The following is a 57,671-nucleotide window of genomic DNA, read 5'->3' on the forward strand; positions in this document are numbered from 1 at the left end:
ATCTACTTGGTGGATTGATTGCATATTGTTTAAAAGACGAGAAGCCATCATTAAATCTAACAGCTCAAGAACTTGAGCTGTTAGATAGCACTAATATCGTGTTTGCTTAACCAGATCTGAGGTTAATGAGTTATCTCGCAGTTATCTCTAAGTCACCTACAGCATATTATACGCCAACTGCACCGCCATCATCTTTACGGATCATCACTGTCGCTGCGCGTGGACGCACAGTCACACCTGCAGGTGTGGCTTCGTCTGCTTTATCAGAATATGGCCAGTTACTTGGATGCTGGATATTCGCGAAGATTGTGGTGTAATCAGGGGTAATCGCAAAACCTGTGACTTCACAACCATTTGGCCCAACAAAGAAACGCTTCAGTTGGGTTTGGTTGTCGGCACTGACCACTTGTTGGTTACCGTCGGCATCAACCATGGTTGATGGCACAATCGCTAACATTTGGTCGTTAGTTTCTTCAGTCACTTCAGAGGCACCATTATCGGTTTGCACCCATAAAATCCCACGAGCATCGAATGCTAAACCATCAGGGCTAGCAAACTGATTTAAATCAGTTAAGCCAGATAAGTTAGTGTCAGCATCGCCATCATCAGGTGAACCAAAGACAAAGATATCCCAGCTAAACTCAGTGGCGGCGTCGCCTTCATCCCAACGGATAATATGCCCAAAGTTGTTATTTAAACGAGGGTTAGCAGGGTTAGTGCTGTCGGTACGTTGACTGTTATTGGTCAGTGTCAGGTAAACCGTGCCAGTAAATGGATCAACCGCTGCCCATTCTGGACGGTCCATTGGGGTCGCGCCGACAAGATCCGCAGCACCTGCGGTATTTAAGATAATCGCGGCTTGTGAGTCAAAGCTGCTCGCAAGTGTGCTGCCATCAGTAGTCACACCGTCTAGGGTTAACGGTAGCCATTCACCCACGCCATCTTCACTAAACTTAGCGACATATAAGGTTCCTGCATTCATATATTTATCGCCTACAGTTAAGCGATTAGTGCTGTTAGCATCAGCTGCGTCCCACACTGCGTCAGACACAAATTTATACAGGTATTCAAAGCGAGAATCGTGACCAGAATAGAAAGTAATGGGTTTGCCTTCTTCAAGCTTACCGAACACGCAACCTTCATGACGAAAACGGCCTAATGCTGTGCGCTTAACGGCACGAGAGTTAGGGCTGTATGGATCAATCTCAACAATATAACCATGTCCATTGGCTTCGTTACGATAATCGTTCGCTGCACTTGATCCGCTTGGCGTGACATCAAAACGAGCAAATTCATCTAAACGCTCATCGTCATCACCCGCTAAATGATCCCAGCCGTAACGTGTATCAGAGGTTGAAATACCAATACGGGTTTGCTCGTCTGTTAGTGTGCCTTTATTAACAAAGTAGCCAGGCCAGTTTTCTTCGCAGGTTAAATACGTACCCCAAGGCGTGTAGCCATTCCCACAGTTGTTTAACGTACCGCGCGCCTGGCTGCCGTCTGGCGAGTAGCGTGTTTCAAGGTATGAGCTATAGGCTAGTGGGCCGCCCATATCCATCACTGTAGCGCCAGTAAAACGACGGTTATAACTGTCATTTTCGACCACTTCCCACATGCCTGATTCTAATTTAATTCGCACAACCGAGACACCGTGTGCGTTGATTTCTTTACGTATTTCGTCGATTACACTGCGTTTGCCATCTGTGTCGTAAGTGGGGCCTGTTGGGTGTAACGCACTTTGGTCAATGTACTCGTGGTTAATGCACAATAAACCGTCATCACCAGCATCATTGAGCGGAAAGAAATGCATGCCATCATGATGCATACCCACAGAGTTTGCCTGGTCTTCAGCGGTGTTGCTTCCGTCATCTTTCCATGCTGCGGCTTTTGAGTTAAGCGGCGTGCCCCAAGGCGCTAATACATAGGCTGAATAGCCAGCAGGAATTGCGACAGAGTCGGTTAGCGAGCCAGGGATAGACTCAAAACCTAACACGGCTGAACTTTGTGTTGGCGCTTCCGGTGTGGTTGGCGTTTCTGGAGTACTGTTATCATCATTATCAGAACCACAGGCACTTAATCCGAAACCACCAAAGGCAGTCATAGCACTGAGGCCCAAACCACGCTTAACAAAATTACGACGTGATAAGTGCGCGTCCATAACCTCATTAAATGGAGTATTTTTGCTTTTATTAAAACGAGTTGGGTTAAACGTCGCCTTGCTCATATGTATTCCTTGTGTATGCTCAACATTAACTGTAGGTATGATTATTCGACAGCTAAGATAAGCATCTAATGTGACAACAAGGTTCAAAAATCATGACAATAATATGGCATTTAAAAGACGGCTGATGCGCAACTAGCATCAGACAATTGTGCAATGACTATTATCTTTTATGACGAGAAGGACGTTGACCTAAGGCTTTTTTACGCGCTTGTTGCTTAAGAGCACCTTTGGTGGTTTTTCTAGTAGTAACAGCCAGTTGAGTTAAATCTGGCTCAAACCCTGTTAACCATTGTTGCGGGAGGCGGCGGTCTAAAAAGGTTTCTAATTTTATCAGTAACGGCTCGTCATCAACACTGAGTAACGTGATTGCTTGGCCTTGATTACCCGCACGACCTGTACGGCCAATTCGATGAACATAGTCTTCAACCTGAAACGGTAATTCCATATTAACGACATAATTAAGCTCGTTAATGTCTAAGCCTCTGGCTGCAACATCGGTGGCCACCAACGCGGTAAGCTTGCCGGTTTTAAATTGGCTTAGCACTTGTTCACGCAGGGCTTGTGATAAATCAGCATGAAAGGCTTCAGCGCTCACACCCGCGTGCTTCATTTGTTTCACTAAGGCATCGGCACCTTGTTTGGTGCGGCTAAAAATCAAGGTTTGTTGCCATTTTTCAAGTTTAATTAAATGACACAATGCCGCACACTTTCGGTTGCTGTCGAGGTTATAAACGCGTTCAACAATACTCGCGGCAGTGGTGTTACGCTTGGCCACTTCAATCACTTTAGGTGACTGTAATAAGCGTTTACTAAAGCTAAACATGCGGTCATCTAACGTGGCTGAAAACAACAGTGTTTGCCGGGTTTTAGGCACTTGCTTTAGTACATCAATTATCTCGTCTTTGAAACCCATGTCGAGCATACGATCGGCTTCATCAAACACAAGGTGTGTTAACTGCGATAAGGTCAATGCACGCTTACGGAGTAAATCAAGTAATCTCCCTGGGGTTGCCACCAAAATATCTACACCACCAGCAAGTTGGCGAATTTGTGCGCCAATACTCACGCCGCCATATACCATCACACTGCTAATGTCGCTACCATGAGCATATTGCTCAATACTGTGATGAACCTGTTGTGCTAGCTCGCGGGTAGGCACTAACACTAGGGCACGAATAACCTTAATGGCTTCTTTAGGACTGAGCGCTTGCTGACTCAAAATTGACTGTAATATAGGCAATGCAAATGCCGCCGTTTTACCTGTGCCAGTTTGCGCCCCAGCCATGACATCTTTACCGCTTAAAATCACCGGAATAGCCTGCAATTGGATTAGGGTCGCTTGCTGATAATCAAGCTCAGCTAAACGGGTCATTAACGAAGGGTGTAGCGATAATTCAGCAAAAGACATAACAGCTCCAAAAAGGTGGATGCGCAGTTTATCATGCCCATTCGCATCAAAACAAAAACTCGTAATGACATTGTATTATGACTCAATGTGACGTTTAAGGCATACCTAACAAAGTGTCACAAATAGTACTTGACTATAAAAGTGGGAATTATACAATTTAAACATGCAAAATATTTATATGTTTGATCTGTTTGCTATAAATCACTAACCACTTTATTACGAGGCATCACCATGAGTTTTTCAATTAGCGGTATTTTTAAACCAGCCAAACAAACTGAGCCGGTTAGTCATGTTGCGCCAAAATCTGAACCGGAAAACACAGTACCCAAAACAGAAACATCACAAAAAAATAAAGGCAATGGCGGCAGCTGTTGTGGTGGATGCGGCGGTGCAGGCCATTAATTTGTAACGTTATCGCGCTTAAATATTAATAAATTATCTTTAGTAAATAACGATGAATATTGCGCGGTAACATCCACAAACCCATTGACCTGAGCAACCTTTAACGAACCCTGGTTTTGTACATCAATATAGGCGTAAACCGGGCTAGAGATATATTGTTGTAAGAACACATTAAGCGCTTGCGTCGCAATCCCCTTCCCCCAATATTTACGCCCAATCCAATAGCCAATTAAACGCACTTCTGGTTCATTTTCGGTGGCTAACTCATCATTAATCCACGACACCAAATGGCCAACTAATATGTTGTCATGCCAAATACCGATTGCGATAGCTTGGTCGTTGGCAAAAATATTTTGCTGCCAATGCCGATAAAACGCCGCACGTTCACGTGCCGGAACATCGGCCATATTGTTGGCGATGGGGTCATTTTGAAACTCAAATAGTAAACTTAAATCTTGTTCGCTAACGTCTTTAAGATAAATATTCATTGCGCTTCGTTCACCTATAGGTTGTACAACCAAGATCATTTATATTGGCGTTAAGGGCGTTATAGCAAAGGAGATAGCATGAAACACATTAGTACTTGGCAATGGCTCGGATTTGCAGGTTTAATTCCGTTTATCACACTGAGTTTGTTGGCGTTTAATCATAGTGTGTTATCACCTGAGCATACCTTACTTGGCTTTATTAGTTACAGCGCAATTATTTTAAGTTTTATGGCGGGCACATTATGGGGCAAAGCCGTTGTACTTAGCCCCGATGATAATATCGCTAAGTTATTAATTGTCAGTAACGTTATTGCGCTAGGTTGCTGGATTGCACTATTAACGCCATTTGAATTGTCGGCATTAATCTTACTGTTCAGTGGTTATTTATACCTACTGTTTGTTGAGTTTAAGGCCAAGCAATTATCAAATTCTGCCAGCTATATGACTCTGCGCACCATACTCACCAGTGTGGTTGCTTTATGTCATGCGGTGGTAATGCTTAGCTTGTATCAATAGTCTTGTATCAATCGTTTTCAATGTAAACAGCCCAAAGGTTGATGGGCTGTTTACACAATCGTTTTAATTAAATCACAACCCTGCCTGGCATTGCTCGGTTTGATTAATCATTGGCGACAAGATTGGCATCATACCTTTAAGCACTTGCAATGGCAGTGCTGAAGTAAAGCTAAAGTCATCGGCTTTTTCACCCGGCACAAATGCCGTTAAGGTACCAAAGTGGCGATCGCCCAAGTAAAACACAAAGGTCGCAGTGCGATTAATGGCAGTTGATGCAAACTTACGACCGTCACGAATTTCGGTTGCGATACGGTTGTCGCCAGTACCGGTTTTACCGCCCATCACAATTGCCTGGCCTTGATTATCCGTCAAGCTACCATTAAGGCGTCTGGCAGTGCCATTTTGCACCACATTAGCTAAAGCACGCTTAAGGGCTCTGGCCACTTCTTGATGCATTACCCGAGTGACCATTTGCTTGTTATTGGCTAATGTCACTTCATATGGGGTGTCTTTAGCAAATTGCAGTTCATCTATACGTACGGTTGGAAAGCGATAACCGTCATTTTGAATAATGCCCATGAGCTCAGCTAATGCTGCGGGTCTGTCGCCGGAACTGCCTAACGCAGAGCCTAGCGACGGCACCATATATTCAAACGGGTAACCCATACGTACCCAACGTTGGTGAATACTTAAAAACGCTTCAACCTCTAACATCACCTGAATACGCACATCGCGGGCATTTTGATAGCGGGTTCTAAATAACCAACGATACACCTCTTGTAACTGGGGTTGTGCATCGTCTAATACCTGGGTTAAGCCCGTTTCAGGATACTCATTTAAGTAGCGTAGCACCCATAGTTCAAGTGGATGCACTCGAGCAATATAGCCCTGGTCGGCCAGGTTAAACTTGTCTTCGCCGTACTTGTTATACAGTGCGTTAATCTCTTTATCGCTAAAGTGTTTGGCTGGCAAACGCGCATTTAAAAACGCTTTAAGTTCACGGGCGCCATCGTAAGGTTTTAAATAGCGATACACTGCCGATAATTTTTGTTCTTGCTGTGCGATACCGTCAAATAGCACTTCTAAGCGTTGCTCGGGTGCGAGTTGTCGGTACTTACGATAAAAGCGTTTTACAAATGAGCTTCCTTCACGTTTAGCAAAGGCTTTTAGGTATTCTTCGCGGCGCGGATCTTTGTCATTACGCAATAATTGCGACACACTGCCTTCACTATTGTAACTACTGCTGTAACTGACAATGTCTTGCATTAAGCGCACGAACGGTAAGTTTATCGACTCTTGCAGGGCTTGATATAAAGTGGGAACACGACTGTTTTCTTTCTTGTTAAAGTTATTAAACACATGCAAGCCGCCCCCCGTGAAAAAGCGTTCATCTGGCGAGGCTGAATATTCACGCTGCAAGGCTGCATCGAGCATACGGGTTAAGTTACGGTCACGCGTGGTTATCAAATAGTCGACTACCCAACGGGTAATATGATCTTTTCGCTCCACATCAACCTGGCGTAAATCGGCTACCGTCATGGCCGAGAAGCGCTGCTGCAGTTCGGCAATAATGTCTAAATACGTTGCCAATACTCGCAGTTTAGCGGTAGAGCCAAGCTCGAGTTTACTGCCTTCGTTAATATCAAAAGGTTGGTCGATACTGTCGGTTTGAATACGCACTCTGTTGGCGCTGTCGGTGCTTTCGTACAAGGTAAAGCTATACAGCACTTTGTCGAGTTGTTGCGCCGACAATAAACGCTGGCCTAATAAGCCAATGCGCTCTGCTGAATTGACGTGCGCTAAGCTACGTAAGTAATCACTCACTTTGTGCTGTAAATCACCATGAAATGTACTGTTAATGGCTAAATCGTAACGGTCTAAATCATATAAATTAAGGTCTAACATGCCTGCAGTGCGAATGCGCACCGCATTAATACCTTTATTATGGATTTGGTTAGTTGCTGCTAACTTAGTGGTATTAAAGGTTAACGAGCTCTCTAGCGCAGCCACCATTAACTTGGTTTCAATTAAGCTGTCACGGCCTAATAAGCGTAAGTAACTGTCGACCAATGACTCTAAATCATCGTGGCCTTGTAGTAAGTAATATGACGGACGACGCTGAGCAATCATAAGCGCGACGATTTCTCTAAACACTTTACCGCGCTGCGCACCATTTTGTGGCGTGTGTCGGCTAAGTAATAACTGGTTTGCTTGGGCAAAGTCGGTTTTAAACCACGCCCATAAACCATCACCTATACCGTGCACTTCACCAAAACCTGGGGCCGATGATAACGGCACCGTGTTAAGGTAATCTTGCACAATACGCTGACGCGCATTAATGGTATTTTCGCCTTGCTGATATACCCGCACAATGGCCGAACCAATTTGCAGCAATTTATCTTTAATGCTTAGGGTTAAGCCATGATTTGAATGTCTAAACTTTTCAATTTGGGTGGCTAATGTGCTGCCACCAGCCTTTGACATATCTACACCCACCAGTTCGGCAACTTGGCTCGCTGCAGCCAATACAAAACGAGGCCAATCGACCACTGGGTTATAGTTGGTTTCAGGGCTAAGCATTTCGCGGTTTTCGATAAACAGCAAGGTACTCATGACTTGTTGCGGTATGGTGTCCTGGTCTTGATAGACACGTTTAGGGTACGAGAAGTCGAACACTGTCATGGCGCGGCAATCTCTAATCAACAGACCTGATTGGGCTTTTTCGTGATACGGTGGAAAAAAGCCCTTTTCGGTGTAATCCATCAACATTGGCGAAAATACCACTTGTTGAGTAATCTGGTAATTACGCTCGATTAGGCGTTCAATTTTTTTCGGTAATTGGCTATAGCCATGCCTATCATCGAAGGGGCCATATTCAGGATAAATCACCGCATCACTACGATAATCACGTTTTTTATAGGTGAGCTTGCTGGCATACTGGTGCAGAAAGTGAGATTGGTAATAAGATGTCCTAACTTCGAACTCAAGCAAATAAGCAGTCGCCAATATTAGGATTACCCATAAAATACCGGCTTTACTTTTACGAGCTTTAACCGGCTTAGCCGTAGACTCTTTTGGACGATAATTATCAAACTGACGCTCAGTAGGCTGACTCGACACAAACACTCCAACTAACCCATAAAACCAAGATAATGCACAATGTGTTTTTTGACTGATATGATAGTCAATCTCACTGATTTTATCAGATGGATAAAGCGATTAGATATAGACAAAATAACTAAATAACCTGAGCTCGGGATAAATATTGCTTTTTAGCTCGTTTAAGTGGTTTTGGTTATTACTACGATATTTTCATATAAAAACGACATTTCAGCTTGAGGACAGTTTTGAATACACAAGCATCATCGCAAGTCGATTTTCCCGCCATAAGATTGGGGCTCGCAATGTGGTCGCAAAACCATTGGCAACATACTGTTTATGGTCATAACGACCCCAGCCAGCGACTTGCCCGTTACGCTGAAATATTTAATACCGTTGAAGGCAACACCACCTTTTATGCTACGCCATCGTTACAGCAAGCCCAAATCTGGCGTAATGCCGTTAATGACAACTTTCGTTTTACCTTTAAACTGCCCAAACACATTACTCACGAACTAATGCTGCAAGACGCCAATATTGCAGTGCAGCAATTTTTTTCGGCAATGACACCATTAATCGACGTAACAGGCATGTGGAAAATTCAATTACCCGCCAGTTTTGGTCCGCAACATTTACCCGTGTTGGCCCAGTTTTTAACTCAAGTACCTCAAGGGTTAACCTATGGTGTCGAGGTTCGTCATCCAGCCTTTTTTGCCAAAGGTGATGCCGAGCGAGACCTTAACCGCTTGCTTATCAATTACCAGTGTAATCGTATTATTATGGACACTCGCCCAGTATTTGCTGCCCCGCCAACATCCGAAGCCGTTATTGACGCCCACCAAAAAAAGCCCAAAGTGCCAGTGCATGCCATCGCAACGGCGCAACGTCCGGTGGTACGATTTATTGGTCATCCACAGGCGGAGGCGAATGTGAGCTTTTTTCAAAACTGGCTTAAGCAATTGCCATTATGGGTGGCCGAGGGCAAACAACCGTATGTGTTTATTCATACCCCAGACAATCACGATGCACCGCAGTTAGCTGTCGATTTATATCGCTTATTGCAGCAACAGCTCATGCATACCCCTACGCCACTAAGCGACATTAACTTACTGGCACAACATCAAGATGCGACAGCGCAAATGGGCTTAGATTTGTAGCCATTAATGCAATGATTTTCAGCAGACGGCATAAAGAACAATATCCCCAATCAATGCCTTGCCTAAACACCTGTAAAGTCTTGCTGAAATAGAGCATCTTCAGGTTGTTTGGGTATAAAACAGTTTATGATATTATCTGCGCCGATCCAGCCTGCCAGTGCAGCGCGTTTATGTTGATAAAGGAACCGCTATGAGTGAATCTGCAACCCGTTTAAATAAATACATCAGCGAGAGTGGGATCTGCTCACGCCGAGAAGCCGATCGCTTCATTGAACAGGGCAATGTATTTATTAACGGCAAACGCGCCAAAATTGGCGACACGGTTGAGTTTGGTGACAAAGTGAAAGTCAACGGCCAAGATATTGAACCGCGTGATGAAGCCGATTTAGTGTTTATTGCGCTAAACAAGCCTGTTGGTATTGTGAGTACCACCGAAGGTACTGAGCGCGACAATATTGTCGATTTTGTTAACCACAGCGAACGCATTTTTCCGATTGGTCGTCTAGATAAAGACTCGCAAGGGTTGATATTTTTAACCAACAATGGCGATTTAGTGAATAAAATTTTACGTGCGGGTAATAACCACGACAAAGAATACGTCGTCACCGTCAACAAACCCATCACCGATGATTTTATTAAGGGCATGGCCGCTGGCGTGCCCATATTGGGCGTAGTAACCAAAAAGTGTAAGGTTGAACAAGTGTCACCTTATGCATTTAAAATTGTGTTAGTCCAAGGCCTTAACCGTCAAATTCGCCGCATGTGCGAATACTTCAACTTTGAAGTCACCAAGCTTGAGCGCCAATCAATAATGAATGTGTCGCTTAAAGGGTTACCCATTGGTGAATGGCGCGACCTAGACGAGCAAGAGCTCAGCACTTTAATGAAGTTGATTGAACACTCGTCGTCTGAAGTGAAAAAAGCGCCTAAAAAGCCCAAGAAAAAGCCATTAAAAAGCCTGCGTGACACCATTGAAGGCCCAGAGCACTTTATGCAAGGCAGAGGCAGCAAGCCTAAAAAGCCCACCGCGAATAAAGGTAAATCAAACCATTCGCGCAAACCTAAGCGTTAACATACCTGCAACATAACAGCTGAATGGTAAAGAATAGGTGTTGCGCAAAAAAAGAACAACAGATTTTATCCCTAATACTGCACGGGCTCACAAACGAAGAAGTTGCTAAAGAGCTCAACATTTCCGTTAATACAGTCAAAATGCACGTGCAAAATATTTATAAAAAAACCAAGATTAAAAATCGTGGCCAGCTCTTTGCGTTCGCTGCGGGTTAACCTTGCACACTACTTAAGCAGCAATTGTGTGAGTAATTTCGCTTGCGTGAGTAACTCAACATCATCATGATGTTCACCATTAATGGTTAACTTAACTTGTGGGTTGTCTAAAAACTCACGCGCCTCTTCAGCGCTATAAATTGTTGGGGTGATAATTTCATAACGTTGGTTGTTAGCCACATTTAACGTGAGGTAAAGTGGCTTTGAGCGCACCCAATAACCTGAGTCATCGGCATTGTCTTGAAACAAATCCCGGTAATTGATTTCTACCAGCTGTTGGCCACGTTTAAGGCCGACAGTGCTATCAAGGCTAACACTCTCGCCATTGACTGTTTCGACAACGAGCGAATCAGGCACGGTTAAACTGGAAGCCTGCACTTGAGCTCCAAATAATAAACTGAAGCTGATAATCGCTGTGCGAAAAACAGATTTAGGTGTGATTGCATTGCTAGTTAATAATTTCATGGGGTTGTCCTTTTAAAATATTGCCTGGCTACCAAGCAAGTTGTATTGATTTAAAAGACCCCGCGAGTGCAATTAATCTTTCAACAATGTTTGAATATCGATTTCAAGCCCCCTAACAGCGCCCCAAAAACAACCTACTACGCTGTATTATAATAATTTTTTTATCTCTATAAATAAGCATGCGCCCACTCACATTTACTCAAGATTATTTAGCAATCTATTAAGCTGCATGATAGCGTGAACCTCATTTCTCAACTTTGATCTTAGTTTGCCGCTATGGCGATGATTTAGGTAAAAAATAAATATACGACTAAACTCATTAAAAGGAATTCAGTGCGTCATTTATAACTTGATCAATAGCATTTTTAAGCCGAGTCAATGCGCACAACTTATAGTAATGGATGACAGGCCCTTTTATCTGCGGGGAACCAATGGATAGTTTTTTTAGCTTGATGAACAACGCAATACTCTTGCTCGCGCTAGTCGTGGTATACGATGCAATTGGCTTGCAAAAAATGTCCCCGTCTAAATACAAGTCTTTATTAAGTGGGGTTTTTATTGGCATTATTGCCATTAGCGTCATGAGCAACCCTTGGGAGCTGCGCCCTGGGGTATTTTTTGATGCACGTTGGATATTACTGAGCATTAGCGGGTTATTTTTTGGATTAATCCCCACGCTTATTGCAACCCTATTTGCTGCGAGTTTTAGGGTCTACCTGGGTGGCGACGGAGTCTATGTAGGGACGTTCATTATTGTTATCAGCGCCATTAGCGGATTGTGTTGGCGTTACGGGTTAACAAAATCGAATACAAAACTGACTTGGAAAAACATTTTAACGTTAAGCGTGGCCGTAGAAGTGATTGTTATCAGCTGCCTGCTGCTCATGCCGGTATCAGACAGATATACCATTATTTCAACCATCAGCCCCACCTTGTTAACCGTATTCACTGCATTGTCATTCTTACTCGGCCTCCTACTGAAACATCGGATTGATGGCCAAAAATTGGCTCAAGAGTTGCTACATCATAAGCAGTTACTCGAAACGGAAAAAAATCTTTTACAAAATATCATCGACGGCATACCCGATTTGATTTTTTACAAATCCACTGACGGTAAATATCTCGGTTGCAATAAAGCGTTTGCTAACGCATTAAATCGAACATTAGATGAAATCAAGGGGCACACAGACCATGACTTCTTTAGCACCCTAAAATCCAGAAAATTCACCAATGAAGACACTCAAGTATTAGCGCATAAGGCAACCCTAGTTTATGAAGATAGGGTGACCTCAGCCAATGGAATAGAGCATATTTATCGCACTCAAAAAACGCCATTCACCAATGTTGATGGCGATATTTTAGGGATTGTCGGAGTGAGCAACGATGTCGCAGAAAAACTTCATATCGAAAAGCAACTGCAGCGTAGTGAGTCCACTTACCACAATATTATTAGCACTGCACAGGACGGTTTTTTAATTGCCTCACTCGAAGGAAAGATATTAGAGGTAAACCAGAGTTTTGCCAATATGACAGGCTATACCACAGATGAATTAACTAGCCTGTCTGTTAATCAAATTGAAACCGATGATAAACGCCAGTTTTCAACGCGAAAACTTGACCAAGCAAGGCGCGAAAAACGCTTTAACTACACCTCATTACATCGACATAAACAAGGGCATCTGTTTCATGTTGAGGTCAGTGTCAGTTATTGGGACGGCGATAATGGTATGTTTTTCTGCTTTGTTAAGGATATTTCGGAGCGGATTGAAGCAGAGAAAAAACTCCTGCTTAGTGAGTCTAAGTTCAGACATATTTTTGAGCGTATTCCGGCGATTTCGGTACAAGGATACGACAAAAATCGTTCGGTAATTTTTTGGAACAAAGCCAGCGAAAATCTTTATGGTTACACTCAGGAGCAAGCTCTGGGGAAAAAACTGGAGGATTTAATTATTCCTGCGCCGTATAGGCAGGATGTTATTGATAACGTGACATCATGGATTAATGAGGGTATTCCAATTCCGGCTGAAGAGTTAATGCTTCAACGCGCAGATGGCACCAGTGTTCCTGTTTATTCCTCACATACGTTAATCAACAATACCGACAACGAAACCGAAATGTATTGTATCGATATTGATTTAAGTGCTCAGAAAAAAGCTGAAGAACAAGCACTAACCTTGTCACAAGCTATTGAGCAAAGCCCTATCTCGATGATTTTGACTGATACAGACAGTAAAATTGAATACGTTAACAGCGCCTTTGAAAAGATCTCTGGCTACAGCGCAGCTGAAGTTATAGGCCAGCCTACGAGTATGCTTAAATCGGGATTAACGCCCAAATCTTTGTATAGCGAACTATGGGAAAACATTACTTCCGGAAAGACTTGGCAAGGCGAACTGCAAAATAGAAAGAAAAATGGCGACATCTTTTGGGAGCACGCCCACATTGTCCCTATTTTTGATAACGCTGGAGTCACTAAACATTATTTAGCGTTAAAACAGGATGTTACTCAATACAAACAACAAGAAGAAAAAATTCTTCATCAAGCCCATTACGACAGCTTAACCGGCTTACCTAACCGTTTACTGTCACTAGAGCGGCTCGCTCAAATGCTGACACAAGCAAAACACGACAACAGTCACGTTGCCGTATTATTTTTAGATTTAGACGACTTTAAAAAGGTTAACGACACCTTAGGCCACTCGGTGGGTGATGAGTTGTTAATACAAGCCGCTACCCGTTTACAAAACACCATTCGCACCGATGATGTTGTCGGGCGTCTTGGTGGTGATGAATTTATTATTTTACTGAGCGACATTCACCAACAAGCAGATATTGAGATAGCGGCGAATAAATTGTTACAGCAATTCTACTTACCTTTCCAGCTGGAAAAACGAGAGTTGGTATCCACCATTAGTATCGGTATTGCGCTTTACCCTAACGACAGCCTTGATGCAAAAGAGCTGCTTAGACAGGCAGACTCGGCGATGTACCACTCTAAAGAACAAGGCCGGAATACTTATACCTTTTTCACTCATAAAATGAATAATGACATGCACCGCCGCCTTCAATTAGAAGAGCAGTTACGTAATGCATTAAAAAATAATGAGTTAGAGGTGTATTTTCAACCGCTGGTTGATATTCGTAATCGTAGCATTATTGGTGCAGAAGCCTTATTACGCTGGCATAACCCTGAACTCGGTAATGTCACACCTGACGAGTTTATTCCAATCGCAGAGCAAACAGGATTAATCATTTCTATCGGACAATTTGTATTAGAAAGCGCTTTTAGTGCCGCATACCATTGGCAGATTTACTATAACCGCCAATTTAAAATCGCGATTAACGTGTCACCAAAACAATTTAGAGAAAACAAATTTGTCGATATGCTTACAACGCTATTATCTCAATACGATATTCAGCCTTGTAGTGTCGAGTTAGAGATCACTGAGGGGGTATTACTCAGCGGCGACCAAATTATCAATAGTAACTTAACGGCCATTAATGATATTGGTGTCAACATTTCCATGGACGACTTTGGTACTGGTTACTCATCCTTAAGTTATCTGCGCAGCTATCCCTTTGACACCTTAAAAGTGGATAAAAGCTTTATTAATGACATTACCGTCGACCCCGGCGATTTAGAATTGGTGGGGGCGGCTATTGCAATGGGCCATGGTTTAAACTTAAAGGTGGTTGCTGAAGGGATTGAAACAGAAGAGCAATATCAATTACTCAATGCATTAAAATGCGATTACGGCCAGGGTTATTTGTTTAGCAAACCTCTGCCAAAAGCAGAATTTGAAGCGCTGTTAGACGCACAACACCAACCTAAATAATACTGCCTACCCATGTGGCATAACACAACGGCTAACCACAGAGTTAGCCGTTGCGATCATGCCAGCAAAAGCTGACAGCCATTAAGCGCCTTGCACTTTCCAGCTAACGGTTTCGCCAGCAAAAAACGGTACAATAGGGTTACCATTTGGCAAAATAATTTGCTCTGGCACTGTCCATTCTTGTTTCACTAACGTCACAGTACCGCTATTGCGCGGTAAGCCATAAAAGTCAGCCCCATGGAAACTCGCAAAACCTTCAAGCTTATCTAGCGCGCCTAAGTTATCAAACACTTGGGCATATAACTCTAACGCACTCCAGGCGCTGTAACAGCCGGCACAACCACATGCTGACTCTTTACGGTGTTTTTCATGTGGAGCTGAATCGGTACCTAAAAAGAACTTGCTTGAGCCCGTTGCTACCGCAGCTTGCAATGCCTGTTGATGAATATTGCGTTTTAATACTGGCAAACAAAAGTTATGTGGACGCACACCGCCGACTAACAAATCATTGCGGTTTAACAGTAAGTGTTGCGGAGTAATAGTGGCGGCCACATTGGCTGATGCGCCAGCGACAAATTCAGCAGCTTCTTTAGTCGTAATATGCTCAAACACCACTTTAAGTTGAGGAATAGCTTCAACAATGCGCGATAAATAGCGATCAATAAACAGCTTTTCGCGATCAAAAATATCAATATGCGACTCAGTCACTTCACCGTGCACTAACAACAACATGCCCTGCTGAGCCATGACTTCAAATATGGGAAATAATGCATCCAATGCTTTTACTGCTGCATCGGAGTTGGTTGTCGCGCCTGCAGGGTACAACTTAGCCGCTACCACACCCGCCGCTTTAGCGTCGATAATGTCTTGGGCGCTGGTGTTGTTGGTTAAAAACAGGGTCATTAATGGTTCAAAGTCACTGCCTTGAGGGCGCGCAGCTAAAATACGTTCACGATAGGCCACAATCATGTCGGCATTGGTCACAGGTGGCACTAAGTTTGGCATCACAATCGCACGTTTAAACAATCTTGCTGTTGCAGGTACGGTTTCACGCAACATGTCACCATCACGAAAATGAAGGTGCCAATCGTCTGGCGTTGTTAGGGTTATTTGCGTCATGTGGGTTCCTAGTGCTACTACCAAAATTGCCGCTATTGTGCCTGAATTCGCTTTTTCTTAATAGATGCATAATTTGAACGCAGACTTTTCTATATCAAAAAATCATGCAATTGATTAAAAAGTCGCGCTATTCAAGTAACTACAACCCATTAAAACCAGCGGTAACGCTCTATGTTATTATGTTGAAAGCATCATTTTTATAGGGGAATTAAATTGTTAGCTAATGCCGGTTCTAGATTACTATTCAATGTGCACTTTATTACCGTAATCACGATAATGATGACTGTCTCTGGCTGCAATCAAGCTGAGGTGATGAAAACCTCCGATAATATTCAACCACTTGTTCAAGAAACGCTAATTGATGGCGTACTGTCTAACGATGCCAGTATGGCTATTACATTAGGCAGAAGCCGTACATTATCAATTTGGGATGTGGCGACAAGTCAACTATTACATCAATGGTCTGACGATGACTTTGATGAAACCAATTATCTGCTGGCATTATCAGGTAACAAACAATTCCTTGCGACTGCTGGCAAACAAAAAATATCCGTTTTTAACCTTGAGACAGGCAAATTAGATATACGCTGGCCCGCCCAGGGATTTAATCCCGACGCCAGTATTTCGAGCCTTTTTCTGAGCCAAACCGGCAGCACTATTTTGGTGGGGATGAATGATGGTTCAATTACAGTGATACAACGAAGTAGCATGACAATGTCATTGTTTAAACAACACAGCGCCGCAGTTAATCATGTTGAGCTATCGGGCTTTGAACAGCAGGTATTATCGACGGGGCTTGATGGTGATGTACATATTTGGGCTGCTTATAGCGGTGAGTTGATCAGCAGTTTCTCACGTCCTCAACAAATCACCAGCGTGAGTTTTGATGACGCTAATCGGCGCTTATTTATTGCCGATGCACTCGATAACAATGTCATTATCGATACCCAAACAACGCAGTCAGTAAGTCATCTAGATTACCTTGAACGCTATCGCTATTTCCGGCAGGCGTTATTCATCAATCACGGTAAAAACTTAATTACCGCAACGTCAAAACAAAGTGTTATCTATTGGGATGCCTCATCTGGAAAAGAGCTTTCTCATTGGGATATCACCGCCTATAACGCTGGCACCACGGTATTTTCAATGGTAATGAAACCTAATGGTAAGCTATTGACCTTAAGCTCAGATGGCGCACTTGAGACGTGGAGCTTATAAGTTTATCACCATCAGATATCATTACCGCTTTATTTGATTTGTATTGTTAGGGCCTGTTTGGCGTATCACGGATTATAAAATAATCTCTCGGATAGCATCCATATGTATCAATAGCATCACTAAACAGTCACTCACGCCCCCCAAAGCCAGCTTGATTTAGCGCAGTGATAAAATCAGTATCGTAGAGTTGTCAGCTTTATGGGCTAGATCAAAGATCTGTTTGTATCTCAAACTCAATAAACAATAGAGCTTGCATGTACGAACTACATTCAGTATAAATGGCATATGCTAAAAATGAGGTGTCAAATGGCAAGACCCAAAATACCCCGAAACATATGCGGACAACCCGCCAACATTTGCTTTAAACCTAATGGTATTCCAATGACGCAATTGGAACAGGTGCCTCTAGCTGAGGACGAAATGGAAGCATTACGCTTAGTTGACTTGCTCGGTATGCAACAACAAGAGGCGGCTAAGTCGATGGGCGTATCTCGTCAAACACTGGCCAATTTAGTGAAAGCCGCAAGGCTCAAGGTGGTTGATAGCTTAATTAATGGCAAAGCATTGATGACAAAAAGCATCAACTAAATCAGCAGTACAGTAAACACGTAATGGCGTGAATAGGTAAGGCTAATGCAAGCAGTATTAAAAGACTCTGGCCTCAAAGTTACTCATCAAAGATGTAAACTGCTCGAATTTATCAACCAGGTTGGTGAGCAGCATTCATACCATTCCGCATTAATAAGTGACCGCTCAGAATGCATCCAGCGGTTTTTGATTAAGGCGTCGCTATGTAGTAATGGTTGTTCCCTTTCAAATAGCGAGAACGCAGAGCAAAAGCCGCTGGGGCATTCCTTTCAGGCGAGTTTTAAAAGGGCTTACACTGCGTTGCATGACTTCGAAAGAGAACAACTATTCATTCAGTCATTCGCCTTGTTTAAGTCCTTTTAAATTCTCGCTGAGAGATCATTTACTAACGCGGTATGGTATTAACCGTAGAGAACATCTATCAAGGTATTAATGCACAAGGTGAGAGCATTGGGCTAACCAGTGTTTACCGGATGATGTCTGATTTTGAGCAAGCAGGCCTTGTGACCCGTCGTTTGCTTGAATCTGAGAAAACGATTTACGAGCTCAACAATAAACCACGCCATGATCATTTAATTTGCCTCACTTGCGGCAAGGTCATTGATTTTGTCGACCCGTTAATTGAACTGCGCTTAAGCTTAGCGGCTGAGCATCATGGTATGAGCATTCATCACCACAGTCTCAATATGTATGGCCAGTGTTTTGAATGTCAAAAAGCACATTTAAACGAATCGATTACCTAAAACCTATTCCGTAAACCTATTGCACATCTACAAATAGGTTTAATGACTTAACTTTATTGGAGATAAGCATGACTAAGATTGTCATCATTGGTGGTGTTGCCGGCGGCGCATCGGCAGCCGCAAGAGCAAGACGAGTATCTGAAACTGCTGAAATCATTATGTTAGAAAGAGGCGAGTTTGTGTCGTTTGCCAATTGCGGCCTGCCTTACCATATTAGCGGCGAGATAGAATCAAGAGATGCGCTATTACTGCAAACACCCGAAAGCTTTAAATCGCGTTTTAATGTTGATGTGCGGGTATTAAACGAAGTGATCACTATTGATCGCCAGGCTAAACAACTGACAATACGCAATCTTGCAACCAATGAAACCTACCTAGAATCCTATGATAAATTGCTGCTAAGCCCTGGCGCCTCACCCATTAAACCGCCATTGCCAGGCATTGATAGCCACTTTGTTCATAGCCTGCGTAATATTCCCGATATGGATAAAATCCTATCCACCTTAATGCTGCATAAGCCCAAACATGCCACGGTTGTGGGTGGCGGTTTTATTGGTTTAGAAATGGTCGAGGCACTACGCCATGTCGGTTTAGAAGTCAGTTTATTGGAGCTTGCCGACCAGGTTATGGGCCCAGTTGACCTTGAAATGGCCAATATGCTGCACCAAAAGCTGGTCGATAACGATGTTGATTTACGTTTAAAAACCGGACTTGCCGCCATAACAGAATGCCCTATTCAATTGACTGAATCTGACAACACGGATGATTACGATAAACCTGCATCGCCGCATTTTCATTTGCAATTAGCCTTAAGTGATAACACAACACTCGCGACCGACTTAGTGATTTTGGCCATTGGTGTGAAACCAGAAACCAGCCTAGCATCTGAATGCGGCCTTGAGTTAGGTAAGCTCGGTGGTATTGAAGTTGATGATGAAATGCGCACCTCAGATGCTGATATTTATGCCGTTGGCGATGCCATAGAAACCGCAGATTTTGTCACGGGCAACCCAACGTTAATCCCGCTTGCGGGGCCTGCTAACCGACAAGGGCGTTTAGCAGCCGATAACATGTTAGGTGCAAATATAAAGTATCGCGCCACTCAGGGTACTGCCATTTGTAAGCTATTTGATATGGCTATAGCGTCTACCGGGCTCAATGAAAAGACCTTACTCAAAAAAGCCATTCCATTTGAAAAAATTTATGTGCATACCGCCAGCCACGCCAGTTATTACCCAGGCGCGCATCCTATTACGCTAAAACTGTTGTTTAATCCAGATAATGGCACAATTTTAGGCGCTCAAGCGGCAGGATTAGATGGAGTAGACAAGCGAATTGACGTGCTAGCCGTGGCGCAACGTGCTGGTATGACAGTATATGATTTAGCCGACCTTGAGCTCACCTATGCACCGCCATTTGGCTCGGCGCGCGATGTCGTTAACCAGGCGGGTATGGTGGCAGCAAACGTATTGTTAGGTGATGAACAGATTTGTCACACTCAAGATTTCGTTAACTTAAGTGCAAATCAAATCATCGTCGATATTCGCAATCCTGGTGAATTAACTACTGCAGGGGCTATTGATGGTGCGATTAATATGCCACTGCCGCAACTGCGTGACCGACTTAACGAGCTTCCAAAAGACAAAGAGTTACTGGTATTCTGCCAGGTTGGTTTACGTGGACATGTTGCTTATCGCATGCTGACTCAACACGGCTTTAAGGTGCGTAACCTCACTGGCGGTTACAAAACCTTCCAAATGGTCAACGCCCGTTTTTAATTTAGGCGTTAGACCGGCTCACTAAAACAAAAAACAGCAACAAAAAACCAGCCGGCAGGCTGGTTTTTTATTATGCTTCAATATTGGCCCAAGCCAACATGGACGATTAAGCTTGTGGACGCATCGCTGGGAATAAAATCACGTCACGAATAGTATGAGTGTTAGTGAATAACATCACTAAACGGTCGATACCAATACCTTGACCTGCTGTTGGCGGTAGGCCGTGCTCAAGTGCAGTAATGTAGTCTGCATCGTAGAACATCGCTTCATCATCGCCCGCATCTTTGGCATCAACCTGCGCTTTAAAGCGGTTGTCTTGATCTTCTGCATCGTTAAGCTCGCTAAAGCCGTTCGCCACTTCACGGCCACCGATAAAGAACTCAAAACGGTCGGTAATGAAATCGTTGTTGTCGTTACGACGTGCAAGAGGCGAAATGTCTGCTGGATAACCGGTAATGAACGTAGGTTGCATTAACTTAGGTTCTGCGGTTTCACCAAAGATTTCTTCTAGTAGCTGACCACAAGTCCAGAATTTTTCAAGCTTAATACCTAGGCTCGATGCTAAATCACGCATAAACTCAACGTCTTTCACTTGCTCGTAAGTCATTGCTTGAATGGTAGCGTTATCTGGGTTGTACTTTTGAATCGCTTCTAACATGCTTAAACGCGCATAAGGGCCGCCAAAGTCAACGGTGTGCTCACCGTATGGCATTTGCGCGCTGCCTAATAATTCAATGGCAATTGAACTAAGCATTTCTTCAGTAAGGTCCATTAAATCTTTGTAATCAGCGTACGCCATATAGAATTCCATCATGGTGAATTCTGGGTTATGGCGTGGTGATAGGCCTTCGTTGCGGAAGTTACGGTTAATTTCAAATACACGCTCAAAACCGCCAACCACTAAACGCTTAAGGTATAGCTCAGGCGCGATACGTAAGTACATCGCCATGTCTAACGCGTTGTGATGGGTAACAAACGGACGTGCAGATGCGCCACCAGGAATAACGTGCATCATTGGGGTTTCTACTTCCATGAACTCTTTTTTGATCATGAAGTTACGAATAGCTGAAACCACTTTAGAACGCATAACAAATGCATTGCGCGAGTCTTCGTTTACGATCAAATCAACGTAACGCTGACGGTAGCGAGTTTCTTGGTCGGTTAAACCGTGGAATTTTTCTGGTAATGGACGCAATGCTTTAGTCAGCAATTGGTATTCTTCCATGTTGACGTACAAGTCGCCTTTACCCGATAAATGCAGCTGACCTTTTACACCGATGATGTCACCGATGTCTAAACCTTGATAACGTTCTTTTAAGTCGCCTTGTACTGGCTTGCCAGCATACGCTTGAATACGACCAGACACGTCTTGAAGCACTAAGAATGGACCACGTTTAGCCATAATACGACCGGCAATACTGGTTTGAAAACCTAACGCTTCTAGGGCTTCTTTAGTTTGTTCACCATATTGCGCCTGCAGTTCAGCGGCTTTATGGCTACGTTGCCAAGTATTAGGATGAGCATTTGCAGGACAGCTAGTACGGATATGTTCTAGTTTAGCGCGGCGCTCTGCAATCAGTTTGTTTTCATCTTGTACGTGTTCGGTCATGTTATATTCTCGCGTTTACTCGCCACACTTACGATGCATGACGAAAAAAGTTAATATTTTAAAGTCCTGATTTTAGGCTGGCTTCAATAAACTTATCTAAATCACCATCCAACACAGATTGAGTATTGCGATTCTCAACCCCTGTACGTAAATCTTTAATTCGCGCATCGTCTAAAACGTATGAACGGATTTGACTGCCCCAACCGATGTCAGACTTAGCGTCTTCTGCCGCTTGTTTGTCAGCATTTTGCTTATGCATTTCTAACTCGTATAGCTTAGCTTTTAATTGCTTAAAGGCTGAGTCACGGTTTTTATGTTGCGAACGATCGTTTTGACATTGCACAACCGTATTGGTTGGCAAGTGAGTAATACGTATCGCTGAATCCGTTTTGTTAACGTGCTGACCACCCGCACCAGAGGCACGGTAAGTATCAATACGTAAATCAGATGGATTAATCTCGATTTCAATGTCATCTTCGATTTCTGGGTAAACAAATACCGAGCAAAAAGACGTATGACGCTTGCCTGATGAGTCAAACGGTGACTTACGCACTAAACGATGCACGCCGGTTTCTGTGCGCATCCAACCAAAAGCATATTCGCCGGTAAACTTAATGGTTGCGCCTTTAATACCCGCAACGTCACCGTCGGTGACTTCCATTAATTCAGGGCTATAGCCGTGGGCTTCGCCCCAACGCAAATACATGCGCAATATCATGTTGGCCCAATCTTGCGCTTCCGTGCCGCCCGAACCAGATTGAATATCTAAATAACAATTTGAGGCGTCATTTTTACCCGAAAACATCCGGCGAAATTCTAAGTCAGCCAATCGTGAGTCTAAGGTTTTTAGTTCCTCTGAAGCGTCGTTAAAGGTTTCTTCGTCATCTTCTTCGATGGCTAATTCAAGCAACCCTTCGATGTCTTCAAGACCTGCGTCCATATCATCAATGGTTTTAACAACCGCTTCTAGTGCTGCACGTTCTTTACCTAGTGCTTGAGCACGTTCAGGTACGTTCCACACTTCAGAACTTTCAAGTTCTCGACTGACTTCTTCTAAACGCTCACTTTTAGCAGCGTAGTCAAAGATACCCCCGAAGTAGCTCAGTACGTTCAGCAAGCTCTTTGATTTTGAATTTTACCGGATTAACTTCAAACATGAATATTCAACTTAAATTAGCAGTTAACAAAAGGTGCAACGGCGCATTTTACCCCATGACACGCGCTAAACCTAGACCGAAAGGCCGATTATTAACAAACTAATGGCGAATAAATTTCAGCAGTGCGAACACTCGGTCAATATGCTTTTTGGCATAAAAAAATGAACCCACCAGGAGTTCATTTCTATAAAGCGTAAACCGCGTTAATTAGTACACTAAATTTTGAACTGGCCCACCAACTTAGCGAGGGTTTGCCCTTCGCTAGCGACATCTTTACAAGCACCCGACGCATCTTGGCTGGCGGCTAATAACGAGTTAACGATTTCTTGCACTGAGTTAACGTTGCGGTTAATTTCTTCAGTTACTGAGCTTTGCTCTGTTGCTGCAGTCGCAATCTGGGTACTCATATCATTAATGCTAGTGACTGAAGTGGTGACAGCACCTAGGCTTTCAGAGATAGCGCGTGACGACTCAACCGAGCTCAAACAGCTTGTTTGGCTTTCTTGCATGGTTTGCACGGCTTTAGTCACTAATTTATGCAGTTGCGATAGCATATCGTTAATTTCTACCGTGCTGCTTTGGGTACGGCTGGCGAGATTTCTCACTTCATCAGCTACGACCGCAAATCCACGTCCTTGCTCACCTGCACGAGCCGCTTCAATGGCTGCGTTTAACGCCAATAAGTTAGTTTGTTCAGCGATGCCGCCAATCACACTTAACACAGAATTGATTTTTTGTGATTGCTCACTTAACGATTTAACATCCTCAGCGGCATTATCAATTTGTTTCATTAAGTTAGACACTTCCGTTAGTGAAGTATCAACACACTCTTGCGCTTTAGTAACATCACCTGAGGCGGTATGCGTTGCATCGGCAACCATACTAGTATTGTGTGCCACATCATTTGCGGTGGCTGACATCTCAGTAATGGCGGTAACAATTTGGTCAATTTCATTATTGTGGCTATAAAGCTGTTCGGTCATTGACGCGGTTTGGCCACTGATACTCTGAGCACCGTGTTTGACTTTTTCAGTCGCACCGGCCACATCGCCGATAATGGTTTGCAGCTTATCAACAAATAAATTAAACGCACTGCCTAGCTGGCCAATTTCATCTTCGCTAGCCACATCTAAACGTTTGGTTAAGTCACCTTCACCTTTGGCAATATCATTAAGTGAATTAGCCATATTTTGGATAGGCACAACTAACTTGTGCGCCATAATGATCACTACAAATGCGGTAATGCCGGTTAAGCCAAGCGCCATCATTAAAAACATCAACGCTTTAGTGTTCATACGCTCCGCTTTTTCATCGTGAAACTTGGCAATAGATTGCTCGATATCATCAATATAGGCCCCAGTACCTAACATCCAGTTGGTATTAGGCACCATAATGGCATAGCCTAGTTTTTCGATTAACTTATCTGAGCCGGGCTTTTGATAATAATATGAAAAAATACCGTCGCCAGATTTAGCAGCATTTAATAACCCGACAATAATTTTAGTGCCGCTAGGGTCAGCCATATCAATTTTGTTTTGCCCTTCTAAATCAGGGATGGTCGCATGGAAAATGTTGACTCCAGCAGTGTCATAAATATAGAAATAACCAGCACTACCAAAGCGTAAATCGCGTAAGGCCTGGTTAACATTACCGTCGCTTCCGAGCGAAAGTTGATGTTCAACTACGCCTTGGGCAATTTCGGTTGCTTCAGCAAGTTGATTCTTTCTTTCCGCTATTAATTCGCCGCGAAATTGAGCAATATCATTTTTTAACGAGGTACCTTCATTAACATAAAACAGACTCAGTAATACCGCTAAAATTAGCGATAAAGGGATGAGCGACAACCCCAACAGTTTATTGCGTAAGGATGATTTCAGCATAGTTGAATCAACTCGTAATGTAATTGTAAATTAAGTATAGATGTTTATGATTTGCAACCAAACATTCTCAGCAAATAAAGTGACATACATCCCAAAATGACAAGAAATGAATAACCACTACAGCAAAGTGAGTACAGCTCCGATAACGGCAAATCCTAACACCAGCCACACAATACTGGGTTTAAAAATTTTCAACACACTAAAGCCTACAATCACCATTGCCATATCGAGCGGCATAATCACGGCACTGGTAAATACGGGTTGATAAAGCGCTGCAAGTAATAACCCCACAACGGCAGCATTGACTCCGGCTAACGCACCGGCAATGTGAGGGTGCTGGCTAATCGTGTGCCAACTTTTTAACCCCACCAGCATCAGTAAAAATCCCGGTAAAAAAATGGCTAAGGTCGCCACAATGGCACCCTGTATGGGAGACTCTAACCATAAATCTGCCCCTAAGAATGTTGCTAAGGTGAACATTGGCCCTGGGATAGCTTGCGCAAGTGCATAACCGGTTAAAAAGCGGTCGGGAGTAATGTAGTCGCCAACGCTTGCTTCAAGTAATGGCAGCACCACATGACCACCACCAAAAACCAAGCTACCGACTTGATAAAACTGGGCAAAAATTTGCCCTAAGCTATCATCATGGCCGATTAAATACAGTGACCCCACTAAGCCAAAAATAAATATGGCCAGCCAGCGATAATCAAGGGAGATAGGAGGAGTTTCTGGGGTCATGTTTTCACCGCGTGTCAGCAAGACCACTCCAGCAATGGCGGCGAAAATAAGCACGGCTATTTGAGTTAACATCGACGGCATAACTACGATAACAACCGCGGTTACGGCCATTAGCACCTTAGCGGTTTTACGCTGACAAAACTGATTAAACATTGATAACGTGGCATCAGCAACCACCACAACAGCCAACAATTTTAAACCATGAATAATGCCCTGCACTGAACTGTTCTCTAACCATTGCGCGCTGGTTACCGCAAACAAAAACAACAAGAGAAATGACGGTAAGGTAAAACCTAAAAACGCTGCGAGCCCGCCCAGTAAACCACCTTTATGGTAACCAATGGCAAAGCCGACTTGGCTTGAGCCCGGACCTGGCATAAATTGGCTTAAGGCAACAAAGCTGGCGTATTGCTTACCATCTAGCCATTGCAAATCATCAACAAATGCTTTTCTAAAATAACCAATATGCGCTGCAGGGCCGCCAAAACTGATTAAGCCTAATGCTAAAAAACGACTGAAGATTTGCCACATAGTCCTGAACCCTTATTGTACTGATAAGCAATTTTATGACATTTAAATGACAATTTCATGACCGCGCCACTGCTAACTTAGCGTCTTTCTAGCATCACTAATACTTCAAAATGGTCAGTATGCGCAAACATATCAAATAATTGCACTTTGGTGATTTGATAGCCTTCAATACTCGCCAAATCGCTCACTAACGTGTGAGGATTACAGCTCGAATACACAATAGCTTTGGGCGCAAATAAACTCAACGATTGACACAATGCCTCACCTAATCCTCGACGTGGTGGATTAACAATAATCAAATCCGGCTTGTCTTGATCGGCTTGACCTAGGGCAAATGTTGTTGAGTCCAGCGCACTAAAATCGACATTGGTTAGCCCTAGCTTTTCAGCTGATAGTTTAGCGCATTCAATCGCTTCCGCTTCAATCTCAATACCCGTTAGGCGTATGTGTTTATCGGCACAATGCAGACCAAAGCCCCCTACGCCGCAAAATAAATCCCAAATGTAGCTAGGGTTAAACGCTGCCACCCACTCGCGAGCGGTTTGATATAATTTGGCAGCCACCTCTGGATTGGTCTGAAAAAAGCTTTTAGGGCGAATAAACAGCGGCACATGATTAAATTGTTCTTCTAAACGAGTTACCTCTGTTAAAAAGATTTCTTGCTCGCCTTCCAATATCGCCATGTGTACAGGCTGTATATTGACAGACACTAACGCTATAGCAGGAAACTCCTGCAATAGCTGGGGCAATTCGCGTTCGATCCGAGCAATGACTTGTTCACTGCGCAGCACAAAACGCAACATAAACTGGCCGTGCTTTTGGCTACGAGTCAGTAAGATGTATTTCAATTCGCCTTTGGCTTTATCGACACGATAGGGTGGTAAACCAGCTTGCTGCACAAAACGCTCTAATCGATGCAGCAGAATTTGCATATCATGTGGATACAAGCTGCAATCACATAAGCTAACCGCCTCACCTTGTGGGTTAACCAAACCTAAAATAGGTTGATGCGCCGCGCCTAACACCACCATTTTGGCTTTATTGCGAAAACCAGACTCGGCACTCAATACCGGTGGTAACCATTTATCGACATTTAACTTGGCAAATAACTCAACAAGTTGCTGTTGTTTATTGGCAATTTGCTGCGCCATTGGTTGCTCAATATTACGACATGATAAACAATCACCACGTTGAAAATAGTCACACTTCACAACTTGTCGCCTCGCCAGAATTCAGCATGGCATATGCCTGATCGCACAGTATTTTCAACTGGGTTAGTTCTTCTACTGAACCACCCACTTTGCAAAACATTTGCTCTGGTACAGTCAATGCTTGTTGATGCAGCTGGCGACCTTGCTCTGTCACGTGCAATACTCGTACGCGCTCATCTAATTCACTGCGCCCACGGCTGACTAACTCTTTGGCCTCAAGGCGTTTAAGTAATGGTGTTAACGTACCAGAATCAAGATGGAGCTTTTCACCTAAAGTTTTCACGCTGATACCTGGCTCTTGCCAAAGCACCATCATCACTAAATATTGCGGATAAGTGAGTGATAACTCTTCGAGCAAAGGTCTATAGGCGCGGATCATGGCATTAGTCGCACTATATAATGAGAAACACACTTGGTTTTCAAGCGCTAATGGATTTTGGGCAGTTTTAGATCCGCTTACCATGGGGGTTTTAGTCGTCATAAGCTATACTCAATTAATAAATAAAAGTCGTAACACATCATTTAATCAATGGTTTTATTGTAACACATGTTGATTGTGCGCAATCTATATTGGTTATGATATTTTACTCAAGTTGTTACGACAAAAGCCGATAACTAAACATCATATGAATCTGAGGGGAAAACATGACTATCAGTGTGAATGCACCATCTTCGATGCCAACGACGATTGATTCAGGAAACAGCTTGAAAGTGGCTGTGATGGCAAAAGATCAACAAGAAGTTGAAGGCCAAATGGCACTACAGCTTATTGAAGCCGCAGCGCCAGCACCACAACCCGTTGGCAATAGCGGCCACAATATTAATACTACGGCATAGAAACATGATGCATAAAAAACCTAGCGATTAATGCTAGGTTTTTGTTTTTAAGGCAACTTAGAGGTTAATAGCGTAACCATTTCAGCGCATCGTTTTGTTCTTCAAAATACTTCATTTCTCCAGAAATAAACCAACTGCCCATTTTTGCAGCCCATTCATGCCAGCCTTTATTGCCCCATATGGCGACGCGTTCAAATTCAGACTGATGCTTTAATCCCAGCTTTAAATCATCCCAGGCGGCACGTAAATCCCAGCCCTCAAGTTCAGTAGCATCCAATAACAAACTGATTTTGGGTTGTTCGACTTGGCTAAGCGCGCCTTCAAGCATTGGCGTAATCACCAGATAATCCTCATGGGTTAGGGTACCCACGGCTTTAAGTGTCACAAAGAAAACATTCTCGATACGGTTTATGCCAATCGACAAACCATGTTTTTTAATACTCATACCCCACTCCTTAGTGATATAAAAAAACCGAGACTTATGTTTATATTTTAACCCCTTTAAAGGTAAAGAGTGTGCATAACTGCACAAAAAATGCTTAATTAATCATCAGGGTTGAGCTGAGCTAATGGTAAGTGCATTTTAGTCTTGAACCATCACCCGGCCATCATGTTCTGATAACAGAGAAAAGATCGCTGCAGCGAATATGGTCATCACACCAACGCTTAAAAAAGTCAGCTGAAACGCACTCAACACAGTCGCTTGTGTAGCGCTACCAACATCGGCACTAAAGCCGCCGAGCAACGCGCCAGCACATGCAACCCCCAAGCTTAACGATAACTGCCCTACTACTGATAATAAGCTATTGCCACTACTGGCATTTTCATCATCTAAATCAATCAGTGTTACCGCATTCATCGCAGTGAATTGCAGTGAGTTAATCGCACCTAAAATGGCCAATAAAGCCAGCAGCAACCAATATGGTGTTTGCTCGCTCACTAGGCCAATACTTGCCAACATAATGCCCAATGCGAGTGTGTTTGCGGTGAGCACCAATCGATAACCTAAGCGGTCTATAATTGGTCGAGCTAACGACTTAGCCAAAATGGCTGCAGCGGCCAAAGGTAACATGCTCATCCCAGCTTGAGACGGTGAGTAACCCAAAGCCACTTGCAATAATAACGGCACTAAAAAAGGCAATGCACCGCTACCCAGCCTTGCAAAGAGATTGCCAAATAACCCTATCGCAAATGTTCTGGTGTTGAATAAAGAAGGTGAAAATAATGGATTGGCGACACGCCCTGCTTGCAGCCAATAAGCAATCAAACATGCCATGCCAGCAAATAGCAGCAACATTACCCGTAAATGAGGTAAATGCAGCTCACCTAACCCTTCCATGGCAATGGTGATGAGCAGCATCGCCGCGCCAAATAACACAAAACCTAGGCTGTCAAAACGCGATTTTTGTTTACCACGTAAGTCGGGGATAAACTTAAAGGCGGCATAACATCCTACGAGTCCAACTGGCAGGTTAATTAAAAATATCCAATGCCAGGTTAAGTATTGCACCATCCAGCCGCCCATAGTTGGGCCAATCAATGGGCCGAGTAAACCTGGAATGGTAATAAAGCCCATAATCCGCACAAGCTCAGATCGCGGGTAAGCTCGTAGCACCACCAAGCGCCCTACCGGCAACATTAATGCGCCGCCGAGTCCTTGAACTACCCGCGCACCTATTAACATATCAAGTGAGTTAGATAATGCACACAGCAAGGAGCCGAAACTAAACAATACAATCGCACTAAAAAAGATCTTTTTGGTGCCAAAGCGATCGGCTATCCAGCCTGATGCAGGGATCAACAATGCCACCGTAAGCATGTAGGCAATAATAACCCCTTGCATGCGCAGCGGGTCTTCATTTAAGTCACGGGCCATTGCGGGCAAGGCGGTATTGAGAATAGTGCCATCCAACGACTGCATAAAAAACGCAATCGCCACCACCCAAGGTAATCCTCGGGCTGTCTTGTTATCAAGAATTTGGCTTTTGATCATCATCCCTCTTTATACCATTCCGCGTTCGTAAGTGATCTCTCAGCGAGAATTTAAAAGGGCTTAAACAAGGCGAATGACTGAATGAATAGTTATTCTCTTTCGAAGTCATGCAACGCAGTGTAAGCCCTTTTAAAACTCGCCTGCAAGGAATGCCCCAGCGGCTTTTGCTCTGCGTTCTCGCTATTTGAAAGGGAACAACCATTACTACATAGCGACGCCTTAATCAAAAACCGCTGGACGCATTCTGAGTGGTCACTTATTAATGCGTAATGGTATTACACATGAGCGTGGCGACCCCAAGCAGTGCAAAAATCAGCGCACAACCTCGGTGAATAAGTGCCATAGGTAACTTATTCGCACTAAAATGCCCCGCTAATACCACAGGTACATTGGCAATGAGCATGCCTAACGTAGTGCCAATAACCACCCAGATCAGCGATTGATACTTTGCCGCGAGCACCACAGTGGCGATTTGCGTTTTATCGCCTATTTCAGCAATAAAGAACAAAATAAACGTCGCGCCAAAAGCCCCGAGTTTATAAAAGCGATGATCATCATCGTCGATTTTATCTGGAATTAACACCCACAATGCAATGGCAAAAAAGCTAACAGCCACAATATAACGTGACCATTGAGGATCGAGCCAGCCTATCGCCCATTGCCCCAAATACGCAGCAATAAAATGATTAATTAAGGTGGCCAGTAAAATAGCACTAATAATGGCGGATTTATTGCTAAAACGGATAGCGAGTAACAATGCGAGTAATTGTGTTTTATCGCCGATTTCGGCAATTGCAACAGAAAAGGTTGAAGTGAGTAATGCGTCCAATATGAAATCCCAGGGGTAAATGACAACTAAGCACAAGCCGCCGCATACCCCTTGATGCAGTGATTGTGCTTAGGTCTCGCTGGGTAAACATCACCGATTAACAGTGTGTTACTGTCTGCACCATGGCATGAGGCCAAATATGTTGATACAGACACCTCGCATGCTACGTTTAGCAATACAAAGTTAGCTACTCCCCTAAAACTAGGCGCATTATAACGGCTTAGGCATTTTATTCAATCATCTGTTTTTACATTGGAAGTTTGGCTTAAAACACATAGCTAACCAACTAGCACTGCTGTAATGCTACGCTATTGCAAAAATAGCGTGTAAACCAGTTTGGTTTAATGTTGCGTAATTGTTTATAAACAGCGCTGATAGCCTTTAACTATCGAAGATCCTTGCCTGCCCTGTTACCCTTCTGCTAATGTCCGACACAAATAAAATAATAATTAAACAGGACATTGGCTGTGAATTTGAAAACCTTAGGTTCTATTTCGATTGTCGCGGGAACCGCGATTGGCGGCGGTATGCTCGCCTTACCTTTAGCCACTGCCGCATTAGGTATGACCCCCGCATTAATCTTATTAGTGGTCATTTGGGCTATTTCAGCCTACACCTCACTTCTTATGCTAGAAATTAACCTGCGCAGCGGTGTGGGCGATAACGTCCATGCCATCACCGGCAAAACATTAGGTAAAGTCGGGCAAATGATTCAAGGCGGCTCCTTTTTGAGCTTATTATTTGCCTTAACCATGGTCTATTTGATGGGCGGTTCATCGTTGCTTGAAACCCGCCTGCAACCAATAGGCATTGACATGAGCAATCAAGTCGCGGTGATTTTATTTACCGTATTTTTTGGTGGTTTGATTGCTATCGGCGTTAAATGGATTGATAAAATATCGCGTATTTTGTTTAGTGCCATGGTGCTGTTATTAGTTGTGGTCGTCAGCTTTTTATTACCCGATGTTAGCTTAATGACAGCATTAAATAATTATTCAACAACGGTTGCCTCGGGAAATGCCCTGCAACAACTTTGGTTAGCGGCTATTCCAGTCGTATTTACCTCATTTGGTTTTCACGTGTGTATTGCAACCATTGTGCGCTACCTTGATGGTGATGCTGTGACATTAAGAAAAGTGCTTCTGATTGGCTCAACCATCCCTTTGGTTTGTTACATTTTATGGTTACTAGTGACTCTAGGTTCATTAGGCGGTGAAGCCGTACATAGCTTTGGTGGTTCATTGCCTAAATTGGTGGCGGCATTACAAGGCCTTGCCCAATCTAGCATTATTAGCCAGGCCATCGATATCTTCGCTAACCTTGCATTAATCACCTCATTTTTAGGGGTCACCATGAGCCTCTTTGATTACGTCGCAGAATTAACCCGTGCCAAAGATGATGTTGCCGGACGGGCTAAAACCTGGTTAATCACTTTTGTACCGCCTCTGCTGTGTGCGCTTTATTATCCTGATGGTTTTTTTAAAGTGTTGGGGTTTGCTGCCATTCCACTCGTGGTAATGATCATCTTTTTACCGATAGCCATGGCATTAAAACAGCGCGCCCAACTTTTAGGGGGTTACCAAGTCTCTGGTGGTAAATTCGCGCTAGCCATTGCCGGATTATCAGGAGCCCTTATTGTGTTTGCACAACTGATGGTCGCACTGGGCTAATTCTGGTCTGTTAATGATTTGTAAGCGAGTTTTTCAGGCGCTACCATGAAGTGACAACTTTTGTTAAAGTCAGGCCTAGCCTGACTTTTTTGTTTATGGGCAACTAATAAAACCTAAATGGACTAATCAAAATGAAAAAATGGTTATTAACCGTCGCCATCGCCGCCAGTTTTGGAGCTTCGGCTGATGAAGGGATGTGGCAACCACATCAATTGCCTGCAATGGCTGACGAGCTAAAAGCAAAAGGGTTAGAGATAAGCGCAGACTCTATTTCAAAATTAACAGAGTTCCCAATGAATGCCGTGATCAGTCTAGGCGGTTGTACAGCATCATTTGTCTCTCCTAAAGGTTTGGTGGTTACCAACCATCACTGTGCTTATGGATCGATTCAGTACAACTCCACACCAGAAAAAAACCTGCTTAAAGACGGCTTTTTAGCCAAAACATATGCAGAAGAATTACCAGCCACACCTGGCTCGCGTATTTTTGTTACCGAAGACGTCACCAACGTGACAGACAAAGTGACTGCAGGCCAAATGGATAAAGTCGGCAATGACTTTTACAAAGGCATTGAGCTACAAGAAAAAGCTTTAGTCGCTGAGTGTGAAAAAGAAGATGGCTACCGCTGCCAGGTGTATAGCTTTCACGGCGGCTTAGAATACTACCTAGTAAAACAACTTGAAATTCGCGATGTGCGTTTAGCCTATAACCCAGCAGCCAGCGTGGGTAAATACGGCGGCGATATCGACAACTGGATGTGGCCACGCCATACCGGTGATTTCTCGTTTTACCGTGCTTATGTATCAAAAGATGGTAAGCCAGCCGACTTTAGTAAAGACAACGTTCCTTATGAGCCAAAAAGCTTTTTAAAAGTATCAGCCAAAGGCGTGAGTGATGGCGATTTTGTGATGGTGGCAGGCTACCCTGGTCGCACTAACCGTTATCGCACCGCAGATGAAGTGAACAATCAGTTTAATTGGTCATATCCTCATGCAAAAGAACTGCAAGAGACAATGATTGATATCATTAAAGACACCGCACCTGAAGGCAGCGACGAGCGTATCAAGTACGAAAGTTTAATTGCTGGCTTAGCTAACTATGCTAAAAACTTCACTTCGATGATTGAGTTTTATGGTAAATCAACCATGTTAGCCGATCGTCAAAAAGTGGAAAGCGACCTTGCAAACTGGATTAGCAAAGATAACAAACGCCAACAACACTATGGTGACACCCTAGCGAACCTAGAAAAACTGGTTGCTAAAAGCCAACAAAACCAAGAGCGTGACATTTTACTGGGTTATATTGGTTACACCACCATGGTCACCACTGCACGTAAATTATACCGCTTAGCAAACGAGAAAAACTTAGCCGATATGGCACGCGAGCCTGGTTATCAAGACCGCGACATGACTAACTTTACCTCAAGCATGGAGCGAATTGATCGCCGCTATGCTGCCAGTGTTGATAAAGCGTTATTAGCAGATTTACTGACTCGCTATGCTGCATTACCTGCAGAACAGCGCATTGCATCATTAGATAAAGCATTTGGTATTACCGATAAGTTTGACGCTAAAGCCTTAGCGAAAACACTCGACAAAATGTACGCCAAAACCAAGCTTGACGATAAAGACACGCGTTTAGCCTGGATGAATAAATCAGTTGCCGACTTTAAAGCGTCTAACGATCCCTTTATTCAATTTGCTGTACAAACCTATGATGCAGACATGGCACTCGAAAAAGCCGAAAAGCAGTTAAGCGGTGACTTAATGAAAGTGCGTCCACAATACATGGATGCCATCATTGCTTATAACCGTGAGCTAGGTAAGCCAGTTTACGCTGATGCAAATTCAAGCTTACGAGTGACTGTGGGCAACGTCAAAGGTTACTCGCCACAAGATGGATTACAGGCGGTACCCTTTACTCGCTTAGAAGGCTTATTAGCTAAAGACACTGGGGCAGATCCATTTGATGCACCGGCTAAGCAGCTTGAGCTGATTAAGCAAAAGCAATACGGCGATTACTACGTTAAAGCGATTGATTCAGTGCCGGTTAACTTTTTATCGACCCTTGACACCACCGGCGGTAACTCAGGTTCGCCAACATTAAATGGTCGTGCTGAACTCGTTGGTTTGTTGTTTGATGGTGTATACGAAAGCATTATTGGCGATTGGGGCTACGATGCTCAAAGCAATCGTTCAATTCAAGTTGATAGCCGCTACATGCTATGGGTGATGAAGTATTTAGACAATGCTGACAACCTATTAGCTGAAATGGATATCGCTAAATAACCCCTGCTTTAACTCAGTAACCTTAACTGAGTTGCTGTAAGCTCAATAACTCTGCGGCCGATACTGGCCGCATTGTTTTTTCTGGCAGATCATCTAAACACACCTCCATGAGTTTTGTTCTCTGTAAATCAATCACCTTAAAACCCAACGCCTGACACATGCGCCTTATTTGACGATTTAGCCCTTGAGTGAGCACAATTTCAAAGGTTGTTGAGTTAACTAATGCTATGGTGCATGGCCTTGTTTGCACCTTGGCATAACTCACCCCTTGTGCCATATCATTTAAAAACTCATCCGTGAGCGGTTTATCGACCTGGACGACATAGGTTTTGCTGTGATGAAACTCTGGATGCATTAAGGTTTGAGTGAGCTCGCCATCATTGGTTAACAGTAATAAACCACGCGAGTCTTTATCTAAACGCCCTGCGGGATACAACCTTGGGCTTGTAGGAAGTAAATGAAGTAAACTGTTGGGGTCGTTAATCAATAAACGGCAATCAATACCGACGGGCTTATGGTACAGCCAATATTGCTTTTCTTGTGGAGGTAAAACAGGTTGGCCATCAACACAGATATTAAGTGACGTTGAGCTATCGACCCTATCGCTATGGTTCGCCCGTTGCTGGTTTATGGTGACGTATCCACGCTCAATTAACCGTGAAGCCTGGCGGCGTGACGCAACACCACATAAGGCCAAATAATGACTAATGCGAACCAAAGGCATGGTCTAGAGCTACCCTTAAATTAAAAAACTAATAGTTTTCGAGCCACTTATAAACCACTTTTTGTTGAGTTTTAATGGCTTTCATCATGTGAAAACTCAAACAAACGCACCATAAAATATTGGCTTGTGTTAACGACCACATCGCTAAAGACACACCACAATACTGCGGCATGTAAGTTGAACATTCAGGAAAGTCGAGTAAATTCCAATTTAACAATTGCAATAACAAACCACCACTTATCAACGCCATAATAGTGAACGCCAGCATGCGCTTATTCATAGTACTGCCGGGTTTAAAGTAATCTAAAACACAGACACAATGCAGTACAATTGAACTGAATAAATACAAGGTAGACACTTTACGGTGAATATCTAAAAAGTTAATCGGAAACACGCCCATCAAAATAATGCTCGCACCGACAATGCCGCCCATCATCGCCAGGTATCGGCTGAGTCCGTCTTGATAGGTATGAAATACTGCGACCATCGATAGCAACAAGCAAGAGCCACCAGCCAACAACGACAAATTAAACACGACCGCCAGCGGTGAGTTCATGTAATCGCCCAAAGTGTCAGGACGGATCATCAGCATATCAACGCTGATCCCGCCGGCTTCAGCCAGCAATGCACTGCCAACACCAAATGAGCAAATCACTGCGGTGGCTAAAGACATCAACACGATCACTAGGTGCAAATCGTAATTTCGAATTCTAGATATCACTTGATATTGATCATGCTTATGCCAAAAAAAGGAGGCAAATATTAACCTGTTAACGACTAAATTTAAAGCAAATAACAACATGCCCAACCGTTTAGGGTTGGGCATGTTTGTATCAATCATAAAATGGGGCTTGTTGGCTTATTAAGTTCGCTTACGCAAAATCACAATAGCCACTGCAGTAACGGCTAACACCATGCAATACCACGCGTTTGATATTGCTGTTAATGGGCTAATGGTAAATACCGATGCAATCAGTAATGCTTGCGCGCCGTGTGGAATTAACCCCTGGATAATACAAGCAAAAATATCCAAAATGCTGGCGGCACGCTTAGGGCTAACACCGTGTTTTTGGGCTAACTCTTTAGCAATATCACCAGTAACCACAATCGATACCGTATTGTTTGCAACACAAGTATTGGTTGCGGCAACTATAGTCGCCATACCTAATTCAGCTGCGCGGCTTGATGCTTCACCATTGGCTTTTGAAAAACGACCAATCAGTTTTTCAATAATACGGCTTACAAAGGTCAATCCACCTTGTTGCTGCATTAACGCGGCTAAACCACCCACTAACATCGACAGAATAAAAATTTCCTGCATGTTAGTAAAACCAGTGTAAATATCATTACCCATTTGGATCACGGTATATTCGGAGGTAAATACCCCTGTAGCACCGGCAAGCACAATGCCTAAAGACAACACCACAAATACGTTAAGCCCCGCAACAGCAAGCACTAAAATCGTTAAATAAGGGACCACTTTTAAGATATCGATATCTTGCGCTGCAATATCAGCCTGACCTTGGCCAGACAAAGCAAATAGCACTAAGGTGATGATTGAAGCAGGAATAGAAAACACTAGGTTTTCACGAAACTTGTCTTTCATTTCACAACCTTGCGTACGAGTTGCCGCAATAGTGGTATCTGAAATAATCGATAAGTTATCACCAAATAATGCGCCCGACATTACCGCGCCCGCCATTAATGCGTAATCAATTTGAGCCTGATCTGCAACACCTAACGCGACTGGTGCAACCGCAGCAATGGTGCCCATTGAGGTCCCCATTGACGTGGCAATAAATGCGGCAATCACAAAAAAGCCTGGCAATAATAAATTAGACGGGATAAACGATAAGCCTAAAGCGACGGTAGCATCGACGCCCCCCGTTGCTTTAGCGACTGCAGCAAAAGCCCCCGCTAGCAAATAGATTAAACACATGGCAATGATATTGCTGTGGCCAATGCCTTCAATAAACGTTTCAATTGCTTGGTTGATGTGTTGCTTAGATAACAATATGGCCAATACAATGGCCGGCAAAATGGCGATGACGCTCGATAATTGATAAAACGCATAATCAACACCTTGGCTTTGAAAATATAAGCCAGCGCCAATAAATAAACCTAAAAATACAAATAACGGTAATAACGCCACAAACGAAGCAGGACTTTTTGCGACGCTCGTGGGTGATTGAATTGGTGTGCTCAAAGTAATCTCTCTTTATCTTAACGATTTGGGGTTGTCGGATGAGAAAAGCGAGTACGACACAATCTCGGTCATCGGTATTATCTAGTGGCTCAGGGGCACAAACTAAATATTGCAGTCACATCTTAACAAGTTGCGCCAAGAATAAGAGAACTTATTAGTCATGTCAATCTAGACGTCTAGACTTCTTTGCCTCTAGGGTGACATTTATAATTAAGATGACAAACTTTTACAAAATTTAATCAAATTCTCTCATTAATCTCACTCAAACTTGATTTAAGTTAACACTAACCTAATGCCGATTTGCTAACCTGACAAGAGTTCATCGATAAAAATAAGGTGAAGCTATGTTACGTAAGCCAGACAGAATGACAGCGATGAAACAACTCATCTCTCAAGTAAAAGTCAACTTCCCACTTGACCAGCCTGATATCTTTCGCTGCGGGCCAAACAATACGTGTATCGGTTGCCCTAAAAAACTATTGGATTTAGTCGACGCAGAAATCAATTATTGGGAAGCAGCCATGGCTCAAGGGGTTAGCCCTTCACTCGGTGACATAAGCCGTTTTGCCAAAATGTGCACTAACGTTAACCGTGGTTTAAAACGAAATAATGTTCCAACTCAGCATTAGCTGGCATAAAAAAGCCCACTTAAGCGTGGGCTAATCAGCATAATGACGTTATGACTTACTCGTCAGCATCGCCTAACGACAACAACGTTGCATTACCGCCAATTGCGGTAATGTTATTAGTGCGGGTCTTTTCGGTCACAAAACGGGTTAAGTAGTGTGGGCCGCCGGCTTTAGGTCCAGTACCTGATAATCCTTGACCACCAAAGGGTTGCACGCCAACCACAGCGCCAATTTGGTTACGGTTAATGTACACGTTACCCACATTGACCTTATCTGCTAAAGACAGCGCATGGCCTTCATTACGGCTGTGGATCCCTAAGGTTAAGCCAAAGCCTGTACTGTTGATTTCATCAATCACTTTAGCTAAATCAGCAGCTTTGTAACGAATCACATGCAAAATTGGCCCAAAATGCTCTTTTTCAAGTAATTTTATTGAGTCAATTTCAACTGCTGTTGGCGCGACAAAGTGGCCATGTTCAGTCCCTGCTGGTAACTCAAGTTTATTGATCAATTTACCTACCTGGCTGATGTGATCAATATGCGCATTTAAGTTCGCTTTTGCACTCGCATCAATCACAGGGCCAACATCCGTTTTCACTGAACTTGGGTCGCCAATGGTTAATTGCTCCATTGCGCCTTTCATCACTTCAATAACGCGCTCTGCTATATCTTCTTGTAAAAACAACACTCGCAATGCTGAACAACGTTGACCTGCACTGGTAAATGATGAAGCTACCACATCATTTACCACCTGCTCTGGCTGTGAGGTTGAGTCAACCACCATGGCATTCTGGCCGCCGGTTTCAGCAATTAATGGAATAATAGCACCGTCGCGATTTGCCAAAGTACGGTTGATTAATTTAGCCGTGCCTGTAGAACCAGTAAAACATACACCGCCAATACGTTCATCTGCTGTAATCGCCGACCCCACCACAGCACCTGTGCCAGGTAAGAACTGTAATACGTCAGTTGGAATACCCGCCTGATGAGCTAATTGCACAGCACGGAAACCGACTAAACAAGTTTGCTCTGCAGGTTTAGCAATAACCGTGTTACCTGCAGCAAGCGCTGCTGATACCTGACCTAAGAAAATCGCTAATGGGAAGTTCCATGGGCTAATACAGACAAAAATGCCACGGCCTTGTAAAAACAGTTCGTTTAACTCACCTGTTGGGCCAGGGAGCAATTCAGGCTTAGCCATCATCTTCTTAGCTTGCACGGCATAGTAACGACAAAAATCGACGGCTTCGCGTACTTCATCAATACCGTCTTGAATGCTCTTACCGGCTTCGCGGGTACATAACGCAATCAATTCTTCGCGATTTTCTTCTAATAAGTCAGCTAATTTTTGCAATGCGTTAGCGCGAGTTTCAACTGGAGTACGTGTCCAACCAGTAAATGCGGCATCAGCACCCGCAATAGCTTGCTCAATGGCGTTAGCATCTGCAAACGCCACTGTGCCCACAGTTAATTCAGTATTAAATGGGCTAACAACGGTTTGCACTTCACCCGGTAAGATTTTGCCATTAACTAATGGGCCTGCAGTCCATTGCGTGTTGCTAAAGGTATCTATTGCAGCAAAAAATGGCTCTGACTCAGAAATAATGTTCATGTTTAATCCTTTAGAGTTTTTACGTTCTGCACCGAAAATATCCGCGGGTTGCACAATTTTATGATTAGCTAAGGTCTTGTAACCTAATAGCGTTACTAAAGGGTGTACTACTAAGCTGTCGATTGGGGTATTTGGGTCAACTAATTTATGTACAAACGAGGTGTTAGCGCCGTTTTCAAGTAAACGACGCACCAGGTAAGGCAGTAAGTCTTTATGGGCACCAATTGGCGCGTAAATACGGACCGCTTTAGCGCCGCTTTCAGCCAACATAGTGTCGTAAAGCTCTTGGCCCATACCGTGTAAGCGTTGAAACTCGTACAAACGATCGCCTGCCATTAAATCAATACTGGCTACCGTTTGGGCATTATGGGTGGCAAACTGGGGGTAAATCGCGCCACGGGTGGCGTCAGACAATAAATAACGTGCACAGGCTAAATACGACACATCGGTACCGGCTTTACGGGTAAAGAGTGGGTAGCCTGCTTCACCCGCTTGCTGCGCCCATTTAAGCTCACTGTCCCAATATGCACCTTTCACTAAACGCAGTGGAATCTCATCACCTTGATCTTTCGCCAGACGCGTTAGCCAGCATAGCGTTGGTAAACAGCGCTTTGAATAAGCCTGTACCACTATGCCTAATAAACCCCAACCTTTAGCGGCTTCAGACTGATACAACTTTTTAAATAGAGTGAGCGATAACTCAAGGCGATCAACTTCTTCAGCATCGATAGAGATACCAATGTTAAGTTCACGCGCTTGGACGATGAGCTTAATAACAGTGTCGTACAATTCGGTTAATACGCGGTCTTCGTTAGCCACTTCATAACGAGGATGTAAAGCCGAAAGCTTGATTGAAATGGTCGGTCTTGGCGAGTCTGACTCATCGTATTGCAGCGCGCCTAATTCACGGATCGCATTGCTATAATCCATAAAATATTTTTGCGCATCTAATGTGGTTAATGCCGCTTCGCCGAGCATGTCATAGCTGTGGGTATAGCCTAACTTACGTTTTGCTTCGCTGTTTTTAAGCCCTTCTTTGACATCTCGGCCTAATACAAATTGCTTGCCCATGATTTTCATTGCTGCAAGCATGGCTTGGCGGATCATCGGCTCGCCCACGCGATTAACAAGACGCTTTAATAGGTTGCTTGGCGTGCCATCCAAGTTACGGTCTAATTTAACGATACGACCGGTTAACATTAAGCCCCAAGTAGACGCGTTAACTAACACAGATCCACTCTTGTTTAAATGTTCATCCCACTTAGCACCTGACAATTTATCTTCAATTAATGCGTCGGCCGTTTCCGCATCTGGAATGCGCAATAAGGCTTCTGCCAAACACATTAAGATAATGCCTTCCTGCGTTTCTAAGCTGTATTGCTGCAAAAAGGCATCAATACCCACCATTAGGCCTTTTTTCTCAAACTGGCGTACTTTGCTCACAAGTTCATGGGCACGACGAGTGACTTGCTCAATGTCTTGTTCAGACGATGGCACAAGCTTAATCAATTCAGACAGGTATTGTTCTTCATCGACAATGTAGTTGTTCGTCACTGCCAGAAACAGTTCCTCTAGAGTGGCATTGTCATAACGACCGCCCAGTACTTCACTCGCTTTGAACATAGTATTCGCTTCCATCTAGGTCAGGTTAAGGATGGTTATGGTGGTGATTTTAGGGACACTGTATTCACGAATATTTTATTTTGTATACAATGTACAATCCGATTTTCGGCGATTATACATTCAAAATGTGAACTTGCACACATTAGTTGAATAGTTGTGATTGAATGTTTAATTAATCAGACTAAAACCCACAAAAAAACTTTGATGAAATCAGTTTTTTACACCCAAAAACAACCATAAACCCTTAATTAAAAACAAGTTAATAACCAGCTTCCAAAATGCTAATCCATGAGCAAAATTCATCATAAAAAACCATAAAAAAAGGCCAACGTTTAAATCGTTGACCTTTTATTAGCTGTAGTTTAGCAGAGAATCGCGATTAACTTACATCCAACGATTTTTCTTTCGACGCTGTGGGCGAGGTAAATAGACTAAAATAATACCGATTAACGCGCCTAAGCCACCAATCAATCCACCTTGTTGCCACAACTCATAACGTTGATCATCAACCACTTGAGAAATTTTAGATTGCGCTTCATCACGTTCCGTTGTGGCTTGTGCTAACGCCGTTGTCAGCTCGGCAATTTTATCATTGGCCAGCTTTAAGTATTCTTCATTGTTGTCGGTGCTGAGAGACACTTTATTAAGCTGCTCATTGGTTTCTCGCAGTTGCGCTTCCATCTCAGGAAAACGTACACGGAAACTGGGTTTGTCGGTCACTAAACTGCTTAACACCCAACCTTCACGACCTTTATGGTCGATGATTTGAGTATAGTCACCTTGGGTATTATCCAATAAAGTGATTGGCTGCCCAGCTTCGACACTACCAAGAATACGGAACTCAGTGCCTGGCCCGCCATGGATATAAGTGAATACATCATCAGAGATATAATCAGATTCGGCATGCGCAGTAAATGCGACACTGGATGCAAGCACTAAAATAAAGATTGAAAGCAGTCTTAACACGGGTAATTATCCAAACGTTGTAAACTTGTTGTCATGCTATTTATTAAATGCCCTGAATGCAAGAAGGAAGTCATATGACTTCCTTCTTAAATGCATTTAACCATTCATATTTTTACGAATGTGTGCAGCTCGATAGCTAAATTAACTAAAGATACCTTGGATAATGTAAAAGAACACTATCGATAATGCCGCGCCAGCAGGTAAGGTAACCACCCAAGACACCACAATATTACGTACTACACCAATGTTAATCGCCGCAATACCACGGGCCATTCCCACACCTAAAACTGCACCCACTAAGGTTTGAGTGGTCGAAATAGGTAAACCAGTACCAGAAGCTAATACCACTGTAGATGCCGCTGCAAGTTCAGCAGCAAAACCACGACTAGGTGTTAAGTGAGTGATATTTTTACCGATGGTTTGCATTACACGCTGACCAAAAATGGCCAAACCTAATACAATACCCGTTGCGCCTAATGGTAAAATCCACCAAGATAACACGGCTTTAGCACCGATAACGCCACCGCTTTCGACAATAGATACCACAGCAGCTAACGGGCCAATCGCATTGGCAACATCGTTTGAACCATGGGCAAATGCCATACAACAAGCAGTGACAACCATTAATACGGCAAATACTTTCTCAACGTTACCAAATTGAGTTTTAACGTCTGCTTTGTCGCTCATTTTTAAACGACCAATCGCCAGTTTACCCACAATACCTACAGCAACTGCAACAGCAATGGCTAACAGATATGCTTCAGTGGTCGAAAAGTGCAAACCAACATGCTTTAAGCCTTTAGTAATTGTCACTAATGACATTACAAAACCCGCCAAGGCCATATAAAAAGGCACATAACGTTTAGCATTGGCTAACGGATCTTCAGTATCAAAAATCAGCTTTTGTACGCTTTGGAATATGATAAAGGCAATAAAGCCTGAAATCGCAGGTGTTACCACCCATGAGCCAACAATACCGCCTACTGCGCCCCATGACACAGAGTCGATATTGACACCAACAGCAGCAAAACCAACAATCGCACCAATAATGGAGTGCGTAGTTGATACTGGCCAGCCTAATGCTGATGCGACCACTAACCAAATACCTGCAGCTAATAGCGATGCAATCATACCGTATACCAGTAATTCAGGTGCTTCGATAAAATAGCTCGCGTCGATAATCCCTTTTCGAATAGTGCTGGTCACTTCTCCGCCGGCTAAAAATGCGCCAGAGAATTCGAAAATCATTGCAATAATGATGGCTTGTTTAATAGTAATGGCATTAGAACCTACAGAGGTTCCCATGGCATTGGCTACGTCATTTGCGCCAATACCCCATGCCATCAAAAAACCAAATGCCGCCGCAATCATAATAAGCATTGGGCCGTTGGTGACTAATACATCAACCATGTTGTTTCCTTGATAACCTTGTGATTAATTACGAGCTAGCATTAGCTCTAGGCGGGAACCCACACGCTCAGCAAGATCTGCTAAACCTCCGACCCATTCGATAATTTTATACATGAACATCACATCAATAGGATTCAATCCATCTTCTAATGCGTACAATTGGCGACGCACTTGAATTTGTAGATCATCAGAATCTTCTTCGATGATATCGAGTTCATTGATCATTTTGGCAACCAACTCAACTTCGCGACCACGGAAACCGGTTTCGAGTAAATCGTCGAGCTCGTTAATAGCTTGCTTAGCTAAAGACACGGCATCTAAACAACGTTTTAGATAGGCACCGAAAGCAGCTTGCACAGGCTGAGGAAGGACTAATTGACGGCCAATAATACGACCAGAGATATCTTTTGCCTTGTTGGCGATTTTGTCTTGCTGAGTTAATAACTCAAGTAAGTCAGTGCGCTCAACGGGCATAAATAATCCACCAGGTAACGTTAGGCGAATTTCACGCTTGAGTGAATCAGCGTCTTTTTCCAGCAAACTAATTTGTTTGCGGATCTTTATCGCTTCATCCCAGTCACCTGAAATGGTTGCGTCAAAGAAAGGAACAAGAAGTGATGCACACTCATGTACTTTGTCGATATGCTGTTCTAAAGGCTTAAGAGGTGATTTTGCAAACACACCTAAAATAGAGTTTACTGGCATTGCCGTTTACCTATTTAATTAATTCCAGTTTGGAAAAAGCGGGCGCATGTTAACCCAAGCGTCCGCATAATGAAACTGTGTTTTTTAATTTTATATCACACAGCTTCTCAGTTATCGTTGCTCAGTATATATGATGCGAGCGAGGCTATCCTAAGATATTTTTATGACAGCAATATTACATTATGAACTAAATGTGACGCATTAATGAACATTTGATTACAACTAGGGCGAAAAGTAAATGGACGCAGAAATAGAGTTGAAACTCTTCATTCAACAACAAGATCATGATTTATTGAAAAAAATATTGAATGAACTCCCTCACTCGTCCCCTCAAGGACAAAAGAAACTGACCAATGGATATTTTGATACAACGGATTTACAACTTCGCCGTTGGGATATGGGGTTACGGGTAAGAGGTTTTGATGAGCAACTCGAACAGACCATAAAAACAGCAGGTAGTGTCATTGGTGGCATCCATACACGTCCAGAATATAATGTCAGAATTAATCAAAAAATGCCGGAGTTGTCACTTTTCCCGTCTAAAATTTGGCCAGATGGGCAAAATGTTAATGCGCTCACAGAATCTCTTGAATGTATTTTTGAAACCAATTTTCAGCGTCAAACGTGGCACATTGAACATCAAGGCTCTGTCGTCGAAGTCGCCTTAGATCTGGGTGAGATTATTGCCGGTGATCTCAGCGAACCGATTTGCGAACTTGAATTAGAATTACTCTCAGGCCAAGCCTCATCGATACTTCCTTTAGCTATCGCGGTAGCTAATTCAGTTCCTGTTCGGTTAGGTAAAGCCAGTAAAGCACAGCGCGGTTATCAATTAGCCGGAAAATCACCTAGGGTTGCAACATCACCTCTTGACAGCTTGCCAGCGGTAGATGCGAATCAAAGCCAGAAGGCATTAACCCAAACGCTTGCCAATGCTTTAGAACGTTGGCAATTGGTTGAGCAGCGCTTGAGCGTGGCTTCGCTTGTGCAACAAACACCACTATGGGCACAACTCATTGAGTGTCTAGAGTTAATTGAAAATTCGTTAACACAACTTAATTCCAAAAACCGCCAACTTGATGCACTTGTTAATCCGGTTTTAGCCGCGGTAAAAACGGCGGCGACAGCAACATCAAGCTCCTCATTAGCAGCGTTATGGCGTCAACCTCAATATGGACAATTACAATTAGCGCTAGTCGCTATGCTAATGAGTTAAAGGCTGGCTGTTCTTTACTGGTTAGTTTTGAGAGACAAAAAACAGCAAGGCGAGCCTTGCTGTTTTTATTGGATTACCTCTAGCCGAATTCATTTACTTAATCTGAACTCGGGGTAAAGAATGAACTGATGCAAATTAAAATCAGCATGTTAACTCTCCTCCCCCCGTTCTCAGGTTACTTAGCTAATGCTTGTTTTACCCGTTGTCCGTAATCTGCATCGGCTTTTGTAAAGTGATCGACCATCGTTTGTTGTACCGCTAGCGTTGCTTGGCTTAAGGTACCGGCGATAGTGTCAACTAAACGCACTTTCTCTTCTTCACTAAATATGCGGTATAAGTTGCCCGCTTGCGTAAAGTCGTCTTGGTTATAACGGCTATAACGAGCGGCCTCACCCTCTAAACGTAATGGTGGCTCTGTAAAATCAACATTTTCAGTTAAGGGTGCCTGAGTATTAGGGCCATAATTGACACTCGCGTCACCACCGGTTTGGTTACCTTGGTATGGGCATGCCGTTCCTGCCATTGCACCAGCACGTTGATGATGATTCGCTTTGGCGGCATGTGGACAGTTAATCGGTAGCTGATTGTAATTGGTACCAATACGGTAACGTTGAGCATCAGCATAAGAAAACAATCTTGCCTGCAACATTTTGTCTGGTGATGCACCGACTCCTGGCACTAAGTTACTTGGCGCTAATGCTACTTGCTCCACTTCAGCAAAGTAATTTTGCGGTAAACGGTTTAACTCAAGTACACCCACTTCAATCAGTGGATAATCACTGTGTGGCCACACTTTAGTTAAATCAAACGGGTTGATGGCATAGGTGTTTGCATCAGCCTCAGGCATAATTTGCACATTCACTGTCCAACGCGGGAAGTTTGCATCCTTAATGGCCACCATCATGTCACGCTGTGACGAATCTGGATCAATCCCTTTTAAGATATCGGCTTGCTCGCCTGTTAGGTTCGCTACACCTTGCTGCGACTTAAAGTGAAACTTCACCCAAAAACGCTCACCTTTTGCATTCCAAAACGAGAAAGTGTGTGAACCATAGCCGTGCATTTGGCGATAGTTAGCCGGAATACCACGGTCAGACATCAAAATAGTCACTTGATGCATCGCCTCTGGGTTTAGCGCCCAAAAGTCCCACATGGCTTGTGGATCTTTTAAATTGGTTTGTGGATGACGTTTTTGGGTGTGGATAAAGTCTGGAAACTTAATACCATCACGAATAAAAAATGTTGGGGTGTTATTACCTACAATATCGTGATTACCACGTGCGGTGTAAAAACGTAATCCAAATCCGCGCGGGTCGCGCTCAGCATCAGCAGAGCCCATTTCACCGCCCACTGTCGAGAAACGCACAAAGGTTTCTGTTTGCTTACCAACACCATTAAAATGGTCGGCAATAGTATATTCGCTTAAATCTTTGGTTAAGGTAAATGTGCCGTATACACCGGTACCTTTTGCATGCACAACACGCTCAGGAATACGTTCGCGGTTAAAATGAGCAAGCTTTTCAATTAAGTGCCAATCTTGTAATAGAAGCGGCCCACGCTCTCCTGCTGATAATGAGTTTTGATCGTCTGCTACTGGAGCACCGTTTTGACTTGTTAAATAGTTAGCCTGATTCATGTTTTGCTCCTACGCGTGGTCTGTTATCCACTGTTCAATTATGTCGTAAACTGTTGCCATGATGATTTTCCTCACTCAACTCATCAATCGATGGAGCAATAATAAACGTGCAGCACAATTAACTAAAACGATTAAAACAGATGGCTACCAACGATAAAACAGATTAGATAATACGGCTTGCATTAAAAAAACAGATTGGATGCGAAGGAGTAAATTGTCGGTAATAAAAAAAAGCCAACATCTGCATGTTGGCTTATATACCCAATAGATTATTGATTATCGGGTGCGGGTGCTCGGTATAACTTAACCAGATAATAAAGATCGATCAGTACAATGAAAAAGTTAACCAGTGCCACCGGGATAGCGTCAATGGCTAAACCATATGCCACAAAAAGCCCTGCACCAATCAAGTTCCACCAGCGTAATTTTTTAATGTCTGACATCATCAACGAAATCGCGACAACAACAGAAGCCAAATATCCAACCCATTCCCAGATATTAATACTGTCCATGGATTCTCCTTAAAATAATAGATTTGTCACAATACCGGCCTGCTGTTATCTGTCTATGACAGCCAGAAGATAAATGCATGACAACAAATTAAGCAAAAACCTTATAAAATCATAAAAAATATAAGGTTAGAGTTTTGCTTTATCGTTTATTCCCCAAAATAAACCGCGCTGCGCTTATGATCCCCAGATCAATAAGTGTAGCTTAGCGTTCAACTACTGCAGCTGTCATACGTGAAATACAGCATAACTCGCCTGCACTATTGCGGATTAATATTTCCCATACAGAGCTACGCTTACCAAGATGTACTGGTTTTGCAATTGCCGTTAACTCACCATTACGTGAGGCTTTTAAATGGTTGGCGTTAATTTCTTGGCCAACACAATAGTAGCGAGTAAAGTCGACGACAAAATTAGCCGCATAACTGGCAACGGTTTCAGCTAATGCGACATTGGCTCCGCCATGTACAATCCCTAACGGGTTATGTACCGAGGGGTTAGCAGGCATGGTTGCCACCATATAATCATCGCCAATCTCGGTAATTTTAATGCCTAGAGTTTGCATTAATGTGCCTTTTCCCTGCATCCCTGCATCTAAACGGGCACAATCTTCTATGGTGAAATCGGTAAACCAAATACTCATGACAGCTTTCCATTTTTGTTATTAATAATCCTAGTGTACTGTTTTGATTAATATTTTTAAAGATAAACAAAAAAGGAGCCGAAGCTCCTTGATTAATCAATATTGCCACCTGTTTTAACTGACTAATTCGCAGTGACTTTGGTAAGTCTGGGCCCAACGTAATAGTTCAACACGGTTACGCGATTCAGTTTTTCTAAAAATAGAAGAGATATGCGCTTTAACCGTATGCTCACTAATGCATAAACGCTGCGCGATTTCTTTGTTACGTGCGCCACTCGATACTAACTGAATAATGGTGCGTTCGCGGTTTGTTAGCCGTTGCATAATGGCTTCAGTTTCTTCTGTTACATCAACATTGGTGTCAAGTTGTTGTACTAAACGCCTAAATATTTTGCTAATCAGTGGTCTGTCATACCACAGCTCATCTGAGACCATTTTACGTAGACCAGTTAACATTAAGTCCATACGTTGGTCACTATACAATAATCCGCGCACGCCAAGCAGCAAGGCAGACTCCTGATCGAGCGAGCCGCGTTCAACTTGGTAAAGTGCCACTGGAACATGGTTAACTAAGCGTGAAGCCAGCAAAGGGATGCCTTTTGCATCAAGCGCAGCCCCCTTTTGTGAAATGAGATAAAAGTTATTCGAATTTTTATCAAGTTCAAGCTCAGCAGCATGCTTAACAATCCGGGTTTTTAAGCCGATTGATTCAGCTAAAATAGCTAAATGGCATGGTGCGGCTATTTGATGTAAAAACACCAATTCATCGATATTAGAACTCATCACTCTTCTCCCTGAAAAGCTTATTTTTGCTCTTTAACACTTGAGCACATCCTGAGCAACATTCTATACGTAAAGCTCATACCTTGACTAGCCTTAAGTCTTAGACGCGCCGCCTGCTTGTTGTTTATTTTGCTTTGCATTTAATACTTTAGAGTAATAACACTAATCAGTGTCTTAATCTGTCAAATTAACGCTAGGCCGCTAATTCACTCAATAAGTTGATGTAATCAGGTGCGGTTCAATTAACAAACACCGTTCTCATAAAGCAATAATAGTAAATTTTTGCTAGTGCATAGGGTTATTATGTCAATCAAAAGTATGAATAGGTCGTAAGACTGACAAACTACGCACTTTTATAAGCACTTGCCCGATGTAACAACTGGGCTGTAACAACAAGCTTGAAAACTCAGCGGGCCCTAATGTGTAGGCTTAGTCATTATTTGCGAAATCTGTTTATTGTGAATCGGTGTCAGCAATAACAATGCCGTAATGCCGCCAATTAACGCTAAAAACATATCAGACTGTGTGTCCCATACGTAACCTTGAGTCCCTAAAAATGCTTCGGCATTTTCACCTGTCGCCGCAGCAACCCACCATTCAATAAGCTCATAAAAAGCAGAAAACGCCAGCACAAAACACACTGCCAAAAATTGGCACCAAGCTCCTATTTGCATCACCTGTTTACGAATAAAAATTTCTCGCGCCAAAATGACCGGAATAAATCCCTGAGCAAAGTGGCCCACTTTGTCGTAATTATTACGTTCGCTGCCCATCACTTGGGCTAACCAATCAAATAAAGGTACTTCTGCATAGGTAAAACGGGCACCGACAAATAACACGCAGCAGTGAACCAAAATAAGCCCATAAGCCAATGACGTCAGCGGGAAGCTTTTACGACTAAAAAATAAAATGGGTAACGCGATTAATGCGGGGATAGCCTCGAGCCACCAGGTAAAGATGTCTTTAGGATTACTGACCGACCATAGCAATACCATTAGGTAAATCGCCATCCATATTACGCGCATTTTCATCCTAAATTCCTTATCTACGATATTGTTCTTAATTTAAAATATTACTTTAGCCATCTAGCCCTCCACAAGCTCTAAAAAAAGTGCTACTTTGGCATTGCGTCGGAAGTCCGCATTTATATCATAACTATCAGTATATGCATTAACACTAATCGTGTATGCATTAAGCATAAGCACCATTGAATGATAAGAGGGTACCCATATCATGGCGAAACACTCGCTTGACAAGGATAAAATTAAAATCCTGCTGTTGGAGGGCGTACACCAAACTGCGGTTGATGTACTAGAACGTGCAGGTTACACCAATATTGAATATCACAAAGCCTCGTTAGGCGAAGAGGCACTGCTTGCTTCGATTAAAGATGCTCACTTTATTGGGTTACGTTCCCGCACTCAGCTGACTGCAGAAGTATTACACCACGCTGAAAAACTCGTCGCGATTGGTTGTTTTTGTATCGGCACTAATCAAGTTGATTTATCAACCGCTGAAAAGCTGGGGATCCCCGTTTTCAACGCACCGTTTTCTAACACGCGTAGTGTTGCAGAATTAGTGATTGGCGAAATCATTATGTTGATGCGCGGCATTCCACAACGTAATGCGATTTCGCACCGTGGCGGCTGGTTAAAGAGCGCCAGCGGCAGTGTTGAAGTTCGTGGTAAAACTCTAGGTGTGATTGGTTATGGCCATATTGGTACTCAGCTCGGTATTTTGGCTGAAACCTTAGGCATGAGAGTCATTTTCTTTGATATCGAAGACAAATTACCACTGGGTAATGCTTCGCAAATTCATTCAATGGACGATTTACTCGCTCAAGCAGATGTTGTGAGTCTTCACGTACCTGAAACGCCACAAACTAAAGATATGTTTGCTAAAGCTGAATTTGCCAAAATGCGTCAGGGCAGTTTCTTTATCAATGCTTCACGCGGAACCGTCGTTGATATTGAAGACCTCGCAAGTGCATTAAACTCAGAACATTTAGCCGGTGCTGCTATTGACGTATTCCCAGTTGAACCTAAATCAAATGACGATGAATTTATCACGCCATTACGTGGTTTAGACAATGTGCTGCTTACGCCACACATTGGTGGTAGTACTGCAGAAGCGCAAGAAAACATTGGTATTGAAGTCGCTGGTAAGTTAGTTAAATACTCAGATAACGGTTCAACCTTGTCTGCGGTTAACTTCCCTGAAGTGTCTCTTGCACAGCACCGTGGCACCTCACGCTTATTACACATTCACCAAAACCGTCCTGGTGTGTTGATTAAAATCAACCAAGCGTTTTCTGAAAAAGGCATTAACATTGCCGCTCAGTACTTACAAACCACTGCAGAAATCGGTTACGTGGTAATGGAAGTCGATTCAGATCAAGCAGAAGAAGCGTTAGTTGAACTTAAATCAATTGAAGGCACCATTCGTGCTCGAGTATTGTTTTAATCTCACAACGTAATTAACTGGGGTTAATTAAGTTGTTCAAAAAGCTATCTTGTGCACAAGGTAGCTTTTTTTATTGCCTTTAAACCTCAACCCTCTGTTGAGTATTGAGTTAATCCGTTACACTTCAAACCATATCGTCTTATTCTTTCGTTAGGGATCGTTATGACCATTTCAGCAAGCCAACCAGATTGGGACTTCATCGCCACCTCTCCAGCATTAATGTTATCCAGTTTATCTCATATGGGATTAATCGAAGTCACCGGTGAACAAGGTCGCAGCTTTATTCATGGCCAAGTCACCACCGATATTACCTCGTTAACGGCAGACCAATGGAAATGGGGCGCACACTGCGATCCTAAAGGAAAAATGCTAGCCAGCTTCCGCACATTTGCCATTGCAGACAGCTTGTTTATGCTTATGCCAACATCAACCCTTGAGCTTGACTTACCGCAACTCAAAAAATACGCGGTATTTAGTAAAGCAGAGCTCAGCGATGTCAGCAGCCAGTATCAAATTATTGGCGTAGCGGGCAATGAGGCACAAGCATTTATCACCCAGCAATTTGGAGATGTATCTGCAGCATTAACCTTGGTTGATGGTGGTGCGGTATTGCGTGATGGTGAGCGTTTTATTGTCATCATTACTAATGATAAAGCCGCGGCATTAATCAGTGCCTCACAACAAACATTGGTTGACGCTAAGGCGTGGCAAGCATTAGAAATCAAAGCAGGTTACCCTAATATTGACGCAAGCCACTCGGGCCAATACGTTGCACAAATGTGTAACCTGCAAGCCATTGATGGAATCAGTTTCAATAAAGGTTGCTATATGGGCCAGGAAACCATTGCCAGAATGAAATACCGTGGTGGTAACAAACGTGCACTGTATATTTTGTCGGGCACCACCAGCACAACCATTAACACTGAAACCCAATTAGAAATCGCCTTAGAAGATGGTTTCCGTCGTGGCGGTAATATTATTGAGTGCGTACAGCAAGGTGAAAATGTTTTGCTTACTGCAGTATTAGCTAACGATACCGAAAACACTGCAAAGCTGCGGATTGCTGACGATGAAAGCTCACAATTAAGCATTATTGAACTGCCATATTCATTAGCCGATGCTTAATTAAATCAGCATGTTAATCTATAAAAGCGAGCCTTAGGTTCGCTTTTTTATTTTTGAACATTTGCGCTTTATATGACGTATATTGTTGTTATAACATTGCGCGTTAGTAAATGTTCTCTCAGCGAGAATTTAAAAGGGCTTAAACAAGGCGTATGACTGAATGAATAGTTGTTCTCTTTCGAAGTCATGCAACGCAGTGTAAGCCCTTTTAAAACTCGCCTGAAAGGAATGCCCCAGCGGCTTTTGCTTTGCGTTCTCGCTATTTGAAAGGGAACAACCATTACTACATAGCGACGCCTTAATCAAAAACCGCTGGATGCATTCTGAGTGGTCACTTATTAATGCGCAATGGTATTATGATGACATTAAGCGGTTTTATATGACTGCATTAATGGCGCGGTAACCACATTCGTTATGGAGCGACTATGACCAGCATTGTCACCTTAGACAGCATCAACAAAGGATTTCGTGATGGTGAGTCATTCCATTGTGTACTGCAGCAAGTCAGCCTCACACTGCACCAAGGGCAAACCATTGCATTAACGGGTCCTAGTGGCAGCGGTAAAAGTACCTTACTGAACATTATTGGTGGCTTTGAAACTATCGACAGTGGCGACATGTTGATCCGCCAAGGTGACACGCTGCATTCGGTGACTCAGTGGCAAGATAAGCACTGGAGTCAATACCGCCGCCAATCACTTGGAGTGATATTTCAGCAATTTAATTTACTGACGCCCCTTAATGTCCGCGACAATATTCAATTTTCATTGGCACTCAATCAATTAAGCTGGAGCCCCTGGTGTGACGAATTATGCCACCAGCTTGGACTGACACCACTGCTCGACCGCAGTGTTGAAAACCTCTCCGGTGGACAGCAACAGCGAGTTGCCATTGCACGCGCCTTAGCACACAAGCCGCAATTAATTTTGGCCGACGAACCCACAGGTAACCTTGACCAGCACGCCGGCCTGCAAGTGATGCAATTACTGACCGACTTAGCTAAACAAGCCAATTGTTGTATTTTGATGGTGACTCACAGCGAAGAGTGTGCGCAGTTTATGCAACATCGCTGGCACGTTGAAAACCAACAAATTGTCGTCAACCCTGCCGATAGTCAGCTGCAAGGGTAAGCCAATGAAAACAGACGCATTCGCCACTCGCCGCTTACTATTGTGTTTGCGCTTGTTTGCCAGCCATTACCGCCATGCTCCCTTGCAAGCCAGTGCCATTTTACTCGGTATTATGCTGGCCGTGACTTTACTGATTGGGGTGTATGCCACGAATGCCAATGCCAAACAAAGCTATGGCAATGTGTCAGAACTGCTTAGCAAGCAAGCCAGCGTATCCATTAGTCACCTCACACAAGACACGATCAACGAAGCCATTTATTTTACGCTAGCCAATGCGGGTTTTGACGCTATAGCAAGTATTGAAGGCGTGGCGACAGATGAGCAAGGGCGCTTATGGCGAGTCAATAGCAGCGATATTATTGCCGCGATAAGCACAGGCTTAGCCCAAGATGAGCAGGCAAGCTCATCAGTGGCTTCGGTCAATATCCCGCTTGCTGAATTGCTCGCAGGCCAACCCAAAGTATTGATGTCAGCAAGTCAGCAAGAGCGCATCAATAAGGTGACCAATCAATCGCAAACTATCACCTTAAATAATATCCCGCTAGACATCGTGACCATTGATGAGCAATGGGGGTTAGGCTCAGCCCTACTCGCCGATATTTCGTTAGCGCAGCCACTGCTTAACATGCAAGGTAAGCTGAGCTACATTGCGGTATTCAACGCAGATAAATCTGAAACCGACAGTGAGCTAATCACTCGTCTCACACACACCTTAACTCAAGCAGGCGTAGACAGCAGCCAGTTACGCTTTACAACACAAGCTAGCGAGGGTGAGTCTCTTAGCGCGTTAACGGCCAGTTTTCATTTAAACTTGGATGCCATGAGTATGTTGGCGTTTGTTGTAGGCTTATTTATTGCCTACAACGGCGTGCGTTATAGCTTAATGAAACGCCAAAAGCTGTTAGTGCAAATTATGCAGCAAGGGGTTGATCGTCGCACAGTAATGCTTGCCTTAAGCATTGAAATCATCAGCTTAGTGTTTATGGGTTGTGTGTTAGGTTTTATTGTTGGCTTACAATTGTCGCAATGGCTACAGCCCATGGTTGCCCTTACACTAGAGCAGTTATATGGCGCTAAACTGTTACCGGGTAACTGGCAATGGCAATGGTTTGCGCAAGCACTTGCCCTGACATTGTCTGCCGCCTTTGCCGCCTGCATCCCAATGTTGCTTAGCTTGGTCAATACCCCACTTGCACAGGGGGCACAAAAACAGCCGCAAAATAAACAATTTAATATCATTCATCGACGCCAGTTTATTATCGCGGTGATATTGTTATTGCTGTGCACCGTCGCTTTCGCCTTTACCGAACAATATCGCCATAGCTTAGTGCTATTAGGCGCCTTAGTCGTCGCCATCCCACTATTATTGCCACAATGCCTACATTGGGTAGTAAACCTACTCAGTGCAGCCATGCCCAAAGGATTATGGCAATACGTGGTTGCCGAAACCAAAGAGATTATTGCCCCACTTGCCCTCGCCATGATGGCCATTTTACTGGCACTGTGCGCCAATATCGCAATGAACACTTTGGTTGGTAGCTTTGAAATCACCTTAAAAAAATGGCTTGATGCACGTTTGCATGCTGATTTATATATTAGGCCAAACCCGAATCAGATGGAGGCGTTAATTATACTGTTGGCAAAGGATCCTAAAGTGGAAGCCACTTATGAACAATGGACCGTGGACAGCAGCCTAAGTAGGGCAAAAACACCGCAAACTCAAGTGCCTATTAACCTAGTCAGTCGCGACCATTTATCGTTAACCGACACCACGGTATTTAAAACAACCGCGGATAATTTTTGGCCAGCATTTACTGCAGGTCACAGCATTATGATCAGTGAACCATTGTCGATAAAATATCAGCTCAACATTGGCGATAAAGTACAATTATCACAACTGCAACAACATACATTAACCGTTGGCGCAATCTATTATGATTATGGCAACCCTAAGGGCGAAGTCCTTATTAGCCAGTCATTATGGCGACAATCTCCTCTGCCGACTAAACCTTTCAGTTTGGCTGTCAATTATCAAGGTGAGCTAAGCACATTACAAAATAACATTAGTCAGCAGCTCAACTTGTCATCGGCGTACATGTACAGCCAACAACGGATTAAAACCGAAGCCATTACCATATTTAATAAAACCTTCTCAATTACCGTCGTGCTCAACAGCTTAACGTTATTAGTTGCCGCTATTGGTTTATTCAGCGCTTGCGTGATGCTCACCCAGGCGAGACAAGCGCCATTGGCGCGTTTATATGCTCTCGGCGTGAGTCGCAATCAATTACGATTAATGGTCGTAGTGCAAATGTTATTTATTGTATTGTTAACCTGTCTCGTGGCATTACCAATGGGCGCATTGCTAGGTTATTTGTTGATACATAAAGTGACCTTACAGGCCTTTGGTTGGAGTATTGCGATGATCTGGGACTGGGCAGCTTATGGTCAGGTTGTTGTTATCGCGATCATCAGTTGCTTACTGGCGGTGAGCTTACCGTTATATTGGCAAACCCGAAAACCTTTAATATCCAGTTTACAACAGGAAGCACTATGACCTCTGTTACAGGTAAAAAAGTGTTCAGTATCAGTGTAGTCACAATGGCCTTTGCCACTTTGTTATTTGCCTGCTCTCCTGCGCAAGAGGCCCATGAACCATCAACAACTATCAGTAACATGTCAGCACAATCATCGGCTGGCTACAGTGACGTTGTACAAGGTAAGGTTTTGCAGTTTCCACGCGATCATTTAGCCCACAATGATTACAAAATTGAATGGTGGTATCTAACCGCAAATTTAACCACCAGCAAAGGTGAAGATGTCGGCGTACAGTGGACTCAATTTAGGATCGGCATGACGCCGCCAACCGAGCAACTGGCAACAACTGAAAACGACTGGAGCAGTAATCAACTTTACATGGCCCATGCTGCTGTCACATCAAAAGATGCTCACCTTACGGCTGAAAAATGGTCACGGGCACACCCCAAACTTGCCAGTGTCAGCCCTTCTCCCTTTACCGTGCACCTGCAAAACTGGCAATGGCAAAGTCAGTCTGATGATCTGTTTCCGGCAACATTAACGGTCAACAACCCGGCATTTCATTATCAGCTGCAACTCACTAGCCAACAGCCTGTGCAATTACAAGGCGATAGTGGCTACAGCAGTAAAAGTGCCGATCAGGCTGTCGCCTCATATTATTACAGCCAACCCTTTATTGATG

General features: G+C 43.5%; 47 protein-coding genes and 1 pseudogene (1 of these 48 running past the window's edge). 21 read left to right on the forward strand and 27 right to left on the reverse strand.

Annotation, left to right across the window (positions count from 1 at the left end; genetic code table 11):
• Window positions 1–110: pseudogene (locus IEY48_RS20655) on the forward strand (IS982 family transposase); the annotation flags it as partial.
• Window positions 111–166: 56 nt separating this feature from the next.
• Here the strand turns inward: IEY48_RS20655 and IEY48_RS06940 are convergent.
• Window positions 167–2,224, reverse strand: a complete 2,058-nt coding sequence (locus IEY48_RS06940) for a PhoX family protein (RefSeq protein ID WP_188918639.1) — start codon at window positions 2,222–2,224, stop codon at window positions 167–169.
• A 160-nt stretch (window positions 2,225–2,384) separates the two neighbouring features.
• On the reverse strand, window positions 2,385–3,632 hold the full coding sequence (locus IEY48_RS06945; protein WP_188918641.1) for a DEAD/DEAH box helicase: 1,248 nt from the start codon (window positions 3,630–3,632) through the stop codon (window positions 2,385–2,387).
• Window positions 3,633–3,863: 231 nt separating this feature from the next.
• Between IEY48_RS06945 and IEY48_RS06950 the strand changes: the two genes are divergently transcribed.
• Window positions 3,864–4,034 carry a hypothetical protein gene (locus IEY48_RS06950; protein WP_188918643.1) on the forward strand — a complete coding sequence of 57 codons (171 nt, stop codon included), beginning with the start codon at window positions 3,864–3,866 and terminating at the stop codon, window positions 4,032–4,034.
• On the opposite strand, the gene IEY48_RS06955 is transcribed toward IEY48_RS06950, so the two are convergent.
• Window positions 4,031–4,522, reverse strand: coding sequence for a GNAT family N-acetyltransferase (locus tag IEY48_RS06955; protein WP_188918646.1), 492 nt, complete (start codon window positions 4,520–4,522; stop codon window positions 4,031–4,033). The two genes, IEY48_RS06950 and IEY48_RS06955, sit on opposite strands and share 4 nt — an antisense overlap.
• Window positions 4,523–4,600: 78 nt before the next feature.
• Between IEY48_RS06955 and IEY48_RS06960 the strand changes: the two genes are divergently transcribed.
• Window positions 4,601–5,038, forward strand: coding sequence for a DUF3429 domain-containing protein (locus IEY48_RS06960; protein WP_188918648.1), 438 nt, complete (start codon window positions 4,601–4,603; stop codon window positions 5,036–5,038).
• Between the two features lie 72 nt (window positions 5,039–5,110).
• On the opposite strand, the gene IEY48_RS06965 is transcribed toward IEY48_RS06960, so the two are convergent.
• Complete coding sequence (locus IEY48_RS06965; protein WP_188918650.1) at window positions 5,111–8,158, reverse strand: transglycosylase domain-containing protein; 3,048 nt, start codon at window positions 8,156–8,158, stop codon at window positions 5,111–5,113.
• A gap of 227 nt (window positions 8,159–8,385) precedes the next feature.
• On the opposite strand from IEY48_RS06965, the gene IEY48_RS06970 reads away from it, so the two are divergent.
• The 3 genes from IEY48_RS06970 (at window position 8,386) to IEY48_RS06980 (ending at window position 10,581) form a co-directional block, all read left to right on the forward strand.
• Window positions 8,386–9,294: a DUF72 domain-containing protein gene (locus tag IEY48_RS06970; RefSeq protein ID WP_487250742.1), complete on the forward strand. Its 909-nt coding sequence runs from the start codon at window positions 8,386–8,388 to the stop codon at window positions 9,292–9,294.
• Between the two features lie 190 nt (window positions 9,295–9,484).
• Window positions 9,485–10,366 (forward strand): 23S rRNA pseudouridine(2604) synthase RluF, encoded by an 882-nt coding sequence (gene rluF, locus IEY48_RS06975; protein WP_188918654.1) that lies wholly within the window; start codon window positions 9,485–9,487, stop codon window positions 10,364–10,366.
• 23 nt (window positions 10,367–10,389) lie between these two features.
• Entirely contained in the window at window positions 10,390–10,581 is a 192-nt protein-coding gene (locus tag IEY48_RS06980) for a helix-turn-helix transcriptional regulator (protein WP_188918656.1), read from the forward strand.
• A 9-nt stretch (window positions 10,582–10,590) separates the two neighbouring features.
• On the opposite strand, the gene IEY48_RS06985 is transcribed toward IEY48_RS06980, so the two are convergent.
• Window positions 10,591–11,046 carry a DUF2057 family protein gene (locus IEY48_RS06985; protein ID WP_188918658.1) on the reverse strand — a complete coding sequence of 152 codons (456 nt, stop codon included), beginning with the start codon at window positions 11,044–11,046 and terminating at the stop codon, window positions 10,591–10,593.
• A gap of 431 nt (window positions 11,047–11,477) precedes the next feature.
• Between IEY48_RS06985 and IEY48_RS06990 the strand changes: the two genes are divergently transcribed.
• Window positions 11,478–14,882, forward strand: a complete 3,405-nt coding sequence (locus IEY48_RS06990; protein WP_188918659.1) for an EAL domain-containing protein — start codon at window positions 11,478–11,480, stop codon at window positions 14,880–14,882.
• A gap of 81 nt (window positions 14,883–14,963) precedes the next feature.
• On the opposite strand, the gene pyrC is transcribed toward IEY48_RS06990, so the two are convergent.
• Window positions 14,964–16,001, reverse strand: a complete 1,038-nt coding sequence (gene pyrC / locus IEY48_RS06995) for a dihydroorotase (RefSeq protein ID WP_160055137.1) — start codon at window positions 15,999–16,001, stop codon at window positions 14,964–14,966.
• Window positions 16,002–16,313: 312 nt separating this feature from the next.
• On the opposite strand from pyrC, the gene IEY48_RS07000 reads away from it, so the two are divergent.
• From IEY48_RS07000 to IEY48_RS07015, 4 genes are all read left to right on the forward strand, one after another.
• Window positions 16,314–17,219: a WD40 repeat domain-containing protein gene (locus IEY48_RS07000; protein WP_229786351.1), complete on the forward strand. Its 906-nt coding sequence runs from the start codon at window positions 16,314–16,316 to the stop codon at window positions 17,217–17,219.
• Window positions 17,220–17,525: 306 nt separating this feature from the next.
• Window positions 17,526–17,807 carry a DUF134 domain-containing protein gene (locus tag IEY48_RS07005; RefSeq protein ID WP_188738213.1) on the forward strand — a complete coding sequence of 94 codons (282 nt, stop codon included), beginning with the start codon at window positions 17,526–17,528 and terminating at the stop codon, window positions 17,805–17,807.
• A gap of 395 nt (window positions 17,808–18,202) precedes the next feature.
• Window positions 18,203–18,550 carry a Fur family transcriptional regulator gene (locus IEY48_RS07010; protein ID WP_188918661.1) on the forward strand — a complete coding sequence of 116 codons (348 nt, stop codon included), beginning with the start codon at window positions 18,203–18,205 and terminating at the stop codon, window positions 18,548–18,550.
• Window positions 18,551–18,618: 68 nt separating this feature from the next.
• Window positions 18,619–20,328 carry an FAD-dependent oxidoreductase gene (locus tag IEY48_RS07015; RefSeq protein WP_188918664.1) on the forward strand — a complete coding sequence of 570 codons (1,710 nt, stop codon included), beginning with the start codon at window positions 18,619–18,621 and terminating at the stop codon, window positions 20,326–20,328.
• A 106-nt stretch (window positions 20,329–20,434) separates the two neighbouring features.
• On the opposite strand, the gene lysS is transcribed toward IEY48_RS07015, so the two are convergent.
• From lysS to ohrR, 6 genes are all read right to left on the reverse strand, one after another.
• Window positions 20,435–21,937 carry a lysine--tRNA ligase gene (lysS, locus tag IEY48_RS07020; RefSeq protein ID WP_188918666.1) on the reverse strand — a complete coding sequence of 501 codons (1,503 nt, stop codon included), beginning with the start codon at window positions 21,935–21,937 and terminating at the stop codon, window positions 20,435–20,437.
• A gap of 58 nt (window positions 21,938–21,995) precedes the next feature.
• Window positions 21,996–23,094 (reverse strand): peptide chain release factor 2 gene (gene prfB / locus IEY48_RS07025; protein ID WP_188918668.1). Its coding sequence is split into 2 segments (ribosomal slippage): window positions 21,996–23,018 and window positions 23,020–23,094, totalling 1,098 coding nucleotides; the frame shifts between segments, so codons are not numbered across the junction.
• Window positions 23,095–23,309: 215 nt separating this feature from the next.
• A complete protein-coding gene (locus tag IEY48_RS07030; protein WP_188918670.1) occupies window positions 23,310–24,974 on the reverse strand; it encodes a methyl-accepting chemotaxis protein in 1,665 nt (554 codons plus the stop codon).
• A 117-nt stretch (window positions 24,975–25,091) separates the two neighbouring features.
• On the reverse strand, window positions 25,092–26,243 hold the full coding sequence (gene chrA / locus IEY48_RS07035; RefSeq protein ID WP_188918672.1) for a chromate efflux transporter: 1,152 nt from the start codon (window positions 26,241–26,243) through the stop codon (window positions 25,092–25,094).
• A gap of 77 nt (window positions 26,244–26,320) precedes the next feature.
• Entirely contained in the window at window positions 26,321–27,475 is a 1,155-nt protein-coding gene (gene rlmC, locus IEY48_RS07040) for a 23S rRNA (uracil(747)-C(5))-methyltransferase RlmC (protein ID WP_229786354.1), read from the reverse strand.
• Window positions 27,444–27,935, reverse strand: coding sequence for a transcriptional regulator OhrR (ohrR, locus tag IEY48_RS07045; RefSeq protein WP_188918677.1), 492 nt, complete (start codon window positions 27,933–27,935; stop codon window positions 27,444–27,446). The genes rlmC and ohrR overlap by 32 nt, the downstream gene beginning before the upstream one ends.
• Window positions 27,936–28,099: 164 nt before the next feature.
• On the opposite strand from ohrR, the gene IEY48_RS07050 reads away from it, so the two are divergent.
• Window positions 28,100–28,291 (forward strand): cytoplasmic protein, encoded by a 192-nt coding sequence (locus tag IEY48_RS07050; protein WP_188918679.1) that lies wholly within the window; start codon window positions 28,100–28,102, stop codon window positions 28,289–28,291.
• Between the two features lie 64 nt (window positions 28,292–28,355).
• Here IEY48_RS07050 and IEY48_RS07055 read toward each other — a convergent pair whose 3' ends face one another.
• The 3 genes from IEY48_RS07055 to IEY48_RS07065 all read right to left on the reverse strand — a co-directional run bounded on the left by IEY48_RS07055 (window position 28,356) and on the right by IEY48_RS07065 (window position 31,113).
• A complete protein-coding gene (locus tag IEY48_RS07055; RefSeq protein ID WP_188918681.1) occupies window positions 28,356–28,736 on the reverse strand; it encodes a SpoIIAA family protein in 381 nt (126 codons plus the stop codon).
• Between the two features lie 138 nt (window positions 28,737–28,874).
• Window positions 28,875–30,287 carry a multidrug transporter subunit MdtD gene (mdtD, locus tag IEY48_RS07060; RefSeq protein ID WP_229786352.1) on the reverse strand — a complete coding sequence of 471 codons (1,413 nt, stop codon included), beginning with the start codon at window positions 30,285–30,287 and terminating at the stop codon, window positions 28,875–28,877.
• 256 nt (window positions 30,288–30,543) lie between these two features.
• On the reverse strand, window positions 30,544–31,113 hold the full coding sequence (locus tag IEY48_RS07065) for a TMEM165/GDT1 family protein (RefSeq protein WP_188918683.1): 570 nt from the start codon (window positions 31,111–31,113) through the stop codon (window positions 30,544–30,546).
• 467 nt (window positions 31,114–31,580) lie between these two features.
• Between IEY48_RS07065 and IEY48_RS07070 the strand changes: the two genes are divergently transcribed.
• A complete protein-coding gene (locus IEY48_RS07070) occupies window positions 31,581–32,783 on the forward strand; it encodes an aromatic amino acid transport family protein (protein WP_188918685.1) in 1,203 nt (400 codons plus the stop codon).
• Between the two features lie 131 nt (window positions 32,784–32,914).
• On the forward strand, window positions 32,915–35,071 hold the full coding sequence (locus IEY48_RS07075) for a S46 family peptidase (RefSeq protein WP_188918687.1): 2,157 nt from the start codon (window positions 32,915–32,917) through the stop codon (window positions 35,069–35,071).
• A 22-nt stretch (window positions 35,072–35,093) separates the two neighbouring features.
• Here the strand turns inward: IEY48_RS07075 and IEY48_RS07080 are convergent, their stop codons facing one another.
• The 3 genes from IEY48_RS07080 to IEY48_RS07090 all read right to left on the reverse strand — a co-directional run bounded on the left by IEY48_RS07080 (window position 35,094) and on the right by IEY48_RS07090 (window position 38,001).
• Complete coding sequence (locus IEY48_RS07080; RefSeq protein ID WP_188918688.1) at window positions 35,094–35,795, reverse strand: 23S rRNA pseudouridine(2604) synthase RluF; 702 nt, start codon at window positions 35,793–35,795, stop codon at window positions 35,094–35,096.
• A gap of 28 nt (window positions 35,796–35,823) precedes the next feature.
• Entirely contained in the window at window positions 35,824–36,468 is a 645-nt protein-coding gene (locus tag IEY48_RS07085; protein WP_188918690.1) for a DUF998 domain-containing protein, read from the reverse strand.
• Window positions 36,469–36,657: 189 nt separating this feature from the next.
• Window positions 36,658–38,001, reverse strand: coding sequence for a Na+/H+ antiporter NhaC family protein (locus tag IEY48_RS07090; RefSeq protein ID WP_283106212.1), 1,344 nt, complete (start codon window positions 37,999–38,001; stop codon window positions 36,658–36,660).
• Window positions 38,002–38,345: 344 nt separating this feature from the next.
• On the opposite strand from IEY48_RS07090, the gene IEY48_RS07095 reads away from it, so the two are divergent.
• Window positions 38,346–38,630: a hypothetical protein gene (locus tag IEY48_RS07095; RefSeq protein WP_188918692.1), complete on the forward strand. Its 285-nt coding sequence runs from the start codon at window positions 38,346–38,348 to the stop codon at window positions 38,628–38,630.
• Between the two features lie 55 nt (window positions 38,631–38,685).
• Here the strand turns inward: IEY48_RS07095 and putA are convergent, their stop codons facing one another.
• From putA to IEY48_RS07115, 4 genes are all read right to left on the reverse strand, one after another.
• Entirely contained in the window at window positions 38,686–41,880 is a 3,195-nt protein-coding gene (putA, locus tag IEY48_RS07100; protein WP_188918694.1) for a bifunctional proline dehydrogenase/L-glutamate gamma-semialdehyde dehydrogenase PutA, read from the reverse strand.
• Window positions 41,881–42,249: 369 nt separating this feature from the next.
• Window positions 42,250–42,831, reverse strand: coding sequence for a TIGR04211 family SH3 domain-containing protein (locus tag IEY48_RS07105; RefSeq protein WP_188918696.1), 582 nt, complete (start codon window positions 42,829–42,831; stop codon window positions 42,250–42,252).
• Window positions 42,832–42,972: 141 nt separating this feature from the next.
• The gene (locus IEY48_RS07110; RefSeq protein WP_188918698.1) at window positions 42,973–44,241 is read right to left on the reverse strand and encodes an inorganic phosphate transporter; all 1,269 of its coding nucleotides are present in this window, start codon (window positions 44,239–44,241) and stop codon (window positions 42,973–42,975) included.
• Between the two features lie 24 nt (window positions 44,242–44,265).
• Entirely contained in the window at window positions 44,266–44,946 is a 681-nt protein-coding gene (locus tag IEY48_RS07115; RefSeq protein WP_188918700.1) for a TIGR00153 family protein, read from the reverse strand.
• A 238-nt stretch (window positions 44,947–45,184) separates the two neighbouring features.
• Between IEY48_RS07115 and IEY48_RS07120 the strand changes: the two genes are divergently transcribed.
• On the forward strand, window positions 45,185–46,162 hold the full coding sequence (locus IEY48_RS07120) for a CYTH domain-containing protein (protein ID WP_188918702.1): 978 nt from the start codon (window positions 45,185–45,187) through the stop codon (window positions 46,160–46,162).
• Window positions 46,163–46,337: 175 nt separating this feature from the next.
• Here the strand turns inward: IEY48_RS07120 and katB are convergent, their stop codons facing one another.
• The 5 genes from katB to IEY48_RS07145 form a co-directional block, all read right to left on the reverse strand.
• Entirely contained in the window at window positions 46,338–47,798 is a 1,461-nt protein-coding gene (katB, locus tag IEY48_RS07125; protein ID WP_188918704.1) for a catalase KatB, read from the reverse strand.
• Window positions 47,799–48,067: 269 nt separating this feature from the next.
• The gene (locus tag IEY48_RS07130; RefSeq protein ID WP_188918706.1) at window positions 48,068–48,310 is read right to left on the reverse strand and encodes a YgjV family protein; all 243 of its coding nucleotides are present in this window, start codon (window positions 48,308–48,310) and stop codon (window positions 48,068–48,070) included.
• A gap of 202 nt (window positions 48,311–48,512) precedes the next feature.
• Window positions 48,513–48,950 carry a PaaI family thioesterase gene (locus IEY48_RS07135; protein WP_188918708.1) on the reverse strand — a complete coding sequence of 146 codons (438 nt, stop codon included), beginning with the start codon at window positions 48,948–48,950 and terminating at the stop codon, window positions 48,513–48,515.
• Window positions 48,951–49,064: 114 nt separating this feature from the next.
• The gene (locus IEY48_RS07140; protein ID WP_188918710.1) at window positions 49,065–49,733 is read right to left on the reverse strand and encodes a helix-turn-helix transcriptional regulator; all 669 of its coding nucleotides are present in this window, start codon (window positions 49,731–49,733) and stop codon (window positions 49,065–49,067) included.
• A gap of 416 nt (window positions 49,734–50,149) precedes the next feature.
• Window positions 50,150–50,764, reverse strand: a complete 615-nt coding sequence (locus IEY48_RS07145) for a DUF2238 domain-containing protein (protein WP_188918712.1) — start codon at window positions 50,762–50,764, stop codon at window positions 50,150–50,152.
• Window positions 50,765–50,966: 202 nt separating this feature from the next.
• Here IEY48_RS07145 and serA point away from each other — a divergent pair, with 202 nt between their 5' ends.
• The 5 genes from serA to IEY48_RS07170 form a co-directional block, all read left to right on the forward strand.
• Window positions 50,967–52,196 carry a phosphoglycerate dehydrogenase gene (gene serA / locus IEY48_RS07150; RefSeq protein ID WP_188918714.1) on the forward strand — a complete coding sequence of 410 codons (1,230 nt, stop codon included), beginning with the start codon at window positions 50,967–50,969 and terminating at the stop codon, window positions 52,194–52,196.
• Window positions 52,197–52,358: 162 nt separating this feature from the next.
• Complete coding sequence (ygfZ, locus tag IEY48_RS07155; RefSeq protein WP_188918716.1) at window positions 52,359–53,321, forward strand: tRNA-modifying protein YgfZ; 963 nt, start codon at window positions 52,359–52,361, stop codon at window positions 53,319–53,321.
• Between the two features lie 425 nt (window positions 53,322–53,746).
• Window positions 53,747–54,451, forward strand: a complete 705-nt coding sequence (locus tag IEY48_RS07160; RefSeq protein WP_188918718.1) for an ABC transporter ATP-binding protein — start codon at window positions 53,747–53,749, stop codon at window positions 54,449–54,451.
• 4 nt (window positions 54,452–54,455) lie between these two features.
• A complete protein-coding gene (locus IEY48_RS07165) occupies window positions 54,456–57,008 on the forward strand; it encodes an ABC transporter permease (RefSeq protein WP_188918720.1) in 2,553 nt (850 codons plus the stop codon).
• On the forward strand, window positions 57,005–57,671 hold the 5' portion of the coding sequence (locus tag IEY48_RS07170) for a lipocalin-like domain-containing protein (protein WP_188918722.1). It continues 473 nt past the right edge of the window; only the first 667 of its 1,140 coding nucleotides appear in the window; the start codon lies at window positions 57,005–57,007; its stop codon lies beyond the right edge, outside the window. Before IEY48_RS07165 ends, IEY48_RS07170 begins: the two co-directional genes overlap by 4 nt.

This window comes from Shewanella saliphila, from assembly GCF_014648295.1.
Taxonomy (GTDB): domain Bacteria; phylum Pseudomonadota; class Gammaproteobacteria; order Enterobacterales; family Shewanellaceae; genus Shewanella; species Shewanella saliphila.

Coding starts and splice junctions, on each gene's coding strand:
- IEY48_RS06940 (WP_188918639.1), bottom strand. CDS start 2,224: ATGAGCAAGGCGACGTTTAACCCAACTCGTTTTAATAAAAGCAAAAAT.
- IEY48_RS06945 (WP_188918641.1), bottom strand. CDS start 3,632: ATGTCTTTTGCTGAATTATCGCTACACCCTTCGTTAATGACCCGTTTA.
- IEY48_RS06950 (WP_188918643.1), top strand. CDS start 3,864: ATGAGTTTTTCAATTAGCGGTATTTTTAAACCAGCCAAACAAACTGAG.
- IEY48_RS06955 (WP_188918646.1), bottom strand. CDS start 4,522: ATGAATATTTATCTTAAAGACGTTAGCGAACAAGATTTAAGTTTACTA.
- IEY48_RS06960 (WP_188918648.1), top strand. CDS start 4,601: ATGAAACACATTAGTACTTGGCAATGGCTCGGATTTGCAGGTTTAATT.
- rluF (WP_188918654.1), top strand. CDS start 9,485: ATGAGTGAATCTGCAACCCGTTTAAATAAATACATCAGCGAGAGTGGG.
- IEY48_RS06980 (WP_188918656.1), top strand. CDS start 10,390: ATGGTAAAGAATAGGTGTTGCGCAAAAAAAGAACAACAGATTTTATCC.
- IEY48_RS06985 (WP_188918658.1), bottom strand. CDS start 11,046: ATGAAATTATTAACTAGCAATGCAATCACACCTAAATCTGTTTTTCGC.
- IEY48_RS06990 (WP_188918659.1), top strand. CDS start 11,478: ATGGATAGTTTTTTTAGCTTGATGAACAACGCAATACTCTTGCTCGCG.
- pyrC (WP_160055137.1), bottom strand. CDS start 16,001: ATGACGCAAATAACCCTAACAACGCCAGACGATTGGCACCTTCATTTT.
- IEY48_RS07000 (WP_229786351.1), top strand. CDS start 16,314: ATGAAAACCTCCGATAATATTCAACCACTTGTTCAAGAAACGCTAATT.
- IEY48_RS07005 (WP_188738213.1), top strand. CDS start 17,526: ATGGCAAGACCCAAAATACCCCGAAACATATGCGGACAACCCGCCAAC.
- IEY48_RS07010 (WP_188918661.1), top strand. CDS start 18,203: ATGGTATTAACCGTAGAGAACATCTATCAAGGTATTAATGCACAAGGT.
- IEY48_RS07015 (WP_188918664.1), top strand. CDS start 18,619: ATGACTAAGATTGTCATCATTGGTGGTGTTGCCGGCGGCGCATCGGCA.
- lysS (WP_188918666.1), bottom strand. CDS start 21,937: ATGACCGAACACGTACAAGATGAAAACAAACTGATTGCAGAGCGCCGC.
- IEY48_RS07030 (WP_188918670.1), bottom strand. CDS start 24,974: ATGCTGAAATCATCCTTACGCAATAAACTGTTGGGGTTGTCGCTCATC.
- chrA (WP_188918672.1), bottom strand. CDS start 26,243: ATGTGGCAAATCTTCAGTCGTTTTTTAGCATTAGGCTTAATCAGTTTT.
- ohrR (WP_188918677.1), bottom strand. CDS start 27,935: ATGACGACTAAAACCCCCATGGTAAGCGGATCTAAAACTGCCCAAAAT.
- IEY48_RS07050 (WP_188918679.1), top strand. CDS start 28,100: ATGACTATCAGTGTGAATGCACCATCTTCGATGCCAACGACGATTGAT.
- IEY48_RS07055 (WP_188918681.1), bottom strand. CDS start 28,736: ATGAGTATTAAAAAACATGGTTTGTCGATTGGCATAAACCGTATCGAG.
- mdtD (WP_229786352.1), bottom strand. CDS start 30,287: ATGATGATCAAAAGCCAAATTCTTGATAACAAGACAGCCCGAGGATTA.
- IEY48_RS07075 (WP_188918687.1), top strand. CDS start 32,915: ATGAAAAAATGGTTATTAACCGTCGCCATCGCCGCCAGTTTTGGAGCT.
- IEY48_RS07080 (WP_188918688.1), bottom strand. CDS start 35,795: ATGCCTTTGGTTCGCATTAGTCATTATTTGGCCTTATGTGGTGTTGCG.
- IEY48_RS07085 (WP_188918690.1), bottom strand. CDS start 36,468: ATGTCTTTAGCCACCGCAGTGATTTGCTCATTTGGTGTTGGCAGTGCA.
- IEY48_RS07095 (WP_188918692.1), top strand. CDS start 38,346: ATGTTACGTAAGCCAGACAGAATGACAGCGATGAAACAACTCATCTCT.
- putA (WP_188918694.1), bottom strand. CDS start 41,880: ATGGAAGCGAATACTATGTTCAAAGCGAGTGAAGTACTGGGCGGTCGT.
- IEY48_RS07110 (WP_188918698.1), bottom strand. CDS start 44,241: ATGGTTGATGTATTAGTCACCAACGGCCCAATGCTTATTATGATTGCG.
- IEY48_RS07115 (WP_188918700.1), bottom strand. CDS start 44,946: ATGCCAGTAAACTCTATTTTAGGTGTGTTTGCAAAATCACCTCTTAAG.
- IEY48_RS07120 (WP_188918702.1), top strand. CDS start 45,185: ATGGACGCAGAAATAGAGTTGAAACTCTTCATTCAACAACAAGATCAT.
- katB (WP_188918704.1), bottom strand. CDS start 47,798: ATGAATCAGGCTAACTATTTAACAAGTCAAAACGGTGCTCCAGTAGCA.
- IEY48_RS07130 (WP_188918706.1), bottom strand. CDS start 48,310: ATGGACAGTATTAATATCTGGGAATGGGTTGGATATTTGGCTTCTGTT.
- IEY48_RS07135 (WP_188918708.1), bottom strand. CDS start 48,950: ATGAGTATTTGGTTTACCGATTTCACCATAGAAGATTGTGCCCGTTTA.
- IEY48_RS07140 (WP_188918710.1), bottom strand. CDS start 49,733: ATGAGTTCTAATATCGATGAATTGGTGTTTTTACATCAAATAGCCGCA.
- IEY48_RS07145 (WP_188918712.1), bottom strand. CDS start 50,764: ATGAAAATGCGCGTAATATGGATGGCGATTTACCTAATGGTATTGCTA.
- serA (WP_188918714.1), top strand. CDS start 50,967: ATGGCGAAACACTCGCTTGACAAGGATAAAATTAAAATCCTGCTGTTG.
- ygfZ (WP_188918716.1), top strand. CDS start 52,359: ATGACCATTTCAGCAAGCCAACCAGATTGGGACTTCATCGCCACCTCT.
- IEY48_RS07160 (WP_188918718.1), top strand. CDS start 53,747: ATGACCAGCATTGTCACCTTAGACAGCATCAACAAAGGATTTCGTGAT.
- IEY48_RS07165 (WP_188918720.1), top strand. CDS start 54,456: ATGAAAACAGACGCATTCGCCACTCGCCGCTTACTATTGTGTTTGCGC.